This window comes from Nonomuraea sp. H19 (assembly GCF_052068215.1).
Lineage (GTDB): Bacteria > Actinomycetota > Actinomycetes > Streptosporangiales > Streptosporangiaceae > Nonomuraea.
Genome location: NZ_JBQHCV010000001.1, coordinates 1 through 54060, shown reverse-complemented (window position 1 = coordinate 54060; position 54060 = coordinate 1). Strand labels below are relative to the sequence as shown.

Sequence of the window (54060 nt, the reverse complement as noted above, 5' to 3'; positions counted from 1 at the left end):
GCACCACGGAGCCGCCGCCGCCGAGCACCAGCCGCTCCACCTGGTCGCGATACGCCACAAGCGGAATCGGCTTCGCCGGGCTGTCCTCGTCGGCGCCGTCGGTCTCGCCGAGCACCCAGACGCCGCTGACGTGGACGGCCTTCTTGGCGGAGCCGGCCAGCACGGCGATGGTCGCGCGGCCGACAGGATCCTCGGGCAGTGGGCGCGCGCTCGACATGCTGGCCACGCTGCTCAGGAGCGGCGACGACGCCACCATGTGCATGAAGGACCTGCCGGCCGCCGCGATGGTCAGCCCCGGAGCGCTCACCAACCGCATGGATCACCTGGTCGAGCGCGAGCTGGCCGACCGCTGGCCGGCCTCCTTCGCAAGCTCCTGGTCTCCCTGGGCGACACCGCACCTGTGTGAGGCGCCACCGGATGACACCCGGCCCGCCTCCCACGGTGGCGGCCCTCAGGTCGCGGGCACGCCTCCCGCCGCAGGCTCCACCGGGCACGCGCACCGAGTGAAGCCGCGTCCCCGTCCAGACCGTGCTGCGCCTGCTGAGGTGGCCGTTCGCGGGTGAGACCGGCGACGCCGCGCAGGCGCGTTCGGCGTCTCGGAGTGTCGTGTGGGCGCGATAGCGTCAGGTTACGTGGACCTCGACGCCTTCAAGGAGCTGCTGACGCCGCGCGGGCAGCGGGCGCTCGCCGAGGCCGGGGAGCTCACCGGCGCCGACCCGGTCGCCGCCGCCACGACGCTGCGCAAGACGTACGACGCCGCCCTCACCTCCGCCGCGCTCACCCAGGCGGGGCTCAGGGAGCGGGCGAGGGCCAAGTTCGGCGCGGACGCCGAGTCGATGTATTTCACGCCGCACGGCCTGGAGCAGTCCACCCGCAAGGAGGTCGCCGAGCACCGCGCCCGCCGCCTGCGCGGGACCACCGTCGTGGACGCCTGCTGCGGGATCGGCGGCGACTTCCTGGCACTGGCCCGCGCCGGGCGCACCGTGACCGCCGTGGACGCCGACCCGCTGACCGTCGCCGTGGCCGGGGCCAACGCCGAGGCGCTCGGGCTGAGCGACCGGGTCACGGTGACCGAGGGGGACGCGGCCGGCGTCCGGCCCGAGGAGTACGACGCGCTGTTCGCGGACCCGGCCCGGCGCACGGGCAAGGGCCGGACGTTCGACCCCATGGCCTACTCGCCGCCCTGGCCCGTGGTGCTCGACCTGATCTCCAGGGCCCGGCGCGCCTGCCTCAAGGTCGCGCCCGGGATCCCGTACGAGTTCATCCCCGAGGGCGCCGAGGCCGAGTGGATCTCCTACAAGGGCGACGTCAAGGAGGCCACCCTCTGGACCGGGGAGGGTGCCACCCGCCGCGCCACCTTGCTGCCCGGCGGGCACACGCTGACCGCCACCGGAGTCCAGGCCGAGATCGGCCCTGTCGGCCGATACGTCTACGAGCCGGACGGGGCCGCGATCCGGGCGCACCTGGTGGGCGAGGTGGCCGAGATGGTCGGCGGGCGGCTGCTCGATCCGATGATCGCCTACATCGCGGGAGACGAGCTGGTGGACACTCCCTGGGCCGCCAGATATGAAATAGCCGACGTTCTCCCCTTTTCACTGAAAAAGCTCCGCGCCGCACTCCGCGAGCGGCGAGTCGGAAATGTCACCATCAAAAAGCGTGGCTCTGCCGTGGACATCGAACGCCTCCGCACAGACTTGCGACTTCACGGGGAAGAGTCGGCGGTAATCATCCTTACCAGAATTATGGATAAGCCCTCGGTCCTCATCTGCAACACCCTCCAACCTGCCTGAACCGGTCATTCTTCCGTTAACCGCGATCTTTCAATTCGGCACTGACGGACCTTGCTCGAGAGGCTAAGGTGGGCGGGCGGGAGTTCTCCCCCTGATGCGGTTAGCCGTGTTCTCGCCCTTCCATCTGCAAACCGGACCTATCCCACCGCTGCGCGGCAAACCGTCGGCGAGTGAAGGAGCCTTTCGGTGGACAATTCCAACCACACCGCCCTTCTCCAGGCTGGAGGCCATTCCCCTATCTCCGAGAGGATGCGAGACCTGCTCCAGCGCGCTGCCCAGGATCACGTCTACGAGCAGCGCACGCAGGGGGCCGTGCTCGACGAGATCCGCCAGCGGCTCGAAGGCATGGAGTGGCTGCTGCGCGAGGTCCGCGAGCGCGAGCTTGGCGGCCTCAGCGGCACGCTGGAGTCGGTCAACGGGCGGCTGGATGACATCGCCGCCAAGCCTCCGATGTGGGCGGAGGGGCTGGCTCAGCACGTCGAGGCGGTACGCGACCACGTGGACGCCGTCGGGGAGCGGCTGGGCAACGTGGACGCCCGGGTGGCCCCGGTCGCCGAGCTGCCGAGCCTCTGGGCGGACCTCGGCACGGTCGGCGAGTGCGTGGACGAAGCGCTCAAGCGCCTGCAGTGCGTGCTCGACACCACCGATGGCATCACCAAGGGGATGTCCGATTTCGCCACGCTGCTGGCCGGCCTCAACTCCAGCATGGAGGCCGCCGCCAGCCGCTTCACCAGGCTCGACAAGTCGGTGGCGGACCTGGCCTCCCGCACCGACCGGGTCGAGGCCTTGGTCGGCGACCTGCCGGAGGACTTCAACGACCGGATCGCCGGAGCGGCCGAGCAGATGGCGATCAAGGTGGACGTCGCCGAGCAGCGCCTGGCGACCCGCCTGGAAGAGACCGACCAGCGCCTGATCGCCAAGATCGACCAAACCGACCAGCGCCTCACCGCGAAGCTGGATCAAACCGACCAGCGCGTCACCGCCAGACTCGACGAGACCGACCAGCGCGTCACCGCCAAGCTGGAGGAGACCGATCAACGGCTGGCCACCAAGCTGGAGGAGACCGACCGGCGGCTGTCCAGCCGGCTCGACGAGGCGGACGAGCGGCTCACCGTGCGCCTCAAGGAGGCCGACGCGCAGCTCACCGGCCACCTGGCCGACGTCGAGCAGCGCCTGACCACCCGGCTCGACGAGGCCGACCAGCACCTGGCCGTGCAGCTCGGTGAGAGCGAGGAGCGCCTGACGGTCCGGCTCGGCGGCGTGGACGCCAGGCTCGACCGGGTCGAGGGCCGCCTCCTGGGCCTCGACTCCAGGCTCACCGGCTTCGACGGCCGCATGGAGTCCGCCGACGAGTGCCTGGCCGACATCGACACCAGGCTCGACGGCCTCGACGGCAAGATGGGCGGCGTCGACAAGCGGCTCACGACCATGGACGGTCAGCTCGGCGCGATGCACAAGCGGATGGGCACCCTGGACGGCCACCTGAGCCGCCACGACGCCCGCTTCGACGCGCTCGGCGTACGCCTCGACGCCCGCTTCGACGCGCTCGACGAGCGCGTGACAGCCACCGACCAGCGCGTCAGCGAGAGCGCCACCCGCAGCGAGGGCCGCTTCAACAAGCTCGACAACCAGATGGACGCCATCGACGAGCGGCTGGGCGAGGCCGAGGAGCACCTGAGCGGCCGCTTCGACGCGATCGACGGCCACCTCGGCGGGCTCGACACCCGCTTCAACGGCCTCGACACCCACATGAACGGCCTGGCCACCCGCGCCGAGCAGGCCAGCGAGCACCTCGATGCCGTGGACGACCGCATCGAGGCCGTCAACCAGCGCGTGGGCCAGCTCCCCGCCACGCTGGCCATTCCCGAGCGGGTGGGCGAGCTGATCCAGTCGCAGGCCGGCGAGCAGGCCGAGCGCCTGGCGGCCGCCGCCGACGCGCTGACCGAACTCGTCAAGTCCCGGCCCGACCGCGACGAGCTGGCCAAGACCGTCACCGGCATCGTCGAGCCCGCGGCCACCGACCTGACCAAGCGCCTCAGCGCCCTGGAGGAGACCATGCTGGCCCTGGCCGAGGCGCTGCTGCGCCCCATCAGGGGCAAGGACTGACGCTGCGGCACCTCACAGCCGGGGCGCGGCTGACCGCGCCGGGCCACCAACCCCCGGCGCGGCCCCGTGCCGGGCTCAGACGTGGACCGTGGTGATCGGCAATGAGGAGTCTGCGGGGATCCGCAGCGTCGAGGGCGTGATGCCGGCCGCGACCAGATCGGCGCCCAGAGCGGCCACCATGGCGCCGTTGTCGGTGCACAGCCCGGGACGGGGCACCCGCAGTCGTACGCCGGCCGCGTCGCACCGCTCCTGCGCCAGCGCCCGCAGCCGCGAGTTGGCCGCCACGCCGCCGCCGATCAGCAGGTCGTCCACGCCGTATTTCCGGCACGCCTGCAGCGCCTTGCGGGTCAGCACGTCGACCACGGCCTCCTGGAAGGAGGCGGCCACGTCGGGCACGTGGATCGACTCCCCTGACGCCTCGCGGGCCTCGACCCAGCGCGCCACGGCCGTCTTGAGCCCGGAGAAGGAGAAGTCCAGCGTGCCGTCGTCGAGCTTGCCCCGCGGGAAGGCGATGGCCGTGCCGGAGCCCTCGCGAGCGGCCCTGTCGATGTGCGGGCCGCCGGGGAACGGCAGCCCGAGCACCCGCGCCACCTTGTCGAACGCCTCCCCCGCCGCGTCGTCCACGGTGGAGCCGAGCGAGATCACGTCCGCGGCCACGTCGGGCACGAGCAGCAGCGACGAGTGGCCGCCGGAGACCAGCAGGGCGACGCACGGCTTGGGCAGCGGCCCGTGTTCGAGCTGGTCGACGGCCACGTGGGCGGCCAGGTGGTTGACGCCGTAGAGAGGAACGCCGAGGCCGAGCGCGTAGGACTTGGCCGCGGCGACCCCGACCAGCAGCGCGCCCGCGAGCCCTGGTCCGGCCGTGACGGCGATGGCGTCGATGTCGGAGAACCTGAGTCCGGCCGCGGCCAGCGCGGCCTCCACGGTCGGCGTCATGGCCTCCAGGTGCGCGCGGGAGGCGACCTCGGGCACCACGCCGCCGAACCTGGCGTGCTCCTCCATGCTGGAGGCGATCGTGTTGGCCAGCAGCGTGTGGCCCCTGACGATGCCGATGCCGGTCTCGTCGCAGGACGTCTCGATGCCCAGGACCAAGGGCGCGTCAGCCATCAAGCTTCCTTCTCATCATGATCGCGTCAGTGCCGTCGTCGTAGTAGCGGCGGCGGGTGCCGATCTCCTCGAACCCGAAATGCCGGTAAACCCCCTGCGCCCGCGGATTGTCGGCGCGTACCTCGAGAAAGATCTCGCGCGCGCCCCTGCGGCCTGCCTCGCCCAGCAGCTCGGTCAGCAGCGCGCCGCCGATGCCGGTGCCCTGGAACTTCTCCAGCACCGCGATGGTCTGCACATCGGCCTGGTCGGCCGCGGTGGCGAGCCCGGCGTACGCCACGATCTCGTCGTCGAGCACGGCCACCACGTAGTAGCGCGAGCGCGGCATGTCGGCCAGCTCGCCGCGCATCATGCCCTCGCTCCACGCGTCCAGCGGGAACGTGGCCTGCTCGATCGCCATGACGGCCGACAGATCGGCCTCGGTCATCGGCCGCAGCTTCACGCCGTCACCCTCTTGGGCGCGCCGGGCACCACGGCGTCCGGCCGGCGCAGGTAGATCGGGCGCGGCGGGTCGAGCGGGATGCCCTTCGCGAGCCGCTCGGCGGCGAGGGCGGCCAGGGCGCCGGCGTAGGGGTACGGCGGCACGTCCCGGGACTGTCCCAATATTTCGGGATAAAGCTCGGCGCCCGCTCCCACGACGGGCAGCCCCTCGACCGGCACCTGGGCGGGCCGGTCCACGAACGGGCCGTCGAGCCTGGTGCGCATGTCGGCATAACGCGCCCAGAACACCTCTTTGCGCCGCGCGTCCGTAGCCACCAGGAACGGCTCGGCGAGCCCGCTGCCGTAGGCGACCGCGTCGAGCGTGCAGATGCCGTACGCGGGCACTCCCAGCGTCGTGGCGAGCCCCTGCGCGGTCATCAGCCCCACGCGCAGCCCGGTGTAGGGGCCGGGGCCGCTGCCCGCCACGATGGCCGTCACGTCGCGCAAGGTCGCCCGCGCCTCTCCGAGCACCAGCTCGATGGTGGGCACGAGCAGCTCACCGTGGCGGCGGGCGTCAATTGTCGTCGACTCGGCGAGCACCCGCTCCCCGTCGTGCAACGCGGCGGTGACGGCGGGCGTCGCGGTATCAAAGGCCAGGACCAGCACGACTGTTTAGCCTACCCGTCGCAGCCCGCTCACCCGGCCCTAATGCGTCAGGCCCAGCCCGTACGCCACCGCAGCCAGTCGACTCACACCCGCGAAGCGTAGACGATGATGTTGTCCAGGTATTCGCCCGTGGCGTAGTCGAACTTGCCGCCGCAGGTCACCAGCTTGAGCCCGTCCTCGACGTACACGCGCCTGGCCGGGAAGTTGTCCTTGTGCACCTGCTCGATCGCGTCGACCTTGAACTCCACGACCTTGCCGTCACTCCGCTCGACCTTGACGGTCTGGCCCTTGCGTAACTGCCTGAGCTTGTAGAAAACCGCGGGCGCCGTCTTGGTGTCGACGTGCCCAATGATCACGGAGGCGCCCTTCTCGCCGGGCACCGCGCTGCCGGTGAACCAGCCGGCCATCTTGGGTTTCTCGTAGGGAGGCAGCTCGACCTCGCCGTTCTTCTCCAGGCCGAGCTTCATGAGCGGGGCCTCGACGTCGATCGAGGGGATGTCGATGCTCTTGGGCACGACGTTCGCGGCGGGGGTGGTGGCGGTCTGCTGCATGCCCTTGCCGAAGGCGAACAGCAACAATCCCGTCACCACGCCGGCGAGCACCACCCGTCCTGGACGGGCCATGGCCTACGCCCGGTTGCGACGCTTGACCGCTATGCCGACGCCCGCGGCCAGCGCCAGCCCGATCAGCACGCCTGCGGGGCCGAACGGGATCGACGACTCGTCACTGACGTCCTGCGCGTACGTACCGCCGCCGCCGGCCCTGGGCGCCTTGGTCGGCACGGTGGTCGGCAGCGCCTCGGCCGCGACGACCCGGAGCGTGGCCCGGCCCATGTCGTTGGTGCCGTCGCACTTGACGTCGACCTGGTAGGAACCGCGCCGGACGGTGCCCGAGACCTGGGCCTCGCCGCGAACCCACGGCGAGGCGGCACCCGCGCTGCCGGTCGGTGCGGGAGAGGCCGAGCCGGCGGGGACCGGGTTGAGCGTGGCGCCGTTGACGAACGCTCTGGACGTGGCGGTGCCGGTGTGCGCGGGCCCGCCGGTCGGGACCGGGCAGTTGGCCAGGATCCACACCGTCGAGGTCTCGCCCGCGGTGACGCGGTCGGGGTTGAGCTGGATCTGGATGGTGGGTCTGGTGACGGTCGCCCGCGGGCTGCTGCTGGTGGTGGCGGTGGCGGTCGGGCTGGCCGTGCCGCTGGCGGTGGAGGTCGGTGTGGAAGTCGGTGTCGATGTGGATGTGGGATCGGCCTCGGCCGAGGCTGTGCAGCCGGTAAGACCGACCATGACGATGGCTCCCGCATACGCGACTCGCCTGACCTTGAGCACCGGCCGCACCCCACTTTGCCGTCTTGCCACAAGCATCCACCCGAATCGTGGATGTCGCCCCTCCTGATACCCAGAAATTCTGGGCGAATCCCTAGCCAACGATCATGATTCACATCTTTGGCCAGGTACGTCAAGGGTGCCAGCATTGCCGGAAATTGACCGTTGTTTTAGTCTTCCAGCCGATCAATCGGCGTGTCGGCCCACCGCGAGCCCACGCCGCGCAGGGTCACGATCCGGGCCTCGTCGCCGGCCTCGCGGTCGATGTGGATCTCCAGCCGGTCCTCGGCCAGGCCCTCGACCAGCCCCTCACCCCATTCGACGACGGTGACGGAGTCCTCCAGCGAGGCGTCCAGGTCGAGGTCGTCCACCTCCAGGTCGCCGCCGAGCCGGTAGGCGTCGACGTGCACGAGCGGCGGGCCCTGGCGCAGCGACGGGTGCACCCTGGCGATCACGAACGTGGGCGAGGTGATGGGGCCGCGTACTTTGAGCCCTTCGGCGATGCCCTGCACGAGCGTGGTCTTGCCGGCGCCGAGCGCCCCGGACAGCACGACCAGGTCGCCGGGGCGCAGGAAAGACGCCAGACGGGCGCCGTACGCACGCATGTCCTCGGGTGTTGCCCGCCGCACTACAGCTCCACCCGCTTGACCAGGTCGCGCAGCGCGTCGTTGACCGTGCCGGGCCGCTCCATCTGGATCAGGTGCGAGGTGTCGGGCACCTCGGTGAACTGGGCCTTGGGCAGCGCGGCCGCGATGGCCTTGCTGTGGTCGGGCGGGGTCAGCCAGTCCCGATCGCCGACCATGATCGCGGTGGGCACAGGGTCGAGCACGTGCAGCGCGGAGAGCTTGTCGTGGTTCATCAGCGCCGGGTAGAAGTCGGCGAACACCTCGGTCGGCGTCGCCCTGATCATGGATTCGGCGAAGTCGACCACGGTCGGGCTGACGTTCTTGGAGTCGCCGAAGCCCATGTAGCGGGTGATCAGGAAGGCGATGTCGCTGCCCGCGTGGCGGGTCCTGTCGACCAGTGCGCCCCCCCTGCCCAGCATCGAGATCGTGGAGGGGGCGACCTTGTGCACCGCCTTGGACACCAACGCGGGCAGGCCCAGCGTGATCTCGGCCAATTTGCCCGCCGAGGTCGCGATGAGCGCCACGCCGCGGATCTTGTCGCCGAACAGCTCGGGGTGGCGGTCGGCGAGCGCCATGATCGTCATGCCGCCCATGGAGTGGCCGACCAGCACGCATGGGCCGGGCACGAACTGCTCGATCACCTCGGCCAGGTCCTCCCCGAGCCGGTCGATCATGCTGTCGTCGGCTTCGGCGCGCTGCGAGCGGCCGTGCGAGCGCTGGTCCCACAGCACCATGCGGTAGTTCTCGCGCAGGTCCTTGCGCTGGTAGTGCCAGGACTCCAGGTTGAGGCAGTAGCCGTGACAGAACACGATCGTCACCGGTGCGTCCTCGGGACCGTCGATCTCGACGTGCAGCGCCACCCCGTCCGAGGTGATCAGCGTGCGCTCTCTGCCGCGCAGCTCGCCGAACGGCTCGCTGGCCTCGGCATCGGGACGCAGCCTGATCCGGCCCACCGCGTAGCGCTTGGCCATCGCCGCCGCCGCGACGCCGGCGGAAGCGGCGCCGATGAGCGCGCCGGCGATCCCGAACCTGCGGCGTGTTGTCGTCGTCATCTCCACGATCCTTGTTCGCTCACGACCGGCCCTCGTAGACCCTCGGCACCCGCGCGCCGATTCTGGTCACAATCTCATGCGTAATCGTGCCGAGCGTATCCGCCCATTCCTGAACGGTCGGCTCGCCCCTGCCTCCAGGGCCGAACAGCACGACCTCGTCACCTGCCGACAGCGGGTCGTCACCCATGTCGATCATGAACTGGTCCATGCACACCCGGCCGGCGACCAGCCGGCGGCGCCCGCCCGCGAGCACCTCGGCCCGTCCGCCGGCGTGCCTGAGTATGCCGTCGGCGTAGCCGAGCGGGACGAGCCCGAGCGTGGTCTCGCGGTCGGTGACGTAGAGGTGAGCGTATGACACGCCGGAGCCCTCCGGGACCCGTTTGACCAGCCCGATTTGGGCCGTAAGCGTCATGGCCGGGCGCAGGCCGAAATCGCCCAGCTCGGGGATCGGGCTCAGGCCGTACATCGCGATGCCGGTCCTGACCAGGTCGTAGCGGGCGGCGGGGAGCGTCATGGTGGCGGCCGAGTTGGCGAGGTGCCTGATCACGTGGGAGCCCGCCGCGCCTGCCTGCTCGGCCAGCTTGAGCGCCGTCTCGAACGCCTCGATCTGCTGCTCGATCGACGGATGGCTGGGGATGTCGGCGCAGGCGAAGTGCGACCAGAGGCCGATGATCTCGATGACGCCCTCGGCCCGCAGCTCCAGCGCTCTGGCCAGCAGCCCGGGCCAGGCGGCGAGCGGCGCGCCACCCCTGCTCATGCCGGTGTCGGCCTCGAGGTGCAGCTTCGCGGTGCGGCCCGTGCGCCGGACCGCGCCGGCGATCTCGTCGAGCAGCCGCTCGTCGGCCGCCGACAACTCGATGTCCTTGCCGAGCGCCTCGTCCAGCGGCTCCCCCGGGGTGATCAGCCACGCCAGGATCGGCGCGGTCACACCGCCGGCGCGCAGCTCGAGCGCCTCTCTGACGAACGCGGTGCCGAGCCGGCTCGCACCCCCCTCCAGCACGGCCTCGGACGACGGCACCAGGCCGTGCCCGTACGCGTCGGCCTTGACTGCGCCCATCAGCTCGGCGCCGCCTGCCTGCTCCTTGAGCAGCGCCACGTTATGCCTGATGGCTGCGAGGTCGACCCTTGCCTGCGCGGGGGTGGCCATAGGGGAGTACATCCTTCTAGTGTGGCAGCTCACCGGCGTGGTCGAGCGCGGTTTTCACGCGTTGTCGCTCGTCACGGCACGAATGGCGGCCGGTACGGCCGAGGCCACGTCCGCGGCCGCCAGCGGGGCCCCGTCGGCCGCCAGCCGCCCGGCGAGCCCGTGCAAATAGGCCCCGCAGGACGCGGCGTCGTAGCAGCTCAGCCCCTGGGCGAGCAGCGCGCCCACGACGCCCGACAGCACGTCACCGGTGCCGCCCGTGGCCAGCCAGGACGAGCCGGTGAGATTGACGCGCACCGGCCTCGACTCCTCGGCCACCACCGTGGTCGAGCCCTTGAGCAGCACGGTCACGCCCAGCTCCGCCGCCGCCCTGCGGGCGTACTCCAGCCGGGCCGCCTCGATGTGGTCGCGGTCGGCCTTGATCAGCCGGGCCAGCTCCCCGGCGTGCGGCGTGATCAGCACCGGCGCTCTGCGGCGCAGCAGCGCACGGTCCCGCGCCACGAGCGTCAGCCCGTCGGCGTCGATCAGCACGGGCACCGGGGATTCGAGCACCCTGGCGGCGAGCTCGTGCGCCCAGTCGTCGGTGCCGAGCCCCGGACCGAGCACCCACGCCTGCACCCGCCCGACGTCCTCGATCGACGGCCGGTCCAGCTCCGTGATCACGGCCTCCGGCCAGTGCGCGCGCACCTGCGCGACCGGCTCGGCCGCTCCGGCGTAGCGCACCATGCCCGCCCCGGCCCGCAGCCCGCCGCCCACGGCGAGCACGGCCGCGCCGGTGTAGAGCCGGCTCCCGGCCGCGACGCCCAGCACGCCTCTGCGGTATTTGTCCGACTCCTTGGCCGGGCGCGGTATCAGCTCGTCGACATCGCCGCCGGTCAGCGCGGCGACGTCGGGATCAGGCAGGTACGACCCGAGCCCGATGTCCACCAGCTCGACCCGCCCCGCGCAGGCCGCGCCGGGATCGACCAGCAGCCCGGTCTTGTAGGCCCCCATGGTCACGGTCACCCGGGCGTGCACCGCCGCGCCCTCGACCTGCCCGGTGCTCGCGTCGACCCCACTCGGCACGTCCACCGCGACGATCGGGCCCGGTGCGGCGTTCGCCTCCTCGACAAGCCGCCGGTACGGCTCCCGCAACGCCCCCGACGCCCCGATGCCGACGAGCCCGTCGATGATCAGGTCGGCATTCTCCAGCTCCGCCCGGTCGGCCACCCGTCCACCGGCGTCCCTGAGCGCCAGCAGACCGGCCTCGTGCGTCTTCGACCCGGCCAGGACGGCCCTCACCCGCGCCCCGCGCCTGGCCAGCCGCTGGCCCGCGTAGAGCGCGTCACCGCCGTTGTCGCCACTGCCGACGAGGAGCACGACGCGCTTTCCGTACACCCTGCCGAGCAGGTCGGCGCAGACGGCGGCGAGCCCCGCGGCGGCCCGCTGCATGAGCGTGCCCTCGGGAAGCCGCGCCATGAGCGTGTGTTCGGCGGCCCTGATCTGGTCGGCGGTGTAGGCAGTCTTCATGGCCTCACTCCGTTCAGCTGCTCGGTCGCCATATGCCGTCGCCTGTTCATGGCCTCACTCCGTTCAGCTGCTCGGTCGCCATATGCCGTCGCCTGTTCATGGCCTCACTCCGTTCGGCGGCTCGGTCGCCATATGCCGCCGCCTGTTCATGGCCTCACTCCGTTCGGCGGCTCGGTCGCCATATGCCGCCGCCTTCCCCCGCTCTGGTCGCTTCGCTCCCGCCGCTCCTCCAGGCGACGGCACTCCCTCGCGCGCATGATGCGAAGCTATCCCTCCGCGATCACATAGGCCACGGCCACGCCCGCGTCGTGGCTGAGCGAGATGTGCCAGCGCTTGACCCCGAGATCGTAGGCGACCTCGGCGACCTTGCCGCTGACCCGCAGCTCCGGCTTGCCCAGCTCGTCGCAGCGCACCTCCGCCTCCAGGTGCCCCAGGCCCTTGGGAGCGCCGAGCGCCTTGGCCACGGCCTCCTTGGCGGCGAACCTGGCGGCCAGCGAGTGGACCGGGAGAGGCCGTTCGATCTCGGTGAACAGCCGTTCTCGCAGCTGCGGCGTGCGTTCCAGGGCCGCCTCGAAGCGAGCGATGTCCACGACGTCCACGCCGATACCCAGGATCATGAGCCAAGGGTACTTAAAAGAGTCCGCGTTCCCAGGGACCCCAGATCGCGATGGATCTGCCCTGTTTGGCCTGGATGTTGACGTACAGCGTGTGGCCACCCGGGCCGAACGTGCTGCCGGCGAACTCCGCGCCCGGGTCGCCGGGGATCGGCTGCAGGCGGCAGAAGTCGAAGATCTCCCCCGACCTGGTGAGCCCGCGCAGGTGGTTGGCGTCGTCGCCGTCCTCGCACAGCACGAGCGTGCCGCGCCTGCTGGCCGTCACGTTGTCGGGCAGATCGAGGACCGACGAGCGCGGCGACTCGTAGACGAGCTTGAGCTTCCCGCTCCACGTCTCGTACGCCCACACCTGTCCCCGCCCCTTGCCGAACCCCGAGGTGGGCGGATCGGCGGGGTCGGTGTCACCGCCCTGGGTGGAGACGAAGTACACCGTGCCCTGGTGGAAGACCGCGCCCTCCAGCCTGGAGAAGATCGCCGCGCCTTTGGCCCGGCCCTGCTTGCCGACGGCCTGGACGACCTCGTCGTTGGATGGTTTGCCCCGGAAGTCGGGGTCGGGATCGTCGATGTCCACCCATTCGGTGGCGTACGCGGCGCCCGGCTGCTGGCCTGCGGACAGGTCCTTGCGCTCGTCGTCCTTGACGGCGAGCATCTGCAGCCTGCCGCCGTCCAGCAGGCGCCCGGCCAGGACCGGATGCTTCGGCGGCAGATAGCGGTAGAACCCGGACGGGAAGCCGAAATTGTCCTCGGTCAGATAGATCGCGCCCGACGAGGGGTCGAAGGCCGCCGACTCGTGCGGGAAGCGCCCCGCCGCTCTGATCGGCCTGGCGGTGGCGGTGCGGCTGACGGGGACCTCGAAGATGTAGCCGTGCTTCTTGGTGAGCTTGGAGTTGTCGCCGCGGGAGAAGTCATCGGCCACGTCGGGGCCGTTGACCGTCTCCTCGCAGCTCACCCAGGCGCGCCACGCCATGGGACCGCCCGAGCAGTTCATCATGGTGCCGTTGAGCGAGGGGACGCTCTTGATCACCTCGCCGTAGCGGGTGACCCGCAACGTCGAGGTGCCGCCGCCGGCCATCGGGTCGTAGGCCCTGCCCTCGTCGCCGAACGCGCCGACCGGCCCGTTGACCTCGTGGTTGCGGATCAGGATGGCACTGTCGCCGGGACCGGAGAAGGCCGCCATGCCGTCGTGCCTGCCCGGCACGACCGACCCGTCGCTGAACTTCTCTCCCGCCGCGCTGAACGAGCGGTATTTGAACCCCGCCGGCAGGTGCAGCCGCACCTCGCCGTCGCGCAGGTCGCGTACGGGACGCAGCGGCCCGTACGACGCCTGTGCCGCCTTGGCGCCCCCCTGCTTTCCCGCGCACGCGACCCCGGCGAAGGGCCCGGCGATCCCGGCGGTCACGGTGGAAATGAAGCGACGACGGTCCACAACCTCAGAACAGTAGCCGCCCGCCAAACGCCGTATAACGATTTCACCAACACCGCGCCCCCTTTCCCCGAACACACTCTCGGTAATCCCCCGTTTTATCCACAGCCTGTGGACAGCCGCACCCCCGCCATGATCCGTTTTGTCACCGATCGCTACGCTGCCAAGGTGAACAACGGCTACGTGGAACTGAGCAGGGAGCGGTGGAGCGAGCTCCGCAAGAACACGCCCTTGACTCTCACCGCAGACGAGCTGGAAGAGCTACGCGGCGTGGACGACCCCATCGACCTCACCGAGGTCACCGACATCTACCTACCGCTGACCCGGCTGCTGAACCTGCACTTCACCGGATCCAAGCAGCGCAGCAGCGTGCTGAGCGCATTTCTGGGCCATCCCGAGCGGCGTGTTCCGTACATCCTGGGCATCGCGGGCAGCGTCGCGGTGGGCAAGTCGACGACGGCGCGACTGCTGCACACGCTGCTGGCCCGCTGGCCCGAGCACCCGCACGTGGAGCTGATCACCACTGACAGCTTCCTCTACCCGAACGCGGTGCTGGAGGCCAAGGGGATCATGCATCGCAAGGGCTTCCCCGAGAGCTATGACCGGCGGGCGCTGGTCAGGTTCGTGGCGGAGATCAAGGCGGGGGCGGCCGAGGCGAAGGCCCCGATCTACAGCCACCTCGAGTACGACATCGTGCCCGGCGCGTTCCAGACCGTGAGAAGTCCCGACATCTTGATCATCGAGGGCCTCAACGTCCTCCAGCCCGCCCCGCCCACCTCCCTCGCGGTCAACGACTACTTCGACTTCTCGATCTACGTCGACGCCAAGGTCGAGGACATCCGCACCTGGTACGTCGACCGCTTCCACAAGCTCCGCCGCACCGCCTTCGAGGACCCCAAGTCGTACTTCAGGCACATCGCGGACATGTCCTACGAAGAGGCCACGCGGTTCGCGGTCAACGTCTGGCGCGACATCAACGAGCGCAACCTGGTCGAGAACATCGCCCCCACCAGGGGCCGCGCCGACCTCGTGCTGCAGAAGGGCAGCGACCACTCCGTCAGGCGGGTACGGCTCCGCCGGACCTGAACGCTCACTGCGTATGCCGGTCAACACGACGTCAACCTTCGATGGACGACAATGACTGAGTGCTGCACCTACGACTGATCAGCCCCGCCACGCGCACCGAAGAGGCGACGGCCGTGCTGGAGGACTGTCCGGGCGTCACCAACATCGTCGTCCTGCCCGGCGCGGCCCGGGAGCCGAAGGGCGACGTGATCTTCTGCGACGCGGCCAGGGAGGCGGCCAACGAGGTGATCGGCCGGCTCAAATGGCTGGAGGACGAGGGCTCCATCGCCGCCGAGCAAGTCGATCTGTCGCTGTCCAAGGTCGCGACCGAAGCGGTCGAGGAGGCGCCGGGCGATCCCGACGACGCGGTGATCTGGGAGGAGCTGTCGCAGCGGGTCTACGCCGACTCCCGCATCACGTGGGCGTACCTCGCCTTCCTGGCCATCGCCACCCAGCTCGCGGGCATCGGCGTGCTGCAGAACTCCCCCATCCTGATCGTCGGCGCGATGGTCCTCGGCCCCGAGTTCGGCGCGATCGCGGCCATCTGCTTCGGTGTGCTCCACCGCAGGCGGCACCTGATCGTCACGGCGCTCAGGACGCTCGCCGTCGGATTCGCGGTGGCCATCGCCATCACCTTCGCCTGCGCACTCGTCTCGACCTGGCTCGGCTGGATCGACTTCCACAACCTCGACTCCAACGCGGAAGTGCAGTTCATCGTCAAGCCGGACAAGTGGTCGTTCATCGTGGCGCTGCTGGCCGGCGCGGCCGGGGTCCTGTCGATCACGGCGGGCAAGTCGTCGGCCCTGATCGGCGTCTTCATCTCGGTGACGACGGTCCCGGCGGCCGGCTACGTGGCCGTGGCGCTGGCGGTGGGCGCCTGGCACGAGGTCATGCCCTCGGCCGCGCAGCTCGCCGTCAACATCGCCGGCATGATCATCTCAGGCACCGCGACGCTCGTGGTCCAGCGGAAATTCTGGCCTCAGGTAGGACGCCGTTCATCCCTGTGAACGAGGCCACAGCCGTGGCCCGCCCGGTAGGGTCCGGCACATGCACATCCTCGCCACCGAGGGGCTGACCAAACGCTTCCCCACCGTCACCGCGGTCGACCAGCTCACGGTCGCCGTGGGATCCGGAGTCACCGGCCTGGTCGGGGCGAACGGCGCGGGCAAGTCGACGCTGATCAAGATCCTGCTCGGCCTGCTGCCGCCCACCGGCGGCGGCGCCCGCGTGCTCGATCTGGACGTGACCACGCAGGGCGCCGAGATCCGCAGGCTCGTCGGCTACATGCCGGAGCACGAATGCCTGCCTCCCGACGTCTCCGCCACCGAGCTGGTCGTCCACCTCGCCCAGATGTCCGGGCTGCCGCGCACGGCCGCCCGCGAGCGCGCCGCCGACGTGCTGCGCCATGTCGGCCTGGCCGAAGAGCGCTACCGGGCGATCGGCGGCTACTCCACCGGCATGAAGCAGCGGGTCAAGCTGGCCCAAGCCCTCGTGCACGACCCCAAACTGATCTTCCTCGACGAGCCGACCAACGGCCTCGACCCGCGCGGCCGCGACGAGATGCTGGCGTTGATCAGGCGCATCGGCACCGAGTTCGGCATCAGCGTGCTGGTCACCTCCCACCTGCTGGGCGAGCTGGAGCGCATCTGCGACCACGTGATCGTCATCGACGCCGGGCGGCTGCTGCGCTCCTCGTCGATCGGCGAGTTCACCCAGGCCACGCAGACCGTCACGGTCGAGGTCGAGGAGGGCACGGAGGCGTTGGCGGACCGTCTGACCGAGGCCGGCCAGACCGTCTCGCCGCAGGGCCGCCTGCTCGTGGTCAAGGTGCTGGGCCCGGAGACGTTCGACGCGATCAGGGACGCCGCCGTCGACCTGGACCTCTGCCTGATCCGCCTGGAGCAGGGACGTCACCGTATCGAGGACGTCTTCAGGGAGGAGGTCGCTGGTGTCTGAGATCTACGACATCGGCTACCGCCATTACGACGGGGCCCGGCTGGGGCGCGGCTACTCGACCAGGGCGCTGGCCGTGCACAGTCTGCGCGGCATCTTCGGCCTCGGGCGCACGGCCCGCAGCAAGATCATGCCGTTCGCCCTGGCCACCATCATGCTCCTGCCCGCCGTCGTGAACATCGCCGCGATGGCCCTGGCCCAGCAGCGCATCATCGCCTACAGCGGCTTCGCGGTCATCATGCAGGCCGTAGTGGCGATCTTCCTGGCCTCGCAGGCGCCCACCGTCGTCGCGCCCGACCTGCGCCACCGCGTGCTGCCTCTCTACCTGTCGCGTCCCGTCTCGATCGCCGAGTACGTCGGCGCGAAGGTGGCCGCGATGACCGTGGCGCTGTTCGTGCTGGTGGCGCTGCCGCTCACGCTGATGTACACGGGCGAGCTGGTGGTCGACCTGCCGGGGCCGCCCGCGACCGGCGAATACGCCGGCGCCGTGGTCATGGCGCTGGTGCTGGCGGTGCTGCTGTCGGCGTTCGGCCTGGCGCTGGCCTCGTTCACGCCGCGGCGCGGGCTCGGCGTGGCCTCGGTGATCGTCGTCTACCTGCTGTCGTTCGCGTCGGTCCCGCTGGTCTACGAGTCGCTGAGGTCGACGGGCAACGAGTCCGGGGCCGCCTGGGCGTGGCTGATGAACCCGTTCTGGCTGGTCGACTCCGTACAGTCCTGGCTGTTCGGCACCCCGCCGCACGCCTTCGAGGGCGACTACCCCAGCGGACCGGCCTCGGCGGCGATCCTGGTGATCCTGATCGGCGCCGGCCTGGCCGCTCTCGCGCTGCGCTACAGGAAGGCGGCCGCGCGATGAAGATCGAGCTCTCGCAGGCGTCCCGCTGGTACGGCAACGTGGTGGCCGTCAACGACGTGACGATGACGATCGGCCCCGGCGTCACCGGCCTGCTCGGCCCCAACGGCGCGGGCAAGTCGACGCTTCTGCACATGATGGCCGGCTTCCTGGCCCCTTCGGGCGGCACGGTGACGCTGGACGGCACCCGCGTCTGGAAGAACCACCACATTTACCGAAATATCGGCCTGGTTCCGGAACGGGAGGGCGTGTATGGCTTCCTGACCGGCTGGCAGTTCGTCCTCTCCGCCGCCCGGCTCCACGGCCTGCGCGACCCGGTCGAGGCCGCCCGCAAGGCCCTCGCCACCGTCGAGATGGAAGAGCCGAAGGACCGGCGCGTGGAGACGTACTCCAAGGGCATGCGCCAGCGCGTCAAGGTGGCCGCCGCCCTCGTCCACGACCCGCCGGTGCTGCTGCTGGACGAGCCGTTCAACGGCATGGACCCGCGCCAGCGCCTGCACCTGATGGACCTGATCCGCGCCATGGGCACAGCCGGCAAGACGATCCTGTTCAGCTCCCACATCCTGGAGGAGGTCGAGCGGGTCGCCCAGCACATCGAGGTCCTGGTGGCGGGGCGGCACGCGGCGTCGGGCAATTTCCGCGAGATCCGGCGCCTGATGACCGACCGGCCGCACCTGTTCATGATCCGGTCGAGCGACGACAGGAAACTGGCCGCCGCGCTCATCCGCGACCAGTCGGCCGGGGGCATCACGCTCCGCCCAGACGGCCTGGAGGTCCAGGCGACCGAGTTCCGCCGCTTCGCCCGGCTCCTGCCCCGGGTGGCCCAGGCGGAGGGCGTGCACCTGCACCAGGTCTCCCCGGCCGACGAGGACCTGGAGAGCGTCTTCTCCTACCTGATCACCAGGAGCACCTGAATGAATACCGTCGTGGCGGGCATCACTTACCGCGCTTTGCTGGGCCGCCGGCGCATCATCCTGCTCCTGCTGCTCCCACTGGCCCTGATCGGCCTGGCCGTGCTGTTCCGCCTCGTCGGCGACGGCGACCAGCGCACGGCCGTGCTGCTGTTGCAGAACTTCGGGATCGGCACCATGCTCCCGCTGCTCGGCCTCATCGCGGGCACGGGCGTCATCGCCCCGGAGATCGACGACGGCACCATCATCCACCTGATGTCCAAGCCCATCTCCCGCCCGGTCATCGCGCAGACGAAGTTCCTGGTGGCGGCCTCGCTGCTGGCCGTGTTCGCGGCCGTGCCGACGTACGTGTCGGGCTGGCTCCTGGTCCGCGACGAGGACGGCATCGCGGCCGGTTTCGCGCTGGGCGCCCTGGTGGCCGGCATCGCGTACGCCGCCGTCTTCCTCCTGCTGGGCATCGTGACCCGGCACGCGGTCACGATCGGCATCATCTACGCCTTGGTCTGGGAGAGCGTGGTGGGCAACTTCATGCCCGGCGCCCGCAAGTTCTCCATCCAGTATTGGGGCCAGTCGATAGCCGACCAGGTCACCGACTCGCCCTTCTTCAAGACGGACGTCCCGCTGAGCTTCGCCATACCAGCGCTGCTCATCGTCACGGTCGGCGGCGTCTTCTGGGCGGGCCGGCGGCTGCGTGCCTTCTCGCTCACGGGCGACGAATAGACGAACGGCCCGCGGGGGTCACCCCCGCGGGCCGTCGTCGAAAGGTTTCAGGCGCAGGCCGTGCGGACCACGTCCGCGAGGCGGCTCGCCACCTGCGTGGCGTGCTCCTCCGACGCGGCCTCGACCATCACCCGGATCATCGGCTCGGTCCCGCTCGGCCTGATCAGGACCCGCCCCGTCTCCCCCAGCTCCTTCTCCGCCTCGGCGATGGCGGCGACGAGCTCGGGCTCGGAGGCCTTGCCCTTGTCCACGCCCTTGACGTTGATCAGGATCTGCGGCAGCGGCGTCATCACCGAGGCCAGCTCCTTCAGCGGCACGCCTGCCTTGGCCACCACGCCCATCAGGTGGAGCGAGGTGAGCAGGCCGTCGCCGGTGGTGGCGTGGTCCAGCATGATGACGTGGCCGGACTGCTCGCCGCCCAGGTTGTAGCCGTCGGACTTCATGCGTTCGAGCACGTAGCGGTCGCCGACCGCGGTCTCCACCACGGTGATCCCCGTATCGCGCATCGCCAGCTTGAAGCCCAGGTTGGACATCACGGTCGCGACCACGGTTTCCTTGGCCAGCAGACCTTCGCCGTGCATGGCGGCGGCGAGGATGGCCATGATGTGGTCGCCGTCGATGATCGCACCCGTGTGGTCGACCGCCAGGCAGCGGTCGGCGTCGCCGTCATAGGCCACGCCCAGGTCGGCCCCGCGCGAGATGACCACCTGCTGGAGCTTGTCCAGGTGAGTGGAGCCATACCCGGCGTTGATGTTGAGGCCGTCGGGCCTGGCGCCGATGGCCTCAACCCTGGCGCCCGCACGCACCAGCGCCTCGGGAGCCACCATGTGGGCGGCGCCGTGAGCGCAGTCGACCACGACGTTCAGGCCGTCGAGTGTGGCGCTGACCGTGGTGAGCACGTGCGAGATGTAGCGGTCGGCCTCGCCGTACGCGTCCCGCACCCGGCCCACGCCCGAGCCGATGGGAAAGCTCCAGTCCTCGCCGAGACGCCGCTCGATCTCGTCCTCGACCGCGTCGGACAGCTTGAAGCCGCCGCGGGCCAGGAACTTGATGCCGTTGTCCGGCGCCGCGTTGTGCGAGGCCGACAGCATGACGCCGAGATCGGCGCCGAGCGCCGCGGTGAGGTGGGCGACGGCCGGGGTGGGCAGCACGCCGAGGCGCAGCACATCCACACCGGACGCCGCGAGGCCGGCGACCACAGCGGCCTCGAGGAACTCCCCCGAGGCACGCGGATCCCGGCCCACGACCGCTACCGGACGGCGTCCGGTAGCGGCGAACGCGCCTGCATCGCCGAGGACGTGAGCCGCCGCGACCGCGAGGTCCATGGCGAGCTCAGCGGTGAGATCGCGCCCCGCGACCCCACGTACCCCGTCGGTGCCGAAAAGGCGCGCCAACTTAGCGCTTGCTGTACTGCGGAGCCTTGCGGGCCTTCTTGAGGCCGTACTTCTTCCGCTCCGTGGCGCGCGCGTCACGGGTGAGGAAGCCGGCCTTCTTCAGCGGCGGCCGGTTGCCGTCGACGTCCAGGATCGCCAGGGCGCGGGACAGGCCCATGCGCAGCGCGCCGGCCTGGCCGGTCACGCCGCCGCCGTCGATGCGCGCGATGACGTCGAACGCCTCTTCGGCGCCGAGCACCACGAAGGGCTCGTTGACGATCTGCTGGTGGACCTTGTTCGGGAAGTAGGCGTCCAGCGAACGACCGTTGATCGTCCACTTGCCGGTGCCGGGGACGATGCGCACGCGGGCGATCGCCTCCTTGCGGCGGCCGGTGCCGTACGAGTTGCCCGTGGTGACGGGCTTGCGCACGGGTGCGTCGGCGCTGGCAGCGGACTCGGTGGTGTACTCGGACGGGAAGTCCTCGCCGGAGAACTCCTCCAGCTCGGGCTCGACGGCCGTCTCGACACCAGTGGGCTCAGCCACGGTTCTCCTCTAACTCTTTCGTACTACTACTGGGCGATCTGGGTGATCTGGAACGGCACCGGCTGCTGCGCCTGGTGCGGGTGCTCGGAACCCGCGTAGACCTTCAGCTTCTTGATCATCTTCCGGCCGAGGGAGTTCTTGGGCAGCATGCCCTTGACGGCCTTCTCGACGGCCTTGTCGGGCCGCTTCTCCATGAGCTCGCCGTACGAGACGGAACGCAGACCGCCCGGGTAGCCCGAGTGGCGGTAGGCCTTCTTCTGCTCAAGCTTGTTGCCGCTCAGCGCGATCTTGTCCGCGTTGATGATGATGACGAAGTCACCGGTGTCGACGTGGTTGGCGAAGATCGGCTTGTGCTTGCCGCGGAGCAGGGTCGCGACGTGGCTGGCCAGCCGGCCCAGCACGACATCGGTCGCGTCGATGACGTACCACTGACGCTGGACGTCGGCGGGCTTCGGTGAGTACGTGCGCACGGTCGTAGCCTTCTTTATGCTCGCGTCTTCGGCGCTGTCGGATGTGACAGCAACATTGGTCGGTCGGTGCGGGCACACGACGGCCCGGACCTTCCGTCTCCGCAGAACGGGAGATGACGCCGGACGCGCCGCGCATTGGTCTCGCTGGACCTATGCACACAACGAACGATTAGGCTACCTGCACATAGGTGCGCTGGTCAAAAGACCGGTAACCTGCGCCCGAGTTTACCCGACAGCAGAACGGTTCGATTTCGTTTCCCTGGGACCCCTTCTTTCCCAGGACCAGACATCCCTATCGTTAGCTGCGGTATGTGGCAGAACACTCACACCCGGCCAACCCAGCGGGGCGCTCGGCGCCGGAGTCATCTGGGCGTGTTGACCTGCCTCATGGCGGCGGTCCTGTTCGCGGGCGTGCTGATCGGCCGGATGAGCGACGATCCGCCGTCGGGCCCGCACATCTACCTCAACGGCACCGCCCCGCCCGCCGCCGCCACGGCCAACCCCGCGCCGACGACGGCGAAGAAGGCGCAGCCGCAGGCGCAGAGCATCCCCAGGGAGATCACGACCAGGAAGGTCCCGCGCGGCGCGGCCACCCCCAAGCCGTCCGCCAAGACGCCGGACGGCCAGATCCCCGGCTTCGACGCGCAGGAGGACCCCACTCGCGTGCTCGGCGGCGACCAGTCGTCCGTCAGTGTGATCCCCGGCATGGCGTCCAAGGTCGTCTCCCTCACCAACACCGCCAGGTCCCGGCACGGATGCGGGCCGCTCAGGGTCGACGGCGGGCTGACGCGCTCGGCGCGTACGCACTCGCTGGAGATGGCCAGGACCGGCCGGCTCTCGCACAACTCCCCCAACGGCGCGTCCCCGTGGGATCGCATGGAACGCGCCGGATACCACTTCGGCGCGGCCGAGAACATCGGCGCCGGCTACGGCACCCCCGAAGAGGCGGTGCGCGGCTGGCTCGACAGCCCCGACCATCGCAAGAACATCCTGGACTGCCGGCTGAAGGCCATCGGCGTCGGCGTCGCCTCCGGCCCCAACGGGCCCTGGTGGACGCAGGACTTCGGCACCCAGTGACCCTCCCCGCTTTGCCCGCCGGCGGCGATCCGCGCCGGACCGCACGGTAATGTCGCCGCATGGCTTTTCCCGAGGAACGTGAAACCGGCACGGAGAGCGCTCCCCGTCGCTCACGGAAGGAACGCGCCGCCAGCGATCCCGAGAAGGCGCCACAGAGCAGCAGGGTCGGCTGGAGTCCGTACGACGAGGGCCCGCGCTCGCGCGCGCCGCTGTGGTTCGCGCTCAGCGGCGTCGCGGTGCTCGCCCTGCTCGGCGGTGGCATCGCCTGGATGTGGAACGCCAAGGGCCCCGCCGTCGTGGAGACCGCCGCCCCCCGCCAGACGTCCGCGCCGCTGCCGTCGGTCCCGCCCGGCAAGTACGGCTTCGCGGCCGACCGCTCCACCGACCCGGACGCGATCACAGTCAAGGAGATCTTCGGCAAGCAGAAGAAGCTCACGGTCTCGGGCCGCGGCTACGAGATGACGATCACCAGCAAGGACAAGAAGTGCACCGACGGCGCTCTGGGCGACAAGCTGCAGAAGGCGCTCAAGGCCGGCAAGTGCAACCAGCTCGTCCGTGCCAGCTTCCGCGACAAGGCGGGCAAGGTGATCGGCACGGTCGGCGTGGCCAACCTCACGACGAGCAAGACCGCGAGCAAGGTTGCCAAGATCGGCGACGCGAAGAACTACGTGAAGCCGCTGACAGGTAAGGACAGTGTCACCAAGTTCCTCGGCTCGGGCAGCGGCGGCGCCAAGATCTGGACGTACGGGCACTACGCGATCATGGTGTGGTTCCAGAACAAGGACGGCACGAAGCCGGACAAAAAGGGCTCCAAGCGGCTCTTCCAGGCCATCGACGACATCACCCAGGCGACGGTGTTCAAGGCGCTGGACAACCGGAGCCTGACCGGCAGCCCGTTGACGTAATCCGGCTTTGTATGCGTTAAGCCCCCAAACGGAAGGCCGGCTGCCGGTGGGAACGTTCATACCGACATAACGATCTCGCTACTCTCGCTAGGCTCCCCTTATGCGTGGCCAGGAACCCGGGTCTGAGCACGATCGCAGGGAAGCCGACCGTTCGGCCGAACCAGCGACGCCACCGCCGAGCTTCGGTCAGACCAACGGGGCAGACGTTCCATCGGCGTTCATTCCCTCTGAGGAAGCGGACGACGCCGAGACGCGATCCGTCATCCCAGCCCTCCAGGGGCCACCGCCCGGCTTGCCCGAGCGGGCGGGGACGGAGCCGGGTAGCGCGCAGCCATGGGAGGTGTCAGGAGACGACGCCGCACCTTACGACTGGTTCGCCGACCACACCGACCCCAACGGCTTCCCGCTGCCCGGGCAGGCGCCCGCCGGCTCCGCTCAGGCCGGACCCGGAGCCGCGGACACCACACGGACCGAGCACGAACCGGCGGCCGATCAGACGGGATCGGGCCACGGGCCGGGCGGTGCGGCGCACTCCGATCAAGTGCCGGCCGCCCAGGAGCCCGCCACCACCCCATGGGCGGCCCAGGGACCCGCAGAGACCTCATGGGCCGCGCAGGAACCCGCAGAGACCCCATGGGCCGCTCAGGGACCCGCAGAGGCCCCACAGGCCGCCCAGGAGCCCGCCACCACCCCGTGGGCCGCCCAGGAGTCCGACGCGACCCCATGGGCCGCCCAGGGGCCTCCCACAACCCCGTGGGCCGTTCCGGGAAAGGCCGCCCACGCATGGAACAAGCCGGGCAAGGATTTGCCGTCCTGGCCCGGCAAGCCGGTGGTGCCCGGTGCGCCGCCGTGGGAGCCGCCGCCCGCGTTCACCGCCGCGGCGGCGGGCATGCCGGTATGGCCCGCGCCCTTGTCGGACGCGCACGCCATGCCGCCCTGGCCGGCCGCCACGGGCGAGCTGGTGGCCGAGCCCGACGCCGAAGAGCCGGACGCCCCCGCCTTCGCCCCGAACGCCACCGACTCCGACGACACCAGGCCGGCTCACTCCTTCAATCCGGAAGCCGCGAGTCCGGAAGCCGCGAAACGGGAAACCATCGAGCCGCGGGCAGCCACCCCGGAACCCGCCCCGTCGCAGTCCGCCCTGCCGCAGTCCGCCCCGTCGCAGTCCGCCCCGTCGCAGGAAGACGCGCCGGAGGAAGGCCCATCACAGCAACAGGAGACGGCCTTCCTGTCCGCCCCGATCGCACCGGAACGCGAGGACACCCGCCCCATCTCCCACGCGGACATCGCACGACCGATCCCTGAGGACACCACCAAACCAGTCGTCCCCTTCACCCCGAACGCCGCCGAACGCGCACCTGCCCCGCTCTTCGACCCGGGGGCCACGGGGCCCGCCCGCCCGGCGGAGCCCGGCGACGTACCGGTCTGGCCGCCCCTTCCCCCGACCAGCCAGAAACTCCCCGACTTGCCATTCGCCAGAGAGTCCTGGGGCCAGCGGCCCTCGACGTCGCTCGAACCGCACACCCCGCCCCAGGGCAACCCCACGTTCCCGCCTGGAGCGTTCAAACAGCCGCCGTTCCAGATCCCGCCGCCGCCACCTCCACCGGGCAAGAGCAAGCGCGCCCTGCTCGTGACGCTCGGCGCGCTGGCCCTGGCCGGCGTGGCCACCGGCGGCTTCTTCGCCTGGCAGTCCGTCAGCTCCCCCACGCCCACCACGGCCGCCGCCCGGCCCACCGCGTCCGCGCAGCCGAGCGAAGCGGCGCCGGCCGCGAGCCCGCCCGTCGACGCGCCGGGCGCGTCCGTGCTCAACTCCGAGGAGACCGACCCGCAGAAGCTGTCGCTGTCGGAGGCGTTCCCGAAGAAGAAAGTGAGCGCGGCGGGCACCACGTTCACCAGGGTCAAGGCCGACATGGAGACGAGCTGCGACAATGCGGCCGCGGGAGCCTTCGCCGACGCGCTGAAGGAGCAGAAGTGCAGCCGCGTGCTGCGGGCCACGTACGTCGACAGCAAGCGCCGCTATGCCGTCACCACCGGCATCGCCGTGCTGCCGACCAAGGACGCGGCCACGGCCGTCGACCAGGCGAAGAACCTCAGCAAGAACGTCTGGTTCCGGCCCCTGCCGGGGGCGGCTGGTTCGGGCGGCGAGCGTGTGCACATCGCCGGCGGCTACGCGGCCGGCCTGGTGTGGGGCCGCTACATCGTCTTCAGCTACGCCACCCACGCCGACGGCCACACCCCGGCGGCCAAGGAGAAGTCGCTGCCCAAGGTCAGCAGCGCGTTCCGGGACGAGACCTCACTCGTCCTCGATCGCCGCGTCACCGACTGAGAGGGTGCGGACCCGCCGCGTGGCCTCGACGCGCGCGGCGAGCTCCGGCTCCGGCGGGTAGCCCACCTCCTCCAGGCACAGCCCGTGGGCGGGCGCCACGTGCACCCCTGAATCGCGTACGGCCCGCGTCAGCACCTCGCCGGGCCACTCCGCCGGTCGCCGCCCGTCACCGGCGGCCAGCAGGGAGCCGACCAGCGCGCGCACCATCGAATGGCAGAACGCGTCGGCCACGACGGTGGCCACGAGGATCCCGTCCGGCTGGCGTACCCACTCCAGCCGCTGCAGCTCCCTGATCGTCGTGGCCCCTTCGCGCTTCTTGCAGAATGCCGCGAAGTCGTGCTCGCCGATCAGCCGCGCCGCCGCCGCGTTGAGCGCGCCGAGATCCAGTGGCCGGTTGTGCCAGACCACCTCGCGCCGCCGCAGCGGGTCGACCCCGCCGGCCGTGTCGCTCACCCGGTACGCGTAGCGCCGGAACAGTGCCGAGAATCGTGCGTCGAAGCCCTCAGGAGCCACCGAGACCCGATGAATCCGTACGTCGGGTGTCAAGACCCCGCCCAGCCGCCTCACGAGCGCAGAGAGCCTCTCATCGACGTTCAGCGGCCCCCGGTTCCCGTCCAGCTCGGCCAGCGACTCGCCGGGCACATCCACGTGGGCCACCTGGCCGCGCGCGTGCACCCCCGCGTCGGTACGGCCGGCGACGGTCAGCATGGCGGGCCCGCCGAGGCGCAGGATCCTGCCGAGTGCCTGCTCGATCTCGCCCTGGACCGTGCGCCGCCCCGGCTGCCTGGCCCACCCCGCGAAGTCGGTCCCGTCGTACGCGAGGTCGAGGCGGAGCCGTACCACGATGATCCTCCTTCATCGAAAAGGGCCCGAACCCCCGCGAGGGGGTCCGGGCCCGATTCATTCGGCCCGAAAGCTCAGGCCTGGTCCTTCTTCGCCTCAGCCTCGGCGGCCGGGGTCTCCTCGGCGGCGGCCTCCGGAGCCTCAGCGGCCTCGGCGGCCGGAGCCTCGGTCTCCTCAGCCGTGGGTGCCTCGGTCTCCTCCGCGGCGGGCGCCGGCGCCGCGGCGGCGGCCGGAGCCTCGGTGCGGCTGGTGGTGACGGCGTTCAGCGGCTCGGTCACCAGCTCGATGACCGCCATCGGGGCGTTGTCGCCCTTACGCGGACCGACCTTGGTGATGCGGGTGTAGCCACCGGGACGCTCGGCGAACGTCGTCGCGATCTCGGTGAAGAGGTGGTGCACGACGCCCTTGTCCTTGACGACGGTCAGGACCTGGCGACGGTTGTGGATGTCGCCCTTCTTCGCCTTGGTGATCAGGCGCTCCGCGACCGGACGCAGGCGCTTGGCCTTCGCGACCGTCGTGCGGATCTTGCCGTGGCGGAACAGATCGGTGGCCAGGTTGGCCAGGATCAGCCGCTCGTGCGCCGGGCTGCCGCCAAGACGTGCACCCTTGGTGGGCTTGGGCATTTCATCTCTCCTTGAGGATTAACCCGCCCCGGCCGTACCAGGTACCGGAGTCGGGCCGGTGCCGCGGTCGCGCGGCACCGTTACATTCACCCGCCGCCCCACACGGAGACGAACTGCGGGAAAGTTGTCAGTACTGCTCGGTCTCGACGTACGCGCTGTCGTCGTCGTCGTAGCCGCCGCCGGCCACCGCGCTCGGGTCGAACCCGGGCGGAGAGTCCTTGAGCGCCAGCGACATCTCGTGCAGCTTCTGCTTGACCTCTTCGATCGACTTGGCGCCGAAATTCCTTATATCGAGCAGGTCCTGCTCGCTGCGGGCGACGAGCTCACCCACGGTGTGGATGCCCTCGCGCTTGAGGCAGTTGTAGGAGCGGACCGTGAGGTTGAGCTCCTCGATCGGCAGCGCCAGGTCGGCGGCCAGGGCGGCGTCGGTCGGCGACGGGCCGATGTCGATGCCCTCGGCCTCGACGTTGAGCTCGCGGGCCAGGCCGAAGAGCTCGACCAGGGTCTTGCCGGCGGAGGCCACCGCGTCGCGGGGCTTCATCGCGGGCTTGGTCTCGACGTCGAGGATGAGGCGGTCGAAGTCGGTACGCTGCTCGACTCGGGTGGCCTCGACCTTGTAGGTGACCTTGAGCACCGGGGAGTAGATCGAGTCGATCGGGATGCGCCCGATCTCCTGGCCCGGCTGCTTGTTCTGGGCGGCGGAGACGTAGCCGCGACCGCGCTCGACGGTCAGCTCCATCTCCAGTTTCGCCTTGCCGTTGAGCGTGGCGATGCGGAGCTCGGGGTTGTGCACCTCGACACCGGCGGGCGGCGCGATGTCGGCGGCGGTGACCTCACCCGGGCCCTGCTTGCGCAGGTACATCACGACCGGCTCGTCGTGCTCGGAGGAGACGACCAGTTCCTTGAGGTTGAGGATGATGTCGGTGACGTCTTCCTTGACCCCGGGAACGGTCGAGAACTCGTGCAGGACGCCCTCGATGCGAATGCTCGTCACGGCCGCGCCCGGAATGGACGACAGCAGCGTGCGGCGCAGCGAGTTGCCGATGGTGTAACCGAAGCCCGGCTCCAGCGGCTCGATGACGAATCGGGACCGGGTGTCGTCGATCGACTCTTCGAGAAGAGTCGGACGCTGAGCGATCAGCATGTGTGGGTTCTCCCCTTTTCGTGTGGCGCCCGCTATATGACGCCACTCCGATAAACAGCCTAGCCCGGGTGCGGCATTCCGCACCCGGACCAGCGAGGACTACTTGGAGTAGTACTCGACGATGAGCTGCTCCTGGACCTGGGTGTCGATCTGCTGGCGAACCGGCAGCTGGTGAACCAGGACGCGGAGCCTCTCGGGCACGACACCGAGCCACGCGGGAACGGTGCGCTCGCCCGCGGTCGCCCGGGCGACCTCGTAGGGCAGCAGGTTGCGCTTGTTCTCGCGGACCTCGATGATGTCGTGCTCGCGAACGCGGTAGGACGGGATGTCGACCTTCTTGCCGTTCACCAGGATGTGTCCATGGCGGACCTGCTGGCGGGCGGCGTCACGCGACTGGGCGAAGCCGGCGCGGTAGACGACGTTGTCGAGGCGGCTCTCCAGGATCTGGAGCAGCACCTCACCGGACTTGCCGCTCTTGCCCGCGGCTTCCTCGTAGTAGTTGCGGAACTGCTTCTCGAGGACGCCGTAGATGCGGCGGGTCTTCTGCTTCTCACGAAGCTGAAGCTGGTACTCGGACTCCTTGGGACGTCCGCGGCCGTGCTCACCCGGCGGGTAAGGACGGATCTCGATGGGGCACTTTGCGGATTCGCACTTGCTGCCCTTGAGGAAGAGCTTGGTCTTCTCGCGACGGCAGAGCTTGCAGTCCGCGCCCGTGTAACGAGCCATTTCTCAATTTCTCCTGGAATTCAGACGCGGCGGCGCTTCGGCGGACGGCAGCCGTTGTGCGGAACCGGGGTGACGTCCTGGATCGAGCCCACTTCGAGGCCGGTGGCCTGCAGCGAGCGGATCGCGGTCTCACGGCCGGAGCCGGGACCCTTGACGAAGACGTCGACCTTGCGCATGCCGTGCTCCATGGCGCGGCGGGCGGCGTTCTCCGCGGCCATCTGGGCGGCGAACGGGGTGGACTTACGGGAGCCCTTGAAACCCACGTGGCCGGCGCTGGCCCAGGAGATCACGTTCCCGTTCGGGTCCGTGATCGAAACGATCGTGTTGTTGAACGTGCTCTTGATGTGGGCGTGCCCATGAGCGACGTTCTTCTTCTCCTTGCGGCGCACCTTCTTCGGTGCACCCTGGCGGCTCTTAGGAGGCATTGTTTGCCATTACTCCTGAGGTCTTCGGTCCGCGGCTGTGGACTACTTCTTACCGGGCTTCTTCTTACCGGCGACGGTCTTCTTCTTGCCCTTGCGGGTGCGCGCGTTCGTCTGCGTGCGCTGACCGTGCACCGGCAGGCCCTTGCGGTGCCGGATGCCCTGGTAGCAACCGATTTCGATCTTGCGGCGGATGTCGGCCTGGACCTCGCGGCGCAGGTCACCCTCGATCTTGAAGTTCGCCTCGATGTAGTCACGCATCGGGACGAGCTCGGTGTCGGAGAGCTGGTGGACCCGGAGGTCGCCGCTGACACCGGTGGCCTGGAGGATCTCCTGGGCGCGGGTGCGGCCGATTCCGTAAATGTAGGTGAGAGCGATCTCCAGCCGCTTGTCGCGGGGGAGGTCGACGCCAACCAGGCGAGCCATGGTCGGGCATTCTCCTTCTTTGTGGCGGAGGTCTTGCGCCTCACTTCCCCTCCCCAATGCCCGGGGTGAGGGCCCCGGCCTCCGACCGGGGGTCTCCTGAGCGGTTCGGAACCCCGCCTGCTCAGGTGTGAAACGCTATTGCTGTTTCCGGCTCCTCATGCGTCGAGCCCGCTCCCTTGGGGGGCGGACTCGGGAGAAGCCTTGCGGCGACTAGCCCTGGCGCTGCTTGTGGCGCAGGTTGTCGCAGATCACCATGACGCGACCGTGCCGGCGGATCACCTTGCACTTGTCGCAGATCTTCTTGACGCTCGGCTTTACCTTCATTGTCCTTTGTGTTCCTCAGACGTCTTACTTGTATCGGTAGACGATCCGCCCGCGACTGAGGTCGTAGGGGCTCAGTTCAACGACTACCCGGTCGTCTGGAAGGATCCGGATGTAGTGCATCCGCATCCGTCCGCTGATGTGGGCCAGGACCTTATGGCCGTTGTCGAGCTGCACCCGGAACATGGCGTTCGGGAGCGACTCAACCACAGTGCCCTCGATCTCGATGGCGCCGTCTTTCTTGGCCAAAATCCCTCGCGTTTCACTGATCGGTCGTCTGAGGCTCCGGTTCACTACGCAGCCGCGACCATCACGCTTCGAAGAGAGCGACGATCGGCAACGATCGCCGACGCGTGACAAGTCATAGTGAGCCGACTAAGGAGTGTACGACACCTGAGCCTAAAACGCGAAACGCGTGCCAGGTGTCCTGACACAACCATGTAAGAGTGTACCCCACGCCACCACGGCCCGGGGCGGCACAGCGGAAGGCCCGCCGGGGAGAGAACCGGCGGGCCTTCCAGGGAAACGGGCCCTCAGTAGATGCGGTGCGACGCGCCGCAGTACTTGCGCGGGCTCTCCCAGCAGGTGTAGGTGTACAGCTTCTTGACGCCCTTCTTGGACCAGGTCTCGTTGTACGAGCCGTCCCAGCCGCGGTAGAACTTGTGCCAGCTACCGCCGGAGTAGTACTTGAACCAGACGTAGCCCTTCTTGGGCGTGGACTCCTTGCCGTACCACTTCGTGTAGACCTTGCCGTTCTGCTTCCAGGTCTTGCCGTAGGTGTAGGCCTTGTGGTTGCTGGAGTAGTACTTGCCCCAGTTGCTCACCGAGGTCGCCGTCGCGGCGGCGCTCTGGGTGGCGGTGGCCGCCTGGGCGGCGGGGGCGACGGCGAGGCCGGTGACGGCGATCGATCCGGCGAAAGCGGCGGCCGCAAGGAACTTGCGCATTTGGTTTCCTCCGTGAGTCGTGTTCTCGACACAGCTCACGTTAGGAAGTCGGTCTTATACGTTCTGCGCACGAATGCACATAGTGCACTACTGCACAGACTCCTACCGGCGCTTGGATTGGTCGCCGCCGAATATGGTGCTCATCAGCAGGATGACGCCCCACGGGCCCATGACCCACAGCGGCCAGGGATAGATCAGGTCGCCCGCCGTGACGCTCACGATCAGCCAGATCACCCAGTTGATGCCGCTGGCCATGGCCCAGGCGCCCCAGGCCGCCTTCATGCCGGAATGCATGCCGGCCTTGCTGACGGGCTTCGGCGTCACCTTGGCGGGGCGGTTGCGCAGGTCCACGTCGGGCAGGTCGGCCGTGAGCTTGGCCAGCTCGCCGTAGGTCTTGCTCTGGTAGAGCTGTTCCAGCCGCTCGTTGAACTCCTCCATCGTGATGCGGCCTTCGGCGGTGTGCTCGCGGAGGACGGCGGCCACGCGGTCGCGATCGGAGTCGGAAGCACGCATCTCGGGGCTGTTCGCCATCCCACCACTCCCGGCTAGTTCTGCGGCTGAGCCAGGCGCTCTTTGCCCCCATCTAGGGCGGTCAGCACCCAAGGTCCATTATGTGTCACCGCGACGCTGTGTTCGAAGTGTGCGGACGCTTTACCGTCCATCGTCACCACGGTCCAGTCGTCGGTCAGTACGCGGGTGCGCTCCGTCCCCAGGTTGACCATGGGCTCGACGGCCAGGCACATGCCCTCTTCCAGCACCGGGCCGCGGCCCGGCCGGCCGTGGTTGGCGATCCACGGGTCCATGTGCATCTCGGTGCCGATGCCGTGGCCGCCGTACTCCGGGGGGATGCCGAAGCGGCCTTGCGACTTGACGTACCGCTCGATCTCGTAACCGATGTCGGACAGGTGGCGGCCGGGCGTCAGCGCGGCGATGCCGCGCCACATGGCCTCCTCCGTGATCCGCATCAGCTCCGTAAGCTTGGAGTCCACCGCGCCGACCGGAACCGTGACGGCCGAGTCGCCGTGCCAGCCGTCGAGGATCGCGCCGCAGTCGATCGAGATGATGTCGCCCTCGCGCAGCTTGCGGGCGTCGGTCGGGATGCCGTGCACCACCTCGTTGTTCACCGACGCGCAGATCGTCGCGGGAAAGCCCTGGTAGCCCTTGAACGACGGGATCGCGCCCGCGTCCCTGATCGCCTTCTCGGCGATGGAGTCGAGGTCGAGCGGCGTCATGCCGGGCTCGACCGAGCGCTTCAGCAGGTCGAGCGTGTGCCCGACCACCAGCCCCGCCGCCCGCATCTTCTCCAGCTGCTCCGGCGACTTGATCTGGATTCCGTGTCGGTTCCTCTTGAACATCCTTTGCCCCCCTGGGTCACTCAACGGGCCGCGCGGGGGCCCAATTCCCCCACAATAGCCGCGAGGTGGCACGGAAACCCGTGCCACCTCCGCAATTCGGTGCTGCCGCAGCTAGCCCATGAACGGACGGATCGCCTCCATGGCCCGCTGAGTGACCTCCTCGACCGGCCCCGTCGCGTCGACCCCGACCAGGATGCCCTCGTCGGCGTAGTAGGAGACCAGCGGCGCCGTCTGCTCCTGGTAGACCTCCAGGCGGTGCCTGACGGTCTCCTCCTTGTCGTCGTCACGCTGGAAGAGCGCACCCCCACACGCGTCGCACTTGTCGTCCTTCTTGTCGTCGAACTCGACGTGCCAAATGCGGCCGCACTGGCTACAGGTGCGCCGGCCGGCCAACCGCCTGACCACCTCGTCGTCGTCCACGACGAGCTCGAGGACGAGGTCCAGCGCCTGGCCCCAGTCCTTGAGCATGTCGCGCAGGATCTCCGCCTGCGCGACATTCCGGGGGAAGCCGTCGAGCAGGAACCCGTCCTGCGCGTCGTCCTCCGAGAGGCGGTCACGGACCATGGCGATGGTGACCTCGTCGGGCACCAGGTCGCCACGGTCCATGTAGGTCTTGGCCAGCTTGCCAAGATCCGTGCCGCCCGAGACGTTGGCACGGAAGATGTCACCTGTCGAGATCTTCGGGATGGACAGGTTCGATGCGATGTACTGGGCCTGTGTCCCCTTACCCGCTCCGGGGGGCCCGACGAGAACGAGACGCACTACCGCAGGAAGCCTTCGTAATTACGCTGCTGCAGCTGGCTCTCGATCTGCTTCACCGTGTCAAGGCCGACGCCTACCATGATCAGAATGCTCGTCCCTCCGAACGGGAAGTTCTGGCTCGCACCGGACACCGCCAGGGCGACGATCGGGACCATGGAAATCAGACCCAGATAGAGCGATCCCGGCGCGGTCAGACGAGTGAGCACGAAGTTCAGGTATTCAGCCGTCGGCCGGCCGGGGCGGATGCCCGGAATGAAACCACCGTACTTCTTCATGTTGTCGGCGACTTCAGCGGGGTTGAACGTAATCGACACGTAGAAGTACGTGAAGAAGACGATCAGCAGGAAGAACGTCGCCATGTAGATGGGCGTGTCGCCCGTGGCGAGGTTCTGCGAAATCCACCGGATCACCGCGTTGTCGCTGGTCTGGAAGAGCGAGGTGATCAGCTGCGGCAGGTAGAGCAGTGACGAGGCGAAGATGACCGGGATGATGCCGGCCTGGTTGACCTTGAGCGGGATGTAGGTGGAGGTGCCGCCGTACATCCGGCGCCCCACCATCCGCTTGGCGTACTGCACCGGGATGCGCCGCTGCCCCTGCTCGACGAAGACCACCGCGGCGATCATGAAGACTCCGACCACCATGACCACCGCGAAGGTGAACTTGTTGGCCTGGAAGATGTTGGCCAGCTCGGACGGGAAGACCGCCACGATCTGGGTGAAGATCAGGATGGACATGCCGTTGCCGACGCCGCGGTCGGTGATCAGCTCGCCCAGCCACATGATCACGGACGTGCCGGCCGTCATGATGATCACCATCGTGACGATGGGGAAGATGTCGTTGCTGAGCAGCACGTCCTGCTGGCAGTTCGGGAAGAGCTGGCCGGTGCGGGCCAGGGCGATGAACGCGGTCGACTGCAGGACCGCGAGGCCGATGGTCAGATAACGCGTGTACTGCGTGATCTTCGTCTGACCGGCCTGTCCCTCCTTCTTCAGCGCCTCAAGGCGCGGAATCACCACGACGAGCAGTTGCAGAATGATGCTCGCGGTGATGTACGGCATGATGCCCAGCGCGAACACCGACAGCTTCAGGAGCGCACCGCCGCTGAAAAGCTGCACCATCCCGTAGATGTTGCCGGCGGCTCCGTTACGGGCCTGATCGAAACAGGCCGCGAGGTTCTGGACGTGAACTCCCGGAGTCGGAAGAACCGAGCCGAGACGGAATAGCGCGATGATGCCCAGCGTGAAGAGCAACTTCTTGCGCAGGTCCGGTGTCCGGAACGCCCGGGTAAACGCGGTCAGCACGGTCCCTCCTGCGCGCCTTTACGGCGGTGTGAGTATGCGATGGTGCGGGGATCTGCCATCTCAAGTCTTAGGTCTGACGAGCCGGACAGAAGCCTGCCGTCTCGCGAACTCTAACGCACTACGGGCGTGGGGGCATTTGTCAAAGCCCCCACGCCTCGTAATAGCTCTTACAGCTCGGTAACAGAGCCACCGGCAGCGGCGATCTTCTCCTTCGCGGCGGACGAGAAGGCATGCGCCTGCACGTTGACCGCGACCGAGATCTCGCCGGTGCCCAGCACCTTCACGAGCTGGTTCTTGCGAACAGCACCCTTGGCGACCAGCGTCTCGACGGTGACCTCGCCACCCTCGGGGAACAGCTCGCCGATCTTGTCGAGGTTGACGACCTGGTAGGTCGTCTTGAACATGGCGTTGGAGAAGCCCTTGAGCTTCGGCAGACGCCTCTGCAGCGGCACCTGGCCACCCTCGAAGCCGAGGGGAACCGTGGTACGGGCGTGGCTGCCCTTGGTGCCGCGACCGGCGGTCTTGCCCTTGGACGCCTCGCCACGACCCTTGCGGACCTTGGCCTTGTTGGCGCCAGGGGCGGGACGCAGGTCGTGAATCTTCAGCGGAGCCTTGTCAGTCATGACTAGTCGACCTCTTCCACCTCGACGAGGTGCGTCACCACGGAGACCATCCCGCGAATCTCGGGCCGGTCCTCCTTGACGACGACATCGCCGATTCGCTTCAGGCCAAGCGAGCGCAGCGAGTCACGCTGGTTCTGCTTGCCACCGATCTTCGAGCGAACCTGAGTGATCTTCAGGCGTGCCATGACTAGCTCACCGCCTTCGCGGCCGCAGCCTCCGCGATGCCCTCGCGCTGAGCCTTGAGCATCCGGGCCGGAGCCACGTCCTCGATCGGCAGGCCACGGCGGGCGGCGATCTCCTCGGGGCGCGAAAGGCCCTTCAGAGCCGCCACGGTGGCATGCACGATGTTGATCGGGTTGTCCGAGCCGAGCGACTTGGACAGCACGTCGTGGATGCCGGCGCACTCCAGCACCGCACGCACCGGGCCACCGGCGATGACGCCGGTACCGGCCGAGGCCGGACGCAGGAAGACGACGCCGGCCGCCTCCTCGCCCTGCACGGTGTGCGGGATGGTGCCCTGGATCCGAGGCACCTTGAAGAAGTGCTTCTTCGCCTCTTCGACGCCCTTGGCGATGGCCGCGGGGACTTCCTTGGCCTTGCCATAGCCGACGCCGACCAGGCCGTTGCCGTCGCCGACGACGACGAGGGCGGTGAAGCTGAAGCGACGACCACCCTTCACGACCTTGGCCACTCGGTTGATCTTCACTACGCGCTCGATGTACGAGACGCCCTTGTCGGCGGCGCCACCGCGGCGATCGTCACGACGGTCCCGCCGCTCGCCACCGGTGCCGCCACCGCGACGCGGAGCTGCAGCCATCAGTGGTTCCTCATCTCAGTTGCCATCATTTGCGATCCTCGGGCCCTCATCAGAACTCGAGCCCGCCCTCGCGAGCGCTGTCGGCCAGCGCCGCGATCCGACCTGCATACCGGTTGCCACCGCGGTCGAAGACGACCTTGGAGATCCCGGCTTCCTTGGCCCGCTGAGCGAGGAGCTCGCCGACCTTCTTGGCCTTCTCGGTCTTGTCCGCCTCCAGCGCGCGCAGCGTGGCGTCCATGGTGGACGCGCTCACCAGCGTGTGACCGACGGAGTCGTCCACGATCTGGACGAACAGGTGACGAGCCGACCGGTTGACGACCAGGCGCGGACGCTCGGCCGTACCCACGACGTACTTGCGGACGCGGCGGTGCCGGCGGGCCCGCGAGACGGTGCGGGCAGCCGTGTGCTTGCTGAACGCAGTCTTCGGAGCCATGCCTACTTACCAGCCTTTCCGACCTTGCGGCGGATCTGTTCGCCCTGGTAACGCACGCCCTTGCCCTTATACGGGTCAGGCTTGCGCAACTTGCGGATGTTGGCGGCGACCTCGCCGACCTTCTGCTTGTCGATGCCGTCCACGTGGAACAGGGTCGGCTTCTCGACGCGGAAGGAGACGCCCTCGGGGGCGTCGACGATGACCGGGTGACTGAAGCCCAGAGAGAACTCCAGCTGCGTCGGGCCCTTGGCCTGAACGCGGTAACCGACGCCGACGATCTCCAGGGTCTTGGAGTAGCCCTGGGTGACGCCCTGCACCATGTTGGCGATCAGAGTCCTGGACAGGCCGTGCAGCGCACGGACCTTGTTCTCGTCGTTGGGTCGGCTGACGGCGATGGTGCCGTCGTCGTCCCGAGCCACCTTGATGGGCTCGGCGACCGAGTGAGTGAGCGTGCCCTTCGGGCCCTTGACCTGAACATCCTGGCCGGTGATCGTGATGTCTACGCCACTGGGCACAGGGATGGGCAGCCGTCCGATTCTCGACATGCTGTGTTCCTCCCCTCTACCAGACGTAGGCGAGGACTTCCCCGCCCACACCACGCTTGCCGGCCTGCTTGTCGGTCATGAGGCCGTGGGACGTCGAGATGATCGCGACGCCCAGTCCGCCCAGGACTCGAGGCAGGTTGTCCTTCTTCGCATAAACCCGCAGACCGGGCTTGGAAACCCGGCGCAGGCCCGCGAGCGACCGCTCACGGGTAGGCCCGAACTTGAGCTCCACCACGAGGTTCTTACCAACCTTGGCGTCTTCGACGGTCCAAGCCTGGATGTAGCCCTCCTGCTGGAGGATCTCGGCGATGTGCGCCTTGATCTTCGAATACGGCATCGACACGCTGTCGTGGTACGCCGAGTTCGCGTTGCGCAGACGCGTGAGCATGTCTGCGATCGGATCGGTCATCGTCATGGCCAGTGGCCTTCCTCGCCGCGGTTTCCAGTCGGTGAAGCAGAGCTCTACCGGTGGACCTTCGGCGCGGTCACGGGCGCGGTGCGCCCTGTTCTTCTACTGAAATATGTGTGGCGGGCAGCCACCCGGGGGCGACGCAGGGCCGCCCACAGGGTATCTACCAGCTCGACTTGGTGATGCCGGGCAGCTCGCCCCGGTGCGCCATCTCGCGGAAGCACACGCGGCAGAGCCCGAACTTCTTGTAGACGGCGCGGGGCCGGCCACAACGCGTGCACCGGGTGTACGCGCGGACCTCGAACTTCTGCTTACGCCCCGCCTTGGCGATCAGCGACTTCTTCGCCATCTGGATCAGGCCTCCTTGAAGGGGAAGCCGAGGAGCTTCAGCAGCGCCCGGCCCTGGTCGTCGTTCGTCGCGGTGGTCACGATCGTGATGTCCATGCCCCGCGGCCGGTCGACCTTGTCCTGGTCTACCTCGTGGAACATGACCTGCTCGGTCAGACCGAACGTGTAGTTGCCGTTGCCGTCGAACTGCTTGGGCGACAGACCGCGGAAGTCCCTGATGCGGGGCAGCGCCAGCGCCAGCAGCCGGTCCAGGAACTCCCACATGCGGTCGCCGCGCAGCGTGACGTGCGCGCCGATCGGCATGCCCTCACGCAACTTGAACTGGGCGATGGACTTGCGGGCCCGGACCACGGCCGGCTTCTGGCCGGTGATCGCGGTGAGGTCGCGGACAGCGCCTTCGATGAGCTTGGAGTCGCGTGCCGCCTCGCCGACGCCCATGTTGACCTTGATCTTGGTCAGGGCCGGGATCTGCATGACGTTCTCGATGCCGAACTGCTCGCGAAGCTGGGCCGCGATTTCCTCGCGGTACTTCGTCTTGAGTCGCGGCGTCGGACGCTCGGTCTCAGTGGTCGTGGCAGTCATCAGCTGTCCTCACCCGTCTCGTCGGCCTTCGTCTCGTCGGCCTTCTTGTCGGCGGGCTTGTCGTCCTTAAGCTTCTTCACGTTCGAGACGTGGATGGGACCTTCCATGGTCTGCACGCCGCCGGTCTTGGCGCCGCGCGGGCCCTGGTGGGTCTCCTTGGCGTGCTTCTTGATCATGTTGACGCCCTCGACCACCACGCGGTCCTCGCGCGGCAGTGCGGCGATCACACGGCCCTTGGCACCCTTGTCCTTGCCCGAGATGACCTGGACCAGGTCACCCTTCTTCACATGCAGCGACTTCGGCATTACAGCACCTCCGGAGCGAGCGAGATGATGCGCATGAACTTCTTGTCGCGCAGCTCGCGGCCGACCGGGCCGAAGATACGAGTGCCGCGAGGGTCACCGCTGTCCTTGATGATGACGGCGGCGTTCTCGTCGAAGCGGATGTAGGAGCCGTCGGGCCGGCGGCGCTCCTTGACCGTGCGGACGATGACGGCCTTGACCACGTCGCCCTTCTTGACGCCCGTGCTGCCCGGCAGCGCGTCCTTGACAGTGGCGACGATCACGTCGCCGATACCGGCGTAGCGTCGGCCCGAGCCACCGAGAACACGGATGCAAAGGATCTCCTTTGCGCCCGTGTTGTCGGCGACCTTGAGCCGCGACTCCTGCTGGATCACGTTGAACTCCTGTTAGTCGCGCCGGTTCTCATTTCTGAGCCTGGCGGAACCTGCTGTTGTCTTGGTCCCACGGCCACAGTCCCTCAGAGCCCTCCAGAGGGCCTGGGACCGCACCGCAGGCGACGCGAGGCCCTGGTGGACCCCGCGTCCTTGGACGCCGTCATGGGGGCTCTGAGAGCCCCCACGAAGGCGCGGCATATCCGAGAAGGGTTACTTGGCCTTCTCGAGGATCTCCACGACCCTCCACCGCTTGGTGGCGGAGAGGGGGCGGGTCTCCATGAGCAGCACGCGGTCGCCGACGCCGCAGGCGTTGGCCTCGTCGTGTGCCTTGTACTTGGTCGTACGGCGGATGACCTTGCCGTACAGACGGTGCTTGACGCGGTCCTCGACGGCGACGACGACGGTCTTGTCCATCTTGTCGCTGACGACCAGGCCCTCGCGGACCTTGCGGAAGTTCCGCGCCTCGCCGGTGCTCTCAGTAGTGGTCTCGGTCTCAGCCATCGCTCGTCTCCTTCTCGACCGTGACGATGCCCAGCTCGCGCTCGCGCATCACGGTGTAGATACGGGCGATCTCGCGGCGGACGGCACGCAGCCGCCCGTGGCTCTCCAACTGACCGGTCGCTGACTGGAAGCGGAGGTTGAACAGCTCCTCCTTGGCTTCCTTGAGCTTCTGGACCAGGGTGTCCTGGTCCTCCACTCGCAGCTCGCCGGCGGTCAGGCCCTTAGCCATCACGCCTCACCCACTTCACGCTTAACGATCTTGCACTTCATCGGGAGCTTGTGGATCGCACGCTGAAGCGCTTCGCGAGCGATCGGCTCCGCCACGCCGGACAGCTCGAACATCACGCGTCCGGGCTTGACGTTGGCGATCCACCACTCCGGCGAACCCTTACCGGAACCCATGCGGGTCTCGGCAGGCTTCTTGGTGAGCGGACGGTCGGGGTAGATGTTGATCCACACCTTGCCGCCACGGCGGATGTGCCGGGTCATGGCGATACGGGCCGACTCGATCTGGCGGTTGGTCACGTAGGAGTGCTCAATCGCCTGAATGCCGAACTCGCCGAACACGACCCTGGTGCCGCCCTTGGCGGCTCCGCTGCGGTCAGGCCGGTGCTGCTTGCGGTGCTTGACCCTGCGCGGGATCAGCATGGTCAGCTCCCTTCAGCACCCGGCTGCGCAGCCGGGCCGGTCTCGGGGGCGGTCTGTGCGGCCGCCTCAGTGCGGGGGGCGCGGTCGCCGCGGCCGCCGCCACCACCGCGGCGGGCGCCACCGGCGCCACCACCACGACGGGGACGGTCGCCGCCGCCACCACGACGGTCGTCGCGCTCGCGACGCTGGCCGGCACGAGCGCCGGCGGCGGCCGCCTCACGCTCGGCGCGGCTGGTCGGAGCCTCGCCCTTGTAGATCCAGACCTTCACGCCGATGCGGCCGAAGGTCGTACGGGCCTCGTAGAAGCCGTAGTCGATGTCCGCGCGGAGCGTGTGCAGCGGCACACGGCCCTCGCGGTAGAACTCCGACCTCGACATCTCGGCGCCGCCCAGACGACCGGAGCACTGGACACGGATGCCCTTGGCGCCGGACTTCATGGCCGACTGCATCGCCTTGCGCATGGCACGGCGGAACGAGACGCGGCTGGACAGCTGCTCGGCCACGCCCTGCGCGACGAGCTGCGCGTCGATCTCCGGGTTCTTGACCTCGAGAATGTTGAGCTGGACCTGCTTCTTGGTCAGCTTCTCCAGGTCGCCACGGATGCGGTCCGCCTCGGCGCCGCGCCGGCCGATCACGATGCCGGGACGCGCGGTGTGGATGTCCACCTGCACGCGGTCCGTGGTGCGCTCGATCTCGACCTTGGAGATGCCGGCCCGCTCCATGCCCTTCTGCAGCATGCGGCGGATCGCCACGTCCTCGGCGACGTACGACTTGTACAGCTTGTCGGCGTACCACCGGCTCTTGAAGTCGGTCGTGATGCCGAGGCGGAACCCGTGCGGGTTAACCTTCTGGCCCACTATCGGGTCCTTCCCTTCGGCTCGCGGGACTCCACGATCACGGTGATGTGGCTCGTCCGCTTGTTGATCCGATAGGCGCGACCCTGTGCACGCGGACGGAACCGCTTCAGCGTCGGGCCCTCGTCGACCCACGCGCGGCTCACGACGAGCGTGCTCGGGTCGAGATCGAAGTTGTGCTCAGCGTTCGCCATGGCACTGCTGAGCACCTTGAAAATGGGCTCGCTCGCCGACTGGGGAGCGAACTGCAGCACGGCCTGCGCCTCCGAAGCGGGCAGCCCGCGAATAAGGTCCACCACGCGGCGGGCCTTGAGGGGCGTGACACGGACGAACCGCGCCTGAGCCCTGGCTTCCATCGCTTACTCCTCTAATGCTTCTGAAGGCGTCTATCGCCGGCTGCGCCGGTCTTCCTTGACGTGGCTGCGGAACGTCCGCGTGGGGGCGAACTCTCCGAGCTTGTGGCCGATCATCGACTCGGTGACGAACACCGGGACGTGCTTGCGGCCGTCGTGCACGGCGATCGTGTGCCCGAGCATGTCGGGAACGATCATGGAGCGCCGCGACCACGTCTTGATGACGTTCTTGGTGCCCTTTTCGTTCTGGGCGTCCACCTTCTTAGCCAGGTGGTCGTCCACGAAGGGACCCTTCTTAAGGCTACGTGGCATTTCGGCTGCTCCTACCGCTTCTTCCTCTTGCTCCGACGACGGATGATCAGCCGGTCGCTGGACTTGTTGGCCTGGCGGGTGCGGCCCTCAGGCTTGCCCTTCGGGTTCACCGGGTGGCGACCACCGGAGGTCTTGCCCTCACCACCACCATGCGGGTGGTCGACGGGGTTCATCGCGACACCGCGGACGGTCGGGCGCTTGCCCTTCCACCGCATACGGCCGGCCTTGCCCCAGTTGATGTTGGCCTGCTCGGCGTTGCCGACCTGGCCGACCGTCGCCCGGCAGCGCACGTCGACCATGCGCATTTCACCGGACGGCATACGCAGGGTGGCGTACTGGCCTTCCTTGGCGAGCAGCTGGATCTGGGCGCCCGCGGAGCGGCCGAGCTTGGCGCCGCCGCCCGGACGGAGCTCCACCGCGTGGATGAAGGTACCGGTCGGGATGTTGCGCAGCGGCAGGCAGTTGCCCGGCTTGATGTCGGCAGCGGGGCCGTTCTCGATTCGGTCGCCCTGCTTGAGGCCCGTCGGCGCGATGATGTAGCGCTTCTCGCCGTCGGCGTAGTGGAGCAGAGCGATGTTGGCGGTGCGGTTGGGGTCGTACTCGATGTGAGCGACCTTCGCCGGAATGCCGTCCTTGTCATGCCTACGGAAGTCAATGATCCGGTAGGCGCGCTTGTGACCGCCGCCCTGGTGGCGTGCGGTGACACGGCCGTGTACGTTCCGGCCACCCTTGCTGTGAAGGGGCGCAAGCAGCGACTTCTCGGGCGTGCTGCGGGTGATCTCGGAGAAGTCCGAGACACTCGACCCGCGGCGACCCGGAGTCGTCGGCTTGTATTTACGGATGCCCATCTTTTTCGTTCATCCTTCGTCGGTTGCATGGGTGAGCCCGCCGCACCGGAGTGCGACGGTCTCGCCCCGCGGACCTCGCGGCCCGCTCACTTCTATGGCTGCTAGCCGATCTGACCGAAGATGTCGATCCGATCGCCCTCGACCAGGCTCACGATGGCGCGCTTGGTGTCGGGACGCTGGCCGTAGCCGGTACGGGTGCGCTTGCGCTTGCCCTGCCGGTTGATCGTGTTCACGCTGGTGACCTTGACCCCGAAGATCTGCTCAACGGCGATCTTGACCTGGGTCTTGTTCGCGGTCTTCTTCACCAGGAACGTGTACTTGTTGTTCTCATCGATCAGCCCGTAGCTCTTCTCAGAGACGACCGGCTTGATGATGATGTCGCGCGGGTCGGCGATCTTCTCCATCAGGCGTCTTCCTTCCCGCCCTGGCTCAGGCGAGCGACGACCTGGTCGTAAGCCTCCTGCGTGAAGACCACGTCGTCGTGCACGAGCACGTCATAGGTGTTGAGCTGCCCGGCGTCCAGCAGGTGGACCTCGGGAGCGTTACGCAGGCTCATCCACGTCAGCTCGTCGGCGTCGTCGACCACGACGAGCACGCGCGGCGCCTGCGTGATCTTGCGCAGCGCCTCGAGGGCAGCCTTGGTCTTCGGGGTCTCCCCCGCGACCAGCGAGCTGACCACGTGGACGCGGCCGCCGCCGGCCCGGTCGGACAGGGCGCCGCGCAGCGCGGCGGCCTTCATCTTCTTGGGCGTGCGCTGGGAGTAGTCCCGCGGCACGGGACCGTGAACGACGCCACCGCCGGTGAACTGCGGCGCGCGGGTCGAGCCCTGACGGGCGCGGCCGGTGCCCTTCTGGCGGTACGGCTTCTTGCCGCCGCCGGAGACCTCACCACGGCTCTTGGCCTTGTGGGTGCCCTGCCGGCGAGCGGCGAGCTGGGCCACGACCACCTGGTGGATCAGCGGCACGTTGACCTTGGCGCCGAAGACGTCTTCGGGCAGGTCTACGGTGCCGGCCTTGGCGCCGCTGGCGTCGAGGACGTCAATAGTGGTGCTCACTTGGCAGCCCCCTTCTTGGCAGCGGTACGGACGAGGACCAGGCTGCCGTTGGCGCCGGGAATCGCACCCTTGATCAGGATGAGACCCTTCTCGGCGTCGACGGAGTGAACCTTGAGGCTCTGCACAGTGGTGCGGACGTTACCCATCCGGCCAGCCATGCGCAGACCCTTGAAAACGCGGCCCGGGGTGGCGCAGCCACCGATGGAACCCGGCGAACGGTGCTTGCGCTGCGTACCGTGCGACGCGCCCAGACCACCGAAGCCGTGCCGCTTCATGACACCGGCGAAGCCCTTGCCCTTGCTCTTGCCCGTCACGTCGACGAACTGGCCCGCCTCGAAGGTGTCGGCCAGCAGCTCCTGGCCCAGGGTGTAGTCGCTCGCGTCGTCGGTGCGGATCTCCGCGAAGTAACGGCGCGGGGTGATGTCGTGCTTACGCAGGTAGTCGCCGAGCGGCTTGTTGACCTTCCTGGGGTCGACCTGCCCGAAGCCGAGCTGTACGGCGGCGTAGCCGTCCTTCTCGGGAGTGCGGACGCGGGTCACCACGCACGGACCGGCCTCGACCACGGTCACCGGAACCATCCGGTTGTCCGCGTCGAAGACCTGGGTCATGCCGAGCTTCTTGCCCAGGACGCCCTTGATCGTCTTAGCCATGTCAGTGCGTTCCCTCAGAGCTTGATCGAAATGTCGACACCCGCGGGAAGGTCGAGCCGCATGAGCGAGTCAACCGTCTTGGGGGTCGGGTCGATGATGTCAATCAGCCGCTTGTGCGTGCGCATCTCGAAGTGCTCGCGGCTGTCCTTGTACTTGTGCGGCGAGCGGATGACGCAGTACACGTTCTTCTCGGTCGGCAGCGGCACCGGGCCTGCGACCTTCGCGCCAGTCCGCGTCACCGTCTCGACGATCTTCTTGGCCGAGCTATCGATGACCTCGTGGTCATAGGCCTTGAGCCGAATGCGGATCTTCTGTCCCGCCATAGTGGCCTCGGTGTCCTTCGCTGTCGTCTGAAAAAGTATCGTGCGGCCTGTTGCCGCTGTGCTGGTGCAGGCAAGAGCCTGCGTAACCCCACGAGGCAGACACAGTCGATCTGCCTTTTCTTCCGTGATCCGGCAGTTACTTCGGTCACAGGTGCTTCGGCCGAAGCGACTGCTGGATCACGGCGCTATGCGTGGGGCCTCAACGTGGTTCGGCGGTCGGTCCCAAGGTGCGGGGCCGACCGCCGCCCCGACGGTCTAGCTACTTGATGATCTTCACGACCCGGCCGGCGCCGACGGTGCGGCCACCCTCACGGATCGCGAACTTGAGGCCTTCCTCCATGGCGATGGGCTGGATCAGCTCAACGCGCATTTCGGTGTTGTCGCCCGGCATGACCATCTCGGTGCCCTCAGGGAGGTGCACGACACCGGTCACGTCAGTCGTACGGAAGTAGAACTGCGGGCGGTAGTTGTTGAAGAACGGCGTGTGGCGGCCGCCCTCGTCCTTGGACAGGATGTAGACCTGGCCGGTGAACTCGGTGTGCGGGGTGGTCGTGCCCGGCTTGATGATGCACTGGCCGCGCTCGACCTCGTCACGCTTGATGCCGCGGAGCAGCAGGGCGGCGTTGTCGCCGGCCTCGCCCGTGTCGAGCATCTTGTTGAACATCTCGATGCTGGTGACGGTGGTGGTCGTCTTCTCCGGCTTGATGCCGATGATGTCGACCTGCTCGTTGACCTTGACGATACCGCGCTCGATACGGCCGGTGACGACGGTGCCGCGACCAGTGATCGAGAAGACGTCCTCGACCGGCATGAGGAACGGCTTGTCCGTCTCACGGGGCGGCTCGGGGACGTTCTCGTCCACGGCGTTCATCAGCTCGACGATGCTGTCGGCCCACTTCTCGTCGCCCTCAAGAGCCTTGAGCGCGGAGACGCGGACGACGGGCAGGTCGTCGCCGGGGAACTCCTGAGCGGACAGGAGCTCGCGAACCTCGAGCTCGACGAGCTCCAGGATCTCCTCGTCGTCGACCATGTCGGCCTTGTTGAGCGCCACGACGATGTAGGGGACGCCGACCTGGCGGGCCAGGAGGACGTGCTCCTTCGTCTGCGGCATCGGGCCGTCGGTGGCGGCGACCACGAGGATGGCGCCGTCCATCTGGGCAGCACCGGTGATCATGTTCTTCACGTAGTCCGCGTGACCCGGGCAGTCAACGTGCGCGTAGTGACGCTTCTCCGTCTGGTACTCGACGTGCGCGATCGAGATCGTGATGCCGCGAGCCTTCTCCTCCGGCGCCTTGTCGATCTTGTCGAACGGGGTCGCCTTGTTCAGCTCGGGGAAACGGTCGTGAAGCACCTTGGTGATCGCCGCGGTCAGCGTGGTCTTGCCGTGGTCGATGTGTCCAATGGTGCCGATGTTCATGTGCGGCTTGGTCCGCTCGAACTTGGCCTTGCCCACTGGTTCTCTCCTTGAGAATCTGACTGACTTTCGTCTACACACTCGGGCCCGGGAACTCCCGAACCCCTTGGCGGCGGGGCGGCTCTCACCACCCCACCAGGGACCAGGACAGTAGTCCTGGTCCGATCCGTCACCGGATCGGACCGGAAACTATTCGCCCCGGGCCTTCGCGACGATCTCCTTGGCGATGCCCGGGGGCACCTCCGAGTAGGAGTCGAACTGCATGCTGTAGCTCGCGCGCCCCTGCGTCTTGCTACGCAGGTCGCCCACGTAGCCGAACATCTCAGACAGCGGCACGAGCGCCTGGACGACGCGGGCGCCGGCCCGCTCGTCCATCGACTGGATCTGCCCGCGGCGACCGTTGAGGTCTCCGATGACATCACCCATGTAGTCCTCGGGCGTGGTGACCTCGACGGCCATCATCGGCTCGAGAAGCACTGCGTCGGCCTTGCGCGCGGCCTCCTTGAAGGCCATCGAGCCAGCGATCTTGAACGCCATTTCCGAGGAGTCGACGTCGTGCGCGGCACCATCGATGAGCGTAACCTTCACGCCCACCATCGGGTAACCGGCCAGCACGCCGAACTCGGCGGCCTCCTGAGCACCCGCGTCGACCGAGGGGATGTACTCCCTCGGGACACGGCCACCCGTGACCTTGTTCTCGAACTCGTAGCCGTCGTTGCCTTCGCCCAGCGGCTCGAGGTTGATGATCACCCGCGCGAACTGACCGGAACCACCGGTCTGCTTCTTGTGGGTGTAGTCAAGCTTCTCCACCTTGCGGCGGATGGTCTCCCGGTAGGCGACCTGCGGACGGCCGACGTTGGCCTCGACCTTGAACTCGCGCCGCATGCGGTCGACGAGGATCTCCAGGTGAAGCTCGCCCATGCCCCAGATGACCGTCTGACCGGTCTCCTCGTCACGGCGAACCTGGAAGGACGGGTCCTCCTCGGCCAGCCGCTGGATGGCGGTCGACAGCTTCTCCTGGTCGCCCTTGGTCTTGGGCTCGATGGCGACGTTGATGACCGGAGCCGGGAACGTCATCGACTCGAGCACGACCTGGTTGGCCGGGTCCGACAGGGTGTCGCCGGTCGTGGTGTCCTTCAGACCCATGACCGCGACGATCTGGCCGGCGATCGCCGAGGGGCGCTCTTCGCGCTTGTTGGCGTGCATCTGGTAGATCTTGCCGATCCGCTCCTTCTTACCCTTCACAGAGTTGACGACCTGTGAACCGGTCTCGAGCGTGCCCGAGTAGATGCGGATGTAGGTGAGCTTGCCCAGGTGCGGGTCGCTGGCAATCTTGAACGCCAGCGCGGAGAACGGCTCGGCCGGGTCCGCGTGACGCTCGATCACCTCGTCCTCCTTGCCGACCGCGTGGCCCTTGAACGCCTTGAGGTCGGTCGGGGCGGGGAGGTAGGCGACGATCGCGTCGAGCAGGGGCTGCACGCCCTTGTTCTTGAACGCGGTGCCGCACAGCACCGGGTTGATGGAGCTGGCCAGCGTGGCGCGGCGGATGGCCGCCACCAGCTGCTCCTCGGTGGGCTCGGTGCCCTCGAGGTAGAGCTCCATCAGCTCGTCGTCGTTCTCGGCGACGGTCTCGATGAGCCGGTCGCGCCACTCGCGGGCGGCCTCGGCGTGGTCGGCCGGGATGTCGACGGTGTCGTACATCTCGCCCTTGGCCGCCTCGGCGCTCCAGATGAGACCCTTCATCTTGATGAGGTCGATGACGCCCTTGAAGTCGGCCTCAACGCCCCACGGAAGCTGGATCACAGCCGGGGTCGCGCCCAGGCGGCTGACCATCATCTCGACGCAGCGGTGGAACTCCGCGCCGACCCGGTCCATCTTGTTGACGAAGCAGATCCGGGGAACTTCGTAGCGGTCAGCCTGGCGCCACACCGTCTCCGACTGCGGCTCGACACCCGCGACGCCGTCGAACACGGCGACCGCGCCGTCGAGGACGCGGAGCGAACGCTCCACCTCGATGGTGAAGTCGACGTGACCCGGAGTGTCGATGATGTTGATGGTGTGACCGATCCACTCACAGGTCGTCGCGGCAGACGTGATCGTGATGCCGCGCTCCTGCTCCTGCTCCATCCAGTCCATCGTGGCAGCGCCCTCGTGGACTTCACCGATCTTGTAGTTGATGCCGGTGTAGAACAGGATGCGCTCGGTCGTGGTGGTCTTGCCCGCGTCGATATGGGCCATGATCCCAATGTTGCGGACCTTGGCCAGGTCAAGAGCGGTCGTAGCGGCCACTTTAACTCGCGTCCTCGTCGTCTCGTCGAACCCGCCGGGTTACCAGCGGTAGTGGGCGAAGGCCTTGTTGGACTCGGCCATCTTGTGAGTGTCCTCGCGCTTCTTGACGCTCGCCCCGAGGCCGTTGCTGGCGTCAAGGAGCTCGTTCATGAGGCGCTCGGTCATGGTCTTCTCGCGGCGGGCGCGGGAGTACTGCACCAGCCAGCGCAGGGCCAGGGTGGTGCTGCGCGCGGCGCGCACCTCGACCGGCACCTGGTAGGTCGCGCCACCGACCCGGCGGCTGCGGACCTCGAGGGTGGGCTTGACGTTGTCAAGCGCGCGCTTCAGGGTGACGACCGGGTCGTTGCCCGTCTTCTCGCGGCAACCCTCGAGGGCGCCGTAGACGATCGACTGCGCGATGGAACGCTTGCCGTCCAGGAGCACCTTGTTGATCAGAGCGGTGACCAGGGGGGAGCTGTAAACCGGGTCAGCCATGAGCTGACGACGGCCAGGAGAACCCTTACGAGGCATTGTTAGCTCTTCTCCTTCTTCGCGCCGTAGCGGCTACGGGCCTGCTTGCGGTTGCGGACACCCTGGGTGTCGAGCGAACCGCGGATGATCTTGCCCACACCGGGGATGTAGGCCGTGACCTCGATGCCGTTCGTGAGCCGAACGCGGGCCACCTTGCGCAGTGCCGAGTTGGGCTTCTTCGGGGTCGTGGTGTAGACGCGCTGGCACACGCCGCGCCGCTGCGGACTCCCCTTGAGGGCAGGAGTCTTGGTCTTGGAGACCTTGTCCTGCCGGCCCTTGCGGACCAACTGCTGAATAGTGGGCACTGCCACTCCGTTTCGTGCCTTGGCCGGTGTTACGTCAGTTGTGGTGCTTTTCGCAGGTGCTGCCGGTGTCATGACCTGCTGGTTTTCCCCGTCTCGGCGCCCCCGCGCTCGGGCGTGTCGCGCTATTCACGCAGACGTCCCGCGAGGATTACGAGCCAGGAAGCTGTCCCGTGCCCGCAATGAGCGCACGGTCGAGAGCCCGCATAGAGACGGGCACGATGTCCAAGACTACCCAGGCCCATGCGACACGTCAAAACGGCGCGACAAAGCGGGCAAGCCTTGCCACTCCGGATCGCGGGGCCTATTCATCCAGCCCATCTACAGCTCCGCGTCAATGATATAGGCCCGTACCGCATTTCGTTCCCGGTACGCCCAACGAGACCAGACCGTTGCCCGCAACGCCCCGCAACCGTGGTGACCGACACGCCGTTTTGACGCGCCACAGGGGCGTGCTTGACGTCTCCCCGACCTCCGGTGGACGACCGGGCCACGGAGACGGCCCACGAGGCGTCGTAGCGGCGCTCAGCCACTGAAGGGCTCAGATGCCGTCTCCCTGGAGGGCCCTCAGGTTGTGCGGCGCCTGGAGCGCCCCACGGCGCCGCCGTAAAGGAGGGGCTGGAAAGCGTCGCGCCCGGGCCTCTTGATCAAGAGACCCGGGCGCGTCACCTGGAGATGACTAGGAAATCACCTGTTGTACTGGCCGAAGTCGTACTCCTCCAGCGGAACGGCCTCGCCGCTGCCGGTGCCGAAGGTGTAGTCGGCCGCGGAGCCGTCGTAACCACCGACGGTGTACATGGCCGCCTTGGCCTCTTCGGTCGGCTCGACCCGGATGTTGCGGTACTGCGGCATGCCGGTACCGGCCGGGATGAGCTTACCGATGATGACGTTCTCCTTCAGGCCCAGGAGCGAGTCGGACTTGGCGTGGATCGCCGCGTCCGTCAGGACCCTGGTGGTCTCCTGGAAGGAGGCCGCCGACAGCCACGACTCGGTGGCCAGCGACGCCTTCGTGATGCCCATGAGCACCGGACGGCCGGCGGCCGGAGAGCCGCCCTCCGCCACCGTCTCGCGGTTCATCAGCTCGAAGCGCGGCCGCTCGACGAGCTCACCGGGCAGCAGGTCGGTGTCACCGGACTCCAGCACGTTGACGCGCTTGAGCATCTGCCGAACGATGATCTCGATGTGCTTGTCGTGGATCGACACACCCTGCGAGCGGTAGACCTGCTGGACCTCCGCCACCAGGTGCAGCTGCACGGCCCGCGGGCCGAGGATGCGCAGCACCTCGTTGGGGTTGACCGCACCGGCGACGAGCTGCTGGCCGACCGTGACCCGCTGGCCGTCCTGCACGAGCAGGCGTGAGCGCATCGACACCGGGTAGGCGATCTCCTCCGAGCCGTCGTCCGGAGTGATGACGATCTTCCTGGTCTTGTCGGTCTCGTCGATGCGGACCCGGCCCTCGGCCTCGGAGATCGGGGCGACACCCTTGGGGATGCGCGCCTCGAACAGCTCCGTGACACGGGGCAGACCGTGGGTGATGTCGGCGCCGGCCACACCACCGGTGTGGAACGTCCGCATCGTCAGCTGCGTGCCGGGCTCACCGATCGACTGGGCGGCGATGATGCCGACCGCCTCGCCGACGTCCACGAGCTTGCCGGTGGCCAGCGAGCGGCCGTAGCAGGTCGCGCACACACCGATCTTGGCCTCGCAGACGAGCGCGCTGCGCGTCCGCACGGTCTCGACCCCGGCCTCGACCAGCTTCGTCACGTGGATGTCGTTGATGTCGACGCCCGCCGGGACGATGACCTTGCCGTCGACCTCGACGTCCTCGGCCAGGATGCGGCCGTGCACGTTGGACTCGGCGTTCTCCGCCTTGACCAGGTTGCCCGACGCGTCCCGATCGGCCACGTGCAGCGGGACCCCGCGGTCGGTGCCGCAGTCGATCTCACGCACGATGACGTCCTGCGCGACGTCCACCAGACGACGGGTCAGGTAACCCGAGTCGGCGGTACGCAGGGCGGTGTCGGCCAGACCCTTCCGCTGACCGTGGGTGGAGATGAAGTATTCCAGCACCGACAGGCCCTCGCGGAACGAGGCCTTGATCGGGCGCGGGATCGTCTCACCCTTGGTGTTGGACACCAGGCCACGGATGCCGGCGATCTGCCGGACCTGCATCTTGTTACCACGGGCGCCGGAGTTGACCATCATCCAGACCGGGTTGGTCGCCGGGAAGGCGTTGACCATGTCGGTCTCGACGTCGGCCGTCGCGTGCGTCCAGATCTCGATGAGCTCCTGACGGCGCTCCTCGTCGGTGATCAGGCCGCGCTCGTACTCGCGCTGGACCTTGTCGGCCCGGCGCTCGTAGTTCTCCATGATCTCGGTCTTGTTCGGCGGCGCGACGACGTCCTCGATCGAGATCGTGACGCCGGAGCGGGTCGCCCAGCGGAAACCGGCGTCCTTGAGCGCGTCGAGCGAGTTGGCGACCTCGATCTTGGGGTAGGTCTCCGCGAGCTCGTTCACGATCGTGGACAGCTGCTTCTTGCCGACCTGGAAGTCGACGAAGGGGTAGCTGTCCGGCAGCGTCTGGTTGAACAGGCACCGCCCGAACGTCGTCTCCAGCCGGATCGGGTCGCCCTGCTCCCAGCCCTCGGGAGCAACCCACTCACGCGGCGGCAGGACGTCCTTGAGCCGGATCTGGATCTTCGCCTGGATCTCCAGCTCGCGGCGGTCGAAGGCCATCTGCGCCTCGGCGATGGAGCCGAACACGCGGCCCTCGCCCAGCGCGCCGTCCTTCTGGGTGGTCAGCCAGTAGAGGCCGATGACCATGTCCTGGGTGGGCATCGTCACGGGCTTGCCGTCGGCCGGCTTGAGGATGTTGTTGGTCGAGAGCATCAGGATGCGCGCCTCGGCCTGGGCCTCAGCCGACAGCGGCAGGTGCACGGCCATCTGGTCGCCGTCGAAGTCCGCGTTGAACGCGGTGCAGACGAGCGGGTGGATCTGGATGGCCTTGCCCTCGACCAGCTGCGGCTCGAACGCCTGGATGCCCAGACGGTGGAGCGTCGGAGCACGGTTGAGCAGCACCGGGTGCTCGGTGATGACTTCTTCGAGCACGTCCCACACCACAGGGCGGGCGCGCTCGACCATCCGCTTGGCCGACTTGATGTTCTGCGCGTGGTTGAGGTCCACGAGCCGCTTCATCACGAACGGCTTGAACAGCTCCAGCGCCATCTGCTTGGGCAGACCGCACTGGTGCAGCTTGAGCTGCGGGCCGACGACGATGACCGAACGGCCCGAGTAGTCGACTCGCTTGCCCAGCAGGTTCTGGCGGAAACGACCCTGCTTACCCTTCAGCATGTCGCTGAGGGACTTCAGCGGCCTGTTGCCGGGACCGGTCACCGGGCGACCGCGGCGGCCGTTGTCGAACAGCGCGTCCACGGCCTCCTGCAGCATCCGCTTCTCGTTGTTCACGATGATCTCGGGCGCGCCGAGGTCGAGAAGCCGCTTGAGGCGGTTGTTGCGGTTGATGACCCGGCGGTAGAGGTCGTTGAGGTCGGAGGTCGCGAACCGGCCACCGTCGAGCTGCACCATCGGGCGCAGGTCCGGCGGGATGACCGGGATGCAGTCCAGCACCATGCCGCGCGGCGAGTTGGTGGTGTTGAGGAACGCCGAGACGACCTTGAGCCGCTTGAGCGCGCGGGCCTTCTTCTGGCCCTTGCCGCTGCGGATGGTCTCGCGCAGGTTTTCGGCCTCGGCGTCGAGGTCGAAGCTGATCAGGCGGTCCTGGATCGCCTGCGCGCCCATGCCGCCCTTGAAGTAGCGGCCGAAGCGGTCGCGCATCTCGCGGTAGAGCAGCTCGTCGCCCTCGAGGTCCTGGACCTTGAGGTTCTTGAAGCGGCTCCAGACCTCCTCGAGCCGGTCCAGCTCACGCTGGGCCCGGTCGCGGAGCTGGCGCATCTCGCGCTCGGCGCCCTCGCGGACCTTGCGGCGCTGGTCGCCCTTGGCCCCGGCGGCCTCGAGCTCGGCCAGGTCGGCCTCGAGCTTCTTCTGCCGGGCCTCGACGTCGGCGTCGCGGCGCTGCTCGATGTGCTGCCGCTCGACGGAGATCTTCGCCTCCAGCGAGGGCAGGTCACGCTCACGCATCTCGTTGTCGACATGCGTGATCATGTACGCCGCGAAGTAGATGACCTTCTCCAGGTCCTTCGGGGCGAGGTCGAGCAGGTAGCCGAGGCGCGACGGGACGCCCTTGAAGTACCAGATGTGCGTGACCGGCGCGGCCAGCTCGATGTGGCCCATCCGCTCACGACGCACCTTGGCGCGGGTCACCTCGACGCCACAGCGCTCACAGATGATGCCCTTGAACCGGACGCGCTTGTACTTACCGCAGTAGCACTCCCAGTCCCGGGTCGGACCGAAGATCTTCTCGCAGAAGAGCCCGTCCTTTTCCGGCTTGAGGGTCCGGTAGTTGATGGTCTCCGGCTTCTTGACCTCGCCGTGCGACCACTGACGGATGTCGTCGGCCGTCGCCAGCCCGATCCGAAGCTCGTCGAAGAAGTTGACGTCTAGCATTTTGGCGATCTCCCCCTCAGACTTCTTCCACGCTGCTCGGCTCACGCCGGGACAGGTCGATACCGAGCTCCTCCGCGGCGCGGAAGACGTCCTCGTCGGTGTCGCGCATCTCGATGGACATGCCGTCGCTGGAGAGCACCTCGACGTTCAGGCACAGCGACTGCATTTC

At 68.2% G+C, this 54060-nt stretch carries 65 protein-coding genes (1 of these 65 only partly in view); 11 read left to right on the top strand and 54 right to left on the bottom strand.

What is annotated here, in order from left to right; all coding sequences use genetic code 11:
• Window positions 1-316 carry the beginning of a hypothetical protein gene (locus tag ACTMTI_RS00325; RefSeq protein WP_441117375.1) on the bottom strand. The gene continues 401 nt to the left of window position 1, outside the view, so only the first 316 of its 717 coding nucleotides appear in the window; it begins with the start codon at window positions 314-316; its stop codon lies off the left edge, out of view.
• A 316-nt stretch (window positions 317-632) separates the two neighbouring features.
• Between ACTMTI_RS00325 and ACTMTI_RS00320 the strand changes: the two genes are divergently transcribed.
• Together ACTMTI_RS00320 and ACTMTI_RS00315 are read left to right on the top strand one after the other, a co-directional pair.
• Window positions 633-1790, top strand: a complete 1158-nt coding sequence (locus tag ACTMTI_RS00320; protein ID WP_441117374.1) for a class I SAM-dependent methyltransferase — start codon at window positions 633-635, stop codon at window positions 1788-1790.
• Window positions 1791-2039: 249 nt separating this feature from the next.
• Window positions 2040-3896, top strand: coding sequence for a hypothetical protein (locus ACTMTI_RS00315; protein WP_441117372.1), 1857 nt, complete (start codon window positions 2040-2042; stop codon window positions 3894-3896).
• 75 nt (window positions 3897-3971) lie between these two features.
• Here the strand turns inward: ACTMTI_RS00315 and tsaD are convergent, their stop codons facing one another.
• The 11 genes from tsaD to ACTMTI_RS00260 all read right to left on the bottom strand — a co-directional run bounded on the left by tsaD (window position 3972) and on the right by ACTMTI_RS00260 (window position 13752).
• Window positions 3972-5003, bottom strand: coding sequence for a tRNA (adenosine(37)-N6)-threonylcarbamoyltransferase complex transferase subunit TsaD (gene tsaD / locus ACTMTI_RS00310; protein ID WP_441117371.1), 1032 nt, complete (start codon window positions 5001-5003; stop codon window positions 3972-3974).
• Window positions 4996-5427, bottom strand: a complete 432-nt coding sequence (gene rimI / locus ACTMTI_RS00305; protein WP_441118134.1) for a ribosomal protein S18-alanine N-acetyltransferase — start codon at window positions 5425-5427, stop codon at window positions 4996-4998. The genes tsaD and rimI overlap by 8 nt, the downstream gene beginning before the upstream one ends.
• 11 nt (window positions 5428-5438) lie before the next feature.
• A complete protein-coding gene (gene tsaB, locus ACTMTI_RS00300; protein ID WP_441117370.1) occupies window positions 5439-6086 on the bottom strand; it encodes a tRNA (adenosine(37)-N6)-threonylcarbamoyltransferase complex dimerization subunit type 1 TsaB in 648 nt (215 codons plus the stop codon).
• 83 nt (window positions 6087-6169) lie between these two features.
• Entirely contained in the window at window positions 6170-6709 is a 540-nt protein-coding gene (locus ACTMTI_RS00295) for a class F sortase (RefSeq protein ID WP_441117368.1), read from the bottom strand.
• Window positions 6710-6712: 3 nt separating this feature from the next.
• Window positions 6713-7369 (bottom strand): hypothetical protein, encoded by a 657-nt coding sequence (locus tag ACTMTI_RS00290; protein WP_441117367.1) that lies wholly within the window; start codon window positions 7367-7369, stop codon window positions 6713-6715.
• A 209-nt stretch (window positions 7370-7578) separates the two neighbouring features.
• Window positions 7579-8013 (bottom strand): tRNA (adenosine(37)-N6)-threonylcarbamoyltransferase complex ATPase subunit type 1 TsaE, encoded by a 435-nt coding sequence (tsaE, locus tag ACTMTI_RS00285; RefSeq protein WP_441118133.1) that lies wholly within the window; start codon window positions 8011-8013, stop codon window positions 7579-7581.
• A 23-nt stretch (window positions 8014-8036) separates the two neighbouring features.
• Window positions 8037-9086 (bottom strand): alpha/beta fold hydrolase, encoded by a 1050-nt coding sequence (locus ACTMTI_RS00280; RefSeq protein WP_441117366.1) that lies wholly within the window; start codon window positions 9084-9086, stop codon window positions 8037-8039.
• 19 nt (window positions 9087-9105) lie between these two features.
• Complete coding sequence (gene alr, locus ACTMTI_RS00275; protein WP_441118132.1) at window positions 9106-10233, bottom strand: alanine racemase; 1128 nt, start codon at window positions 10231-10233, stop codon at window positions 9106-9108.
• Between the two features lie 54 nt (window positions 10234-10287).
• Window positions 10288-11739 (bottom strand): NAD(P)H-hydrate dehydratase, encoded by a 1452-nt coding sequence (locus ACTMTI_RS00270; protein WP_441117365.1) that lies wholly within the window; start codon window positions 11737-11739, stop codon window positions 10288-10290.
• Window positions 11740-12005: 266 nt separating this feature from the next.
• Window positions 12006-12356, bottom strand: a complete 351-nt coding sequence (locus tag ACTMTI_RS00265) for a holo-ACP synthase (protein ID WP_441117364.1) — start codon at window positions 12354-12356, stop codon at window positions 12006-12008.
• A 13-nt stretch (window positions 12357-12369) separates the two neighbouring features.
• Entirely contained in the window at window positions 12370-13752 is a 1383-nt protein-coding gene (locus ACTMTI_RS00260) for an alkaline phosphatase PhoX (protein WP_441117363.1), read from the bottom strand.
• Between the two features lie 207 nt (window positions 13753-13959).
• On the opposite strand from ACTMTI_RS00260, the gene coaA reads away from it, so the two are divergent.
• Genes coaA through ACTMTI_RS00230 form a run of 6 tightly spaced genes read left to right on the top strand, consistent with a single transcriptional unit; the run spans window position 13960 to window position 19275 of the window.
• Entirely contained in the window at window positions 13960-14862 is a 903-nt protein-coding gene (coaA, locus tag ACTMTI_RS00255; RefSeq protein WP_441118131.1) for a type I pantothenate kinase, read from the top strand.
• A gap of 59 nt (window positions 14863-14921) precedes the next feature.
• A complete protein-coding gene (locus ACTMTI_RS00250) occupies window positions 14922-15848 on the top strand; it encodes a DUF389 domain-containing protein (RefSeq protein WP_441117362.1) in 927 nt (308 codons plus the stop codon).
• 40 nt (window positions 15849-15888) lie between these two features.
• Entirely contained in the window at window positions 15889-16797 is a 909-nt protein-coding gene (locus tag ACTMTI_RS00245) for an ABC transporter ATP-binding protein (RefSeq protein ID WP_441117360.1), read from the top strand.
• Entirely contained in the window at window positions 16790-17647 is an 858-nt protein-coding gene (locus tag ACTMTI_RS00240) for an ABC transporter permease (protein WP_441117359.1), read from the top strand. Before ACTMTI_RS00245 ends, ACTMTI_RS00240 begins: the two co-directional genes overlap by 8 nt.
• Complete coding sequence (locus ACTMTI_RS00235) at window positions 17644-18558, top strand: ABC transporter ATP-binding protein (RefSeq protein ID WP_441117358.1); 915 nt, start codon at window positions 17644-17646, stop codon at window positions 18556-18558. Before ACTMTI_RS00240 ends, ACTMTI_RS00235 begins: the two co-directional genes overlap by 4 nt.
• Window positions 18559-19275, top strand: coding sequence for an ABC transporter permease subunit (locus ACTMTI_RS00230; protein WP_441117357.1), 717 nt, complete (start codon window positions 18559-18561; stop codon window positions 19273-19275).
• Window positions 19276-19322: 47 nt separating this feature from the next.
• Here ACTMTI_RS00230 and glmM read toward each other — a convergent pair whose 3' ends face one another.
• Genes glmM through rplM form a run of 3 tightly spaced genes read right to left on the bottom strand, consistent with a single transcriptional unit; the run spans window position 19323 to window position 21662 of the window.
• Complete coding sequence (gene glmM / locus ACTMTI_RS00225; RefSeq protein ID WP_441117356.1) at window positions 19323-20669, bottom strand: phosphoglucosamine mutase; 1347 nt, start codon at window positions 20667-20669, stop codon at window positions 19323-19325.
• Between the two features lies 1 nt (window position 20670).
• Window positions 20671-21192: a 30S ribosomal protein S9 gene (gene rpsI / locus ACTMTI_RS00220; protein WP_441117355.1), complete on the bottom strand. Its 522-nt coding sequence runs from the start codon at window positions 21190-21192 to the stop codon at window positions 20671-20673.
• A 26-nt stretch (window positions 21193-21218) separates the two neighbouring features.
• On the bottom strand, window positions 21219-21662 hold the full coding sequence (rplM, locus tag ACTMTI_RS00215) for a 50S ribosomal protein L13 (protein WP_397113291.1): 444 nt from the start codon (window positions 21660-21662) through the stop codon (window positions 21219-21221).
• 372 nt (window positions 21663-22034) lie between these two features.
• On the opposite strand from rplM, the gene ACTMTI_RS00210 reads away from it, so the two are divergent.
• The 3 genes from ACTMTI_RS00210 to ACTMTI_RS00200 all read left to right on the top strand — a co-directional run bounded on the left by ACTMTI_RS00210 (window position 22035) and on the right by ACTMTI_RS00200 (window position 25970).
• A complete protein-coding gene (locus ACTMTI_RS00210) occupies window positions 22035-22739 on the top strand; it encodes a CAP domain-containing protein (protein ID WP_441117353.1) in 705 nt (234 codons plus the stop codon).
• Window positions 22740-22798: 59 nt separating this feature from the next.
• Window positions 22799-23644, top strand: a complete 846-nt coding sequence (locus tag ACTMTI_RS00205; protein ID WP_441117352.1) for a hypothetical protein — start codon at window positions 22799-22801, stop codon at window positions 23642-23644.
• Between the two features lie 340 nt (window positions 23645-23984).
• Window positions 23985-25970 (top strand): hypothetical protein, encoded by a 1986-nt coding sequence (locus ACTMTI_RS00200; RefSeq protein ID WP_441117350.1) that lies wholly within the window; start codon window positions 23985-23987, stop codon window positions 25968-25970.
• On the opposite strand, the gene truA is transcribed toward ACTMTI_RS00200, so the two are convergent.
• From truA to ACTMTI_RS00005, 39 genes are all read right to left on the bottom strand, one after another.
• Window positions 25938-26813, bottom strand: coding sequence for a tRNA pseudouridine(38-40) synthase TruA (truA, locus tag ACTMTI_RS00195; protein ID WP_441117349.1), 876 nt, complete (start codon window positions 26811-26813; stop codon window positions 25938-25940). The two genes, ACTMTI_RS00200 and truA, sit on opposite strands and share 33 nt — an antisense overlap.
• A 74-nt stretch (window positions 26814-26887) precedes the next feature.
• Window positions 26888-27436: a 50S ribosomal protein L17 gene (gene rplQ, locus ACTMTI_RS00190; protein WP_441117348.1), complete on the bottom strand. Its 549-nt coding sequence runs from the start codon at window positions 27434-27436 to the stop codon at window positions 26888-26890.
• A gap of 127 nt (window positions 27437-27563) precedes the next feature.
• On the bottom strand, window positions 27564-28580 hold the full coding sequence (locus tag ACTMTI_RS00185) for a DNA-directed RNA polymerase subunit alpha (RefSeq protein WP_103960866.1): 1017 nt from the start codon (window positions 28578-28580) through the stop codon (window positions 27564-27566).
• A 99-nt stretch (window positions 28581-28679) separates the two neighbouring features.
• Window positions 28680-29306 carry a 30S ribosomal protein S4 gene (rpsD, locus tag ACTMTI_RS00180; RefSeq protein WP_441117347.1) on the bottom strand — a complete coding sequence of 209 codons (627 nt, stop codon included), beginning with the start codon at window positions 29304-29306 and terminating at the stop codon, window positions 28680-28682.
• 20 nt (window positions 29307-29326) lie between these two features.
• Window positions 29327-29731 carry a 30S ribosomal protein S11 gene (gene rpsK / locus ACTMTI_RS00175; RefSeq protein ID WP_020542285.1) on the bottom strand — a complete coding sequence of 135 codons (405 nt, stop codon included), beginning with the start codon at window positions 29729-29731 and terminating at the stop codon, window positions 29327-29329.
• 42 nt (window positions 29732-29773) lie between these two features.
• Window positions 29774-30154: a 30S ribosomal protein S13 gene (rpsM, locus tag ACTMTI_RS00170; RefSeq protein ID WP_043623489.1), complete on the bottom strand. Its 381-nt coding sequence runs from the start codon at window positions 30152-30154 to the stop codon at window positions 29774-29776.
• 210 nt (window positions 30155-30364) lie between these two features.
• Window positions 30365-30478 (bottom strand): 50S ribosomal protein L36, encoded by a 114-nt coding sequence (gene rpmJ, locus ACTMTI_RS00165; RefSeq protein WP_003956441.1) that lies wholly within the window; start codon window positions 30476-30478, stop codon window positions 30365-30367.
• A 24-nt stretch (window positions 30479-30502) separates the two neighbouring features.
• Complete coding sequence (gene infA, locus ACTMTI_RS00160) at window positions 30503-30724, bottom strand: translation initiation factor IF-1 (protein ID WP_012887858.1); 222 nt, start codon at window positions 30722-30724, stop codon at window positions 30503-30505.
• A gap of 284 nt (window positions 30725-31008) precedes the next feature.
• Window positions 31009-31419 (bottom strand): hypothetical protein, encoded by a 411-nt coding sequence (locus ACTMTI_RS00155; RefSeq protein ID WP_441117345.1) that lies wholly within the window; start codon window positions 31417-31419, stop codon window positions 31009-31011.
• A 102-nt stretch (window positions 31420-31521) separates the two neighbouring features.
• A complete protein-coding gene (locus tag ACTMTI_RS00150; protein WP_441117344.1) occupies window positions 31522-31950 on the bottom strand; it encodes a DUF1707 SHOCT-like domain-containing protein in 429 nt (142 codons plus the stop codon).
• A 14-nt stretch (window positions 31951-31964) separates the two neighbouring features.
• The gene (map, locus tag ACTMTI_RS00145) at window positions 31965-32774 is read right to left on the bottom strand and encodes a type I methionyl aminopeptidase (protein WP_441117343.1); all 810 of its coding nucleotides are present in this window, start codon (window positions 32772-32774) and stop codon (window positions 31965-31967) included.
• Window positions 32775-32885: 111 nt separating this feature from the next.
• Window positions 32886-33536: an adenylate kinase gene (locus ACTMTI_RS00140; protein WP_185070637.1), complete on the bottom strand. Its 651-nt coding sequence runs from the start codon at window positions 33534-33536 to the stop codon at window positions 32886-32888.
• Window positions 33536-34837: a preprotein translocase subunit SecY gene (gene secY / locus ACTMTI_RS00135; protein ID WP_441117341.1), complete on the bottom strand. Its 1302-nt coding sequence runs from the start codon at window positions 34835-34837 to the stop codon at window positions 33536-33538. The genes ACTMTI_RS00140 and secY overlap by 1 nt, the downstream gene beginning before the upstream one ends.
• A 167-nt stretch (window positions 34838-35004) precedes the next feature.
• Entirely contained in the window at window positions 35005-35460 is a 456-nt protein-coding gene (rplO, locus tag ACTMTI_RS00130; protein WP_441117340.1) for a 50S ribosomal protein L15, read from the bottom strand.
• A 2-nt stretch (window positions 35461-35462) separates the two neighbouring features.
• Entirely contained in the window at window positions 35463-35645 is a 183-nt protein-coding gene (gene rpmD, locus ACTMTI_RS00125) for a 50S ribosomal protein L30 (protein WP_080043226.1), read from the bottom strand.
• 2 nt (window positions 35646-35647) lie between these two features.
• Window positions 35648-36277 carry a 30S ribosomal protein S5 gene (gene rpsE / locus ACTMTI_RS00120; protein ID WP_049572667.1) on the bottom strand — a complete coding sequence of 210 codons (630 nt, stop codon included), beginning with the start codon at window positions 36275-36277 and terminating at the stop codon, window positions 35648-35650.
• Between the two features lie 49 nt (window positions 36278-36326).
• Window positions 36327-36710 (bottom strand): 50S ribosomal protein L18, encoded by a 384-nt coding sequence (rplR, locus tag ACTMTI_RS00115; protein WP_441117339.1) that lies wholly within the window; start codon window positions 36708-36710, stop codon window positions 36327-36329.
• A 2-nt stretch (window positions 36711-36712) separates the two neighbouring features.
• Window positions 36713-37255, bottom strand: coding sequence for a 50S ribosomal protein L6 (gene rplF / locus ACTMTI_RS00110; RefSeq protein WP_441117338.1), 543 nt, complete (start codon window positions 37253-37255; stop codon window positions 36713-36715).
• A 16-nt stretch (window positions 37256-37271) separates the two neighbouring features.
• Complete coding sequence (rpsH, locus tag ACTMTI_RS00105) at window positions 37272-37670, bottom strand: 30S ribosomal protein S8 (RefSeq protein WP_020542297.1); 399 nt, start codon at window positions 37668-37670, stop codon at window positions 37272-37274.
• Between the two features lie 157 nt (window positions 37671-37827).
• Entirely contained in the window at window positions 37828-38013 is a 186-nt protein-coding gene (locus ACTMTI_RS00100; RefSeq protein WP_345558132.1) for a type Z 30S ribosomal protein S14, read from the bottom strand.
• A 5-nt stretch (window positions 38014-38018) separates the two neighbouring features.
• Window positions 38019-38594, bottom strand: coding sequence for a 50S ribosomal protein L5 (gene rplE, locus ACTMTI_RS00095; RefSeq protein ID WP_441117337.1), 576 nt, complete (start codon window positions 38592-38594; stop codon window positions 38019-38021).
• Complete coding sequence (gene rplX, locus ACTMTI_RS00090; RefSeq protein WP_441118130.1) at window positions 38594-38887, bottom strand: 50S ribosomal protein L24; 294 nt, start codon at window positions 38885-38887, stop codon at window positions 38594-38596. Before rplX ends, rplE begins: the two co-directional genes overlap by 1 nt.
• An 11-nt stretch (window positions 38888-38898) precedes the next feature.
• Window positions 38899-39270, bottom strand: a complete 372-nt coding sequence (gene rplN / locus ACTMTI_RS00085) for a 50S ribosomal protein L14 (RefSeq protein ID WP_026214151.1) — start codon at window positions 39268-39270, stop codon at window positions 38899-38901.
• A gap of 210 nt (window positions 39271-39480) precedes the next feature.
• Entirely contained in the window at window positions 39481-39771 is a 291-nt protein-coding gene (rpsQ, locus tag ACTMTI_RS00080) for a 30S ribosomal protein S17 (RefSeq protein WP_441117336.1), read from the bottom strand.
• Window positions 39764-40000, bottom strand: a complete 237-nt coding sequence (gene rpmC, locus ACTMTI_RS00075) for a 50S ribosomal protein L29 (protein ID WP_138694754.1) — start codon at window positions 39998-40000, stop codon at window positions 39764-39766. Before rpmC ends, rpsQ begins: the two co-directional genes overlap by 8 nt.
• Window positions 40000-40419, bottom strand: coding sequence for a 50S ribosomal protein L16 (gene rplP, locus ACTMTI_RS00070; RefSeq protein WP_055506387.1), 420 nt, complete (start codon window positions 40417-40419; stop codon window positions 40000-40002). The genes rpmC and rplP overlap by 1 nt, the downstream gene beginning before the upstream one ends.
• Before the next feature lie 2 nt (window positions 40420-40421).
• Window positions 40422-41276 carry a 30S ribosomal protein S3 gene (rpsC, locus tag ACTMTI_RS00065; RefSeq protein WP_441117333.1) on the bottom strand — a complete coding sequence of 285 codons (855 nt, stop codon included), beginning with the start codon at window positions 41274-41276 and terminating at the stop codon, window positions 40422-40424.
• The gene (gene rplV / locus ACTMTI_RS00060) at window positions 41276-41629 is read right to left on the bottom strand and encodes a 50S ribosomal protein L22 (RefSeq protein ID WP_132599484.1); all 354 of its coding nucleotides are present in this window, start codon (window positions 41627-41629) and stop codon (window positions 41276-41278) included. Before rplV ends, rpsC begins: the two co-directional genes overlap by 1 nt.
• Before the next feature lie 30 nt (window positions 41630-41659).
• Entirely contained in the window at window positions 41660-41938 is a 279-nt protein-coding gene (rpsS, locus tag ACTMTI_RS00055) for a 30S ribosomal protein S19 (RefSeq protein WP_357681660.1), read from the bottom strand.
• Window positions 41939-41949: 11 nt separating this feature from the next.
• Window positions 41950-42786: a 50S ribosomal protein L2 gene (gene rplB, locus ACTMTI_RS00050; protein ID WP_111180890.1), complete on the bottom strand. Its 837-nt coding sequence runs from the start codon at window positions 42784-42786 to the stop codon at window positions 41950-41952.
• Window positions 42787-42887: 101 nt separating this feature from the next.
• Entirely contained in the window at window positions 42888-43190 is a 303-nt protein-coding gene (rplW, locus tag ACTMTI_RS00045) for a 50S ribosomal protein L23 (RefSeq protein WP_441117331.1), read from the bottom strand.
• Window positions 43190-43840 (bottom strand): 50S ribosomal protein L4, encoded by a 651-nt coding sequence (gene rplD / locus ACTMTI_RS00040; RefSeq protein WP_441117330.1) that lies wholly within the window; start codon window positions 43838-43840, stop codon window positions 43190-43192. Before rplD ends, rplW begins: the two co-directional genes overlap by 1 nt.
• Window positions 43837-44490, bottom strand: coding sequence for a 50S ribosomal protein L3 (rplC, locus tag ACTMTI_RS00035; RefSeq protein ID WP_441117329.1), 654 nt, complete (start codon window positions 44488-44490; stop codon window positions 43837-43839). The genes rplD and rplC overlap by 4 nt, the downstream gene beginning before the upstream one ends.
• Before the next feature lie 14 nt (window positions 44491-44504).
• Window positions 44505-44813: a 30S ribosomal protein S10 gene (gene rpsJ, locus ACTMTI_RS00030; protein WP_012887830.1), complete on the bottom strand. Its 309-nt coding sequence runs from the start codon at window positions 44811-44813 to the stop codon at window positions 44505-44507.
• 259 nt (window positions 44814-45072) lie between these two features.
• Complete coding sequence (gene tuf / locus ACTMTI_RS00025; protein ID WP_441117328.1) at window positions 45073-46266, bottom strand: elongation factor Tu; 1194 nt, start codon at window positions 46264-46266, stop codon at window positions 45073-45075.
• A gap of 150 nt (window positions 46267-46416) precedes the next feature.
• Window positions 46417-48465 (bottom strand): elongation factor G, encoded by a 2049-nt coding sequence (gene fusA, locus ACTMTI_RS00020; RefSeq protein WP_441117327.1) that lies wholly within the window; start codon window positions 48463-48465, stop codon window positions 46417-46419.
• 90 nt (window positions 48466-48555) lie between these two features.
• A complete protein-coding gene (gene rpsG / locus ACTMTI_RS00015; RefSeq protein WP_020542314.1) occupies window positions 48556-49026 on the bottom strand; it encodes a 30S ribosomal protein S7 in 471 nt (156 codons plus the stop codon).
• 2 nt (window positions 49027-49028) lie between these two features.
• On the bottom strand, window positions 49029-49331 hold the full coding sequence (rpsL, locus tag ACTMTI_RS00010; RefSeq protein WP_441117326.1) for a 30S ribosomal protein S12: 303 nt from the start codon (window positions 49329-49331) through the stop codon (window positions 49029-49031).
• A gap of 684 nt (window positions 49332-50015) precedes the next feature.
• The gene (locus ACTMTI_RS00005) at window positions 50016-53891 is read right to left on the bottom strand and encodes a DNA-directed RNA polymerase subunit beta' (RefSeq protein ID WP_441117325.1); all 3876 of its coding nucleotides are present in this window, start codon (window positions 53889-53891) and stop codon (window positions 50016-50018) included.
• Window positions 53892-54060 lie beyond the last annotated feature (169 nt).

What these genes read in the sequence shown, in the direction of transcription:
- rimI (WP_441118134.1), bottom strand. Translation starts at nt 5,427, where the DNA reads ATGACCGAGGCCGATCTGTCGGCCGTCATGGCGATCGAGCAGGCCACG.
- ACTMTI_RS00270 (WP_441117365.1), bottom strand. Translation starts at nt 11,739, where the DNA reads ATGAAGACTGCCTACACCGCCGACCAGATCAGGGCCGCCGAACACACG.
- rpsM (WP_043623489.1), bottom strand. Translation starts at nt 30,154, where the DNA reads ATGGCTCGCCTGGTTGGCGTCGACCTCCCCCGCGACAAGCGGCTGGAG.
- ACTMTI_RS00185 (WP_103960866.1), bottom strand. Translation starts at nt 28,580, where the DNA reads ATGCTGATCGCTCAGCGTCCGACTCTTCTCGAAGAGTCGATCGACGAC.
- ACTMTI_RS00290 (WP_441117367.1), bottom strand. Translation starts at nt 7,369, where the DNA reads ATGGTCGGTCTTACCGGCTGCACAGCCTCGGCCGAGGCCGATCCCACA.
- ACTMTI_RS00280 (WP_441117366.1), bottom strand. Translation starts at nt 9,086, where the DNA reads ATGACGACGACAACACGCCGCAGGTTCGGGATCGCCGGCGCGCTCATC.
- ACTMTI_RS00230 (WP_441117357.1), top strand. Translation starts at nt 18,559, where the DNA reads ATGAATACCGTCGTGGCGGGCATCACTTACCGCGCTTTGCTGGGCCGC.
- fusA (WP_441117327.1), bottom strand. Translation starts at nt 48,465, where the DNA reads ATGGCCCATATCGACGCGGGCAAGACCACCACGACCGAGCGCATCCTG.
- rpsD (WP_441117347.1), bottom strand. Translation starts at nt 29,306, where the DNA reads ATGGCTCGTTACACGGGCGCGGACTGCAAGCTCTGCCGTCGCGAGAAG.
- rplR (WP_441117339.1), bottom strand. Translation starts at nt 36,710, where the DNA reads ATGGCTCCGAAGACTGCGTTCAGCAAGCACACGGCTGCCCGCACCGTC.
- rplF (WP_441117338.1), bottom strand. Translation starts at nt 37,255, where the DNA reads ATGTCGAGAATCGGACGGCTGCCCATCCCTGTGCCCAGTGGCGTAGAC.
- rpsK (WP_020542285.1), bottom strand. Translation starts at nt 29,731, where the DNA reads ATGCCTCCTAAGAGCCGCCAGGGTGCACCGAAGAAGGTGCGCCGCAAG.
- tsaE (WP_441118133.1), bottom strand. Translation starts at nt 8,013, where the DNA reads ATGCGTGCGTACGGCGCCCGTCTGGCGTCTTTCCTGCGCCCCGGCGAC.
- ACTMTI_RS00265 (WP_441117364.1), bottom strand. Translation starts at nt 12,356, where the DNA reads ATGATCCTGGGTATCGGCGTGGACGTCGTGGACATCGCTCGCTTCGAG.
- rplQ (WP_441117348.1), bottom strand. Translation starts at nt 27,436, where the DNA reads ATGCCCAAGCCCACCAAGGGTGCACGTCTTGGCGGCAGCCCGGCGCAC.
- rpsJ (WP_012887830.1), bottom strand. Translation starts at nt 44,813, where the DNA reads ATGGCGGGACAGAAGATCCGCATTCGGCTCAAGGCCTATGACCACGAG.
- rplC (WP_441117329.1), bottom strand. Translation starts at nt 44,490, where the DNA reads ATGGCTAAGACGATCAAGGGCGTCCTGGGCAAGAAGCTCGGCATGACC.
- ACTMTI_RS00100 (WP_345558132.1), bottom strand. Translation starts at nt 38,013, where the DNA reads ATGGCGAAGAAGTCGCTGATCGCCAAGGCGGGGCGTAAGCAGAAGTTC.
- ACTMTI_RS00205 (WP_441117352.1), top strand. Translation starts at nt 22,799, where the DNA reads ATGGCTTTTCCCGAGGAACGTGAAACCGGCACGGAGAGCGCTCCCCGT.
- ACTMTI_RS00150 (WP_441117344.1), bottom strand. Translation starts at nt 31,950, where the DNA reads ATGGCGAACAGCCCCGAGATGCGTGCTTCCGACTCCGATCGCGACCGC.
- alr (WP_441118132.1), bottom strand. Translation starts at nt 10,233, where the DNA reads ATGGCCACCCCCGCGCAGGCAAGGGTCGACCTCGCAGCCATCAGGCAT.
- map (WP_441117343.1), bottom strand. Translation starts at nt 32,774, where the DNA reads ATGTTCAAGAGGAACCGACACGGAATCCAGATCAAGTCGCCGGAGCAG.
- rplP (WP_055506387.1), bottom strand. Translation starts at nt 40,419, where the DNA reads ATGCTGATCCCGCGCAGGGTCAAGCACCGCAAGCAGCACCGGCCTGAC.
- rplV (WP_132599484.1), bottom strand. Translation starts at nt 41,629, where the DNA reads ATGGAAGCCAGGGCTCAGGCGCGGTTCGTCCGTGTCACGCCCCTCAAG.
- ACTMTI_RS00155 (WP_441117345.1), bottom strand. Translation starts at nt 31,419, where the DNA reads ATGCGCAAGTTCCTTGCGGCCGCCGCTTTCGCCGGATCGATCGCCGTC.
- rpsS (WP_357681660.1), bottom strand. Translation starts at nt 41,938, where the DNA reads ATGCCACGTAGCCTTAAGAAGGGTCCCTTCGTGGACGACCACCTGGCT.
- ACTMTI_RS00315 (WP_441117372.1), top strand. Translation starts at nt 2,040, where the DNA reads ATGCGAGACCTGCTCCAGCGCGCTGCCCAGGATCACGTCTACGAGCAG.
- ACTMTI_RS00235 (WP_441117358.1), top strand. Translation starts at nt 17,644, where the DNA reads ATGAAGATCGAGCTCTCGCAGGCGTCCCGCTGGTACGGCAACGTGGTG.
- rplE (WP_441117337.1), bottom strand. Translation starts at nt 38,594, where the DNA reads ATGACTGCCACGACCACTGAGACCGAGCGTCCGACGCCGCGACTCAAG.
- ACTMTI_RS00005 (WP_441117325.1), bottom strand. Translation starts at nt 53,891, where the DNA reads ATGCTAGACGTCAACTTCTTCGACGAGCTTCGGATCGGGCTGGCGACG.
- rpsH (WP_020542297.1), bottom strand. Translation starts at nt 37,670, where the DNA reads ATGACGATGACCGATCCGATCGCAGACATGCTCACGCGTCTGCGCAAC.
- rplB (WP_111180890.1), bottom strand. Translation starts at nt 42,786, where the DNA reads ATGGGCATCCGTAAATACAAGCCGACGACTCCGGGTCGCCGCGGGTCG.
- ACTMTI_RS00295 (WP_441117368.1), bottom strand. Translation starts at nt 6,709, where the DNA reads ATGGCCCGTCCAGGACGGGTGGTGCTCGCCGGCGTGGTGACGGGATTG.
- rpmC (WP_138694754.1), bottom strand. Translation starts at nt 40,000, where the DNA reads ATGGCTAAGGGCCTGACCGCCGGCGAGCTGCGAGTGGAGGACCAGGAC.
- rpmD (WP_080043226.1), bottom strand. Translation starts at nt 35,645, where the DNA reads ATGGCACGCCTGAAGATCACTCAGGTTCGCTCGAAGATCGGTGGCAAG.
- rpsQ (WP_441117336.1), bottom strand. Translation starts at nt 39,771, where the DNA reads ATGGCTGAGACCGAGACCACTACTGAGAGCACCGGCGAGGCGCGGAAC.
- tsaD (WP_441117371.1), bottom strand. Translation starts at nt 5,003, where the DNA reads ATGGCTGACGCGCCCTTGGTCCTGGGCATCGAGACGTCCTGCGACGAG.
- rpsG (WP_020542314.1), bottom strand. Translation starts at nt 49,026, where the DNA reads ATGCCTCGTAAGGGTTCTCCTGGCCGTCGTCAGCTCATGGCTGACCCG.
- rplW (WP_441117331.1), bottom strand. Translation starts at nt 43,190, where the DNA reads ATGGAGAAGATCGCCGACCCGCGCGACATCATCATCAAGCCGGTCGTC.
- rpsE (WP_049572667.1), bottom strand. Translation starts at nt 36,277, where the DNA reads ATGGCTGCAGCTCCGCGTCGCGGTGGCGGCACCGGTGGCGAGCGGCGG.
- ACTMTI_RS00245 (WP_441117360.1), top strand. Translation starts at nt 15,889, where the DNA reads ATGCACATCCTCGCCACCGAGGGGCTGACCAAACGCTTCCCCACCGTC.
- rpmJ (WP_003956441.1), bottom strand. Translation starts at nt 30,478, where the DNA reads ATGAAGGTAAAGCCGAGCGTCAAGAAGATCTGCGACAAGTGCAAGGTG.
- rplO (WP_441117340.1), bottom strand. Translation starts at nt 35,460, where the DNA reads ATGACTGACAAGGCTCCGCTGAAGATTCACGACCTGCGTCCCGCCCCT.